We start from the raw sequence: 57671 nt of genomic DNA on the forward strand, positions 1-57671 counted from the left end.
CGGCTTCGCGCGTTTGACGCAGCATAAATTCACGCAGCGGCTGGGCACCTTTATCAATCGCGTCCGCCATGCTGATTTTGTCCTGGCTGAACGGCACATAGGCGTCGGAGTAAATCTTGTCGAAGGTCGGCGCCATGATAAAGAAGGTCAGAAACAGCGCAAGGCCGAGCAGCACCTGGTTTGGCGGCGCCGACGGCGTGCCGAGGGCGTTACGCAGCAAACCAAACACAATAATGATGCGCGTGAAGCTGGTCATCATCAGCAGCACCGCCGGAATAAAGGTCAGCGAGGTGATGAACACCAGCGTCTGTACCGGCAGCGACCAGCTCTGGCCACCGTTCGCCAGCGGCTGGCTGATTAAGCCTGGCAGCTGCGCATGGGCAACCGGTGCCAGCAACAGCAGCGGCAAGAGAGGAAGTAATCGACGCATCATTGTGGTTTTCCGGGACGTTTAACCAGGTTCTGGAACAGCTGACGAAAATCCTGTGGCGCAGCGCTGTGATTTGCCCGTTCTTCCGGCGGCAGCGGCGGTAACGAATGCAGATGGGTGATCTGCTGGGCGGTCACGCCCAACACCAGACGCGCATCGGCGGTATCAACAATCACCACACGCTCACGCTGACCAACCTGTACCGTCGCGCTGACTTTCAGCGCCTGGCCGGTCACCATTTTCGGTGCAAAGCCAAGGCGTTTTGCCAGCCAGCCGCAGCCGAGAATCAGCAGAACAATCACTGCCAGCACGCTGCTGACCTGGCCAATCACCGAACCGGTTGAGACCACCGGCTGGCTGGGTACCGGTTGTTCGGCTTGCGTGTGTTTTAACATGCTTAACGGCTCAGACGACGCATACGTTCAGACGGGGTAATGATGTCGGTGATGCGCACGCCATATTTGTCGTTCACCACCACCACTTCACCCTGCGCGATCAGATAACCGTTGATCAGAATATCCAGCGGTTCCCCGGCCAGCCCATCCAGCGCCACCACCGAACCCTGCGTCAAGCGCAGCAGCTCTTTAATGGTCATTTTGGTGCGACCCAGTTCCACGGTCAGTTTGACCGGGATATCCATGATCAGATCGATATCCTGCAGCGAGCCGCTGATGCCAGGATTTTCCAGCGACTTGAACACATTTTCAGTTGGATCTGGCGCGCTGGTGGTGGTTTGTTCGTTCATAGCTGCAGCCCACAGATCGTCCGCGGAGATGTCGTCGTCGGACGGTTTCTTGCTGTCACTCATCGGGCTGTTCCTCGTTCAGCGAATTCAAAATCGGGTTAATCAAATGTTCTACACGCAGCGCGTACTGGCCATTGATGGTGCCGTATTGGCTGGTCAGCACCGGCACGCTATCGACGTGAGCGATGATGCGGTCCGGCTTCTCAATGGGCAGGACGTCACCGGGTTTCAGCTGCAAAATACGTGACAGGCGCAGCGATGTTTCGGCGAAATGGGCAATCAGCTCCAGCTCCGAGTGCTGCACCTGTTTCACCAGATTGTCGCGCCAGTGATTATCTTCCCGGCGTGAGTTTTCCAGTGGGGGATTGACCAGCAGCTCGCGCAGCGGCTCAATCATCGAAAACGGAATACAGATATTGAATTCACCGACCAGGTTTCCAATCTCCACCTGGAACGGCGTGTTCACCACGATGTCATTCGGTGAAGTGGTGATGTTGGTGAACTTCACCTGCATCTCGGAACGCACATACTCTACTTCCAGCGGATAAATCGCTTTCCACGCATCGCTGTAGCCATCCAGCGCCAGCTTCAGCATGCGGCGAATCACGCGCTGTTCGGTATGGGTAAATTCACGTCCTTCAACTTTGGTCGGGAAACGACCGTCGCCGCCAAACAGGTTATCGACAGCAATAAAAACCAGGCTCGGTGAAAACACCACCAGCGCCGTGCCGCGCAGCGGCTTCAGGTGGATCAGGTTCAGGTTGGTTGGCACCGGCAGGTTGCGGGCGAACTCGTGGTACGGCTGAATCTTGATCGCACCCACACTAATATCGGGGCTACGGCGCAGCAGGTTAAACAGCGCCATACGGAAATGACGGGCAAAGCGCTCGTTGATGATCTCCAGCGCCTGCAGACGCTCACGGACTACGCGGCGCTGAGTATTGGGATCATAGGGACGGATGTCGCCATCGGTCCCTTTGGAACTGTTCTCTACTTCCGCACTGTCACTGTCGCCATTAAGCAGCGCGTCAATCTCAGCCTGGGAGAGAATGCTATCGCCCATTAAATCACCTCAAAATGAAGGCGGTAAACAGCACGTCATTGACAACCTGAGCCGGTTGACCTTTTACCAGCGGCGGCGCCAGCACCTGTTTGATCTGCTCAACCAGGGCCTGTTTGCCTTGCTCTGTGGCCAGTGCCGTCGCGCTTTGACGCGAAAGCAGTAACAGCAGACGGCTGCGCACTTCCGGCAGGTAATCGTTCAACCGACGACGGGTATCCTCATCGGGCAGACGCAGGGTGAACCCCACGTACAGCACACGGTCGGGATCGTTGTCAGGATTGACCAGGTTTACTGTAAACGTATCCATTGCAAAAAATACGGGAGCAGCCGGTGGCTCGACTTTCGCCGCGTCCGGTTGGCTGCCTTCGTGTTTATTCATCATTCGCCAGACTGCATAGCCTGCCACGCTGCAAGCGGCCAGCGTTACAATCAGTAACACCGGTAGTAGTAGTGAACGTTTGCGGCCTTTAGCTTTCGCGTTATCAGACATCTTGCAGTTACTTCCTGTGAATTATGGGCAAGCCTCTCGGCTTACCTGGACAGATTATCCCGCGTCTTAAGTCAAACAATGGGAAGAAAAGACGCGGGTTTTACGCTTACCTTCAGCGTTTAGCGGCTATCAGGCAAAGATATCGACAGCGCCGTTACCGGCCGCGCGCGCTTGAAGGGCTGCCGGGACGGCAATAGGCGTTATCTCGTTGTCACTGTCCTGGGAGAGGGTAAAGCTGCCGTGCTGTCCGTCACGACGTCCTTCCTGCTGGCCCTGATAACTCTGGCCCTGTGCGAAGGCGTCGCTGCTGACGTTACTCTGTCCCAGGTTTATTCCGCTCTCCGCCAATGCGCTACGCAGCTGAGGAAGAGCCGCTTCCAGCGCGGCCCTCACTTGGCTGTGGCTGGAAACCATATTTAACTGTGCCTGATCCTTATCAAGGGTCAGGCTGATCTGGATAGCGCCCAGATCCTGCGGATGTAGACGCAACTCGGCGTTCTGCTGCCCGTTGCGGCTAAACATCACAATCTGCTGACTCAGCGCCTGCTGCCACTCGCTGCTGCCGAGCTGCGCATTCAGCATGGGCGTCGACGGCGTGGTGCTGGTCGAAGCGGTGCTGCTTACCAACGAGCTGGTGGCGCTGAGCGGTGCGCTGGTGAATGGCGTCACCGGGTCATCACTGCTCTGCGCGGCGGCGCGCGCTTCCGGCTTACTCAGCGCATTCAGCACCTGCTTAAAACTCTCATCCAGCGTCAACCCGCTGCTGTTACTGGTGGTGGTGCTGACGCTGCTGCTCTGCGTGCTGCTGGCCGTTTGCGTTAAGAGCGTTACAGCATCGCTGGATTTCTTCTGTGCGCCATCCTGCTGCGCGTGTTCTTCTTTTACTGCACCGTCCAGGGAACCCCTTAACAGTGCGGTATTAAGCGAAGCGCGAGTGTCGGTTTTCCCTTCGCCTGCGTTGCTACTTACGCTGGTTGGGCTGGTGCGGTTCTCTACCGCCACCGGCAACATGGCGAATAACGCCTGCACATTCTGTAAGTCGCTGGCAGTTAACGAACTTGCCTCACTCTTGTCTTTATCATCGGCTGATTTCAGCGTGGCTTTAGTGTTTTCCGGCTGTAAAAGTGCGTTTAACGCATCGGGTTTCTCCAGCGCCTGTAATAACGCGCTTAGCGAAGCCTTACTGACGTCTTTTTCATCAACTTCTGCTGTCAGATCAGTCGATTGCGTGTTAACAGCTTGTTGCTTTACCAGCGTCAGCAAGCGGTTGCCGAGCTCAGTAATAAATCCCTGCGGCAGCGACTCCGCGCCCTGCAAAACATCTGATGAAACTGAAGTGTCAGCGTCTCCCAAAACCGAGGTTTGCGTAGCAACTGTTGGCAGCGTAATCATTCGCCTTTCCTCAATGCGGCCCGTTGGGCAAATTCATCCATCCGTTTCTGATCGAGACGGTTTTCTTGTCGTAATGCGTTTTCCTCAGCGCGCGTAATCAGCGTTTGATAAGCATTGAGCCGCTTATGCTTTTCACGCCAGTTGCTCAGCGCGCTGTCGAGGCGCTGATTCCACTGGGAAAGCTGTTGGCGATGCTGTTCGATGGCTTTTTCCAGCGTCTGAATAAACTGGTGATAATTGGTCCAGCGCGTGCTGGCGATGCCGCCGGACATATCCTGATTGAGCTTGTTGCGATACTCATCCTGATAATCCAGCAGCATGCTGAGTTGTTCGTCGGCCTGCTGCACACCCCGGCGCATATCGCCAAGGTGAATCACCGCACTCTCCAGTTCCTGCTCCGCCATATCGCGCAGCTTGTTGATCGCACTGGCCGTTTTCATCACTTAACCTCGTTTGGCGTTAACCGAACATCGCCTGCAGATGCAAACAGGCATCGTCATAGTCGCTGCGTTCGAAAATGCCCTGATGCAGGAAGGCTTCCATCTCGGGATAGAGCTTGATGGCGCGGTCCAGCATCGGATCGCTGCCTGCGGCATACGCACCCACACTCACCAGATCGCGGTTACGCTGGAAGCTGGAGAGCAACTGTTTGAACTGACGCACGCGCGCGTAGTGTGTCTCATCAATTAATGAGGTCATGGCGCGGCTGATTGACGCTTCGATATCAATCGCCGGATAGTGGCCGGCTTCCGCCAGACGGCGCGACAGCACGATGTGGCCGTCGAGAATGGCACGCGCCGAGTCGGCAATCGGGTCTTGCTGATCGTCGCCTTCGGTCAGCACGGTATAAAAGGCGGTGATTGAACCGCCGCCGTGCGTGCCGTTACCGGCGCGTTCCACCAGCGCCGGCAGTTTGGCGAACACCGAAGGCGGATAACCTTTGGTCGCCGGCGGCTCACCGATGGCCAGTGCGATTTCACGTTGCGCCATGGCGTAGCGGGTGAGGGAATCCATAATCAGCAGCACGTGCTGACCGCGATCGCGGAAATCTTCGGCGATACGCGTGGCGTAGGCGGCGCCCTGCATACGCAGCAGCGGCGAGACATCCGCCGGCGCGGCGATCACCACCGAACGCGCGCGGCCTTCGGCACCGAGAATGTTTTCAATGAACTCTTTAACTTCACGACCACGTTCGCCAATCAAACCCACCACGATCACGTCGGCTTTGGTGTAACGCGCCATCATGCCGAGCAGCACGCTTTTACCAACGCCGGAACCGGCGAACAGGCCCATACGTTGACCGCGACCCACGGTGAGCAGGGCGTTGATGGCGCGCACGCCGGTATCCAGCACATCTTCAATCGGCGTACGTTGCAGCGGGTTAAACGGTGCTGTGATCAGCGGGGCGCGATAGCCGGTTTCCGGCGCGGGCAAACCATCCAGCGGTTTGCCGCTGCCGTCCAGCACGCGACCCAGCAGTTCCGGGCCCAGCAGCATCTGTTTGCCGCTGTGCCCGCTGTCGCCACTGACGCGCGCATACACGCGTGCGCCTGGCAAAATGCCGTCCACTTCTTCCAGCGGCATCATCAACAGTTTCTGGCCGTTGAAGCCGACCACTTCACTTTCAACTTCAGTGATCTTGCTGCCATCGGTACGTTCAATAATGCAGGTGGCACCGAGCGGCAGTTGCAGGCCGGTAGCTTCCAGCACTAAGCCAGTGGCGCGCGTCAGGCGACCGTAGCGACGCACGGTTTGTACCTGCGAAATGCGTTCTTCGAAGGCGTCGAGCGCGCCGAGCCAGCGTGAAAGGCGTGAGGAGGTCATTACAGTGTCCCCGGAGCGGCCAGGCGGCACAGCTCCTGCCAGCGTGTTGCCACGCTCGCATCAAGGTCGCCATCTTCGGCGCTAAGCTTACAGCCGCCAGGATGCAGCGTGCTGTCGGCCAGTAAGCGCCAGCCGTGCAGATCGAGCGTGGGACCCAGCGTCTGCTCGATGCGCTGCAGATCGTCCGGATGGACGCGCAGCTGCGGTTTGCCGCTGAACATCGGTTCCTGCTGAATCAGCTGCTGGATTTGACGCAGCAGGGCGGTGCCGTCAACCTGCGTGGCCTGGCCAATCACCGTGCGCGCGGCTTCCAGCGCCAGCTGCATCAGACGTGAAGCGATTACGCTGTCGAGTGCTTCGAGCGTGTGATGGAACTCGGTCACCAGCTGCTGCATACGTGCCTGCAGCGGCGCTTGCTGCTGCTGCGCATCGGCTAAGCCTTGCTGGAAACCGGCGTCATAACCGTTCTGTTGCGCTTCGGCGAAACCTTTCTGATAGCCTTCGCTGTAGCCTTGCGTCTGCGCATCTTTGCGCATCTGCTGCTGCATGCGTTCCAGCTGTTGCTGCTGTTCCGCTTCGGCGCTCAGTTCGACATCGATCTCCGGCTCCTCTAACTGAGGTTCCGGTTCGGCACCGAACGGGCTGCCTAAATCATCAGGCTGCCAGCGCTGCCACGCGCGGGCGGAAAAGGCATCAGACATAGGTTTCCTCGCCACCACCAATCACCATCTCGCCGGATTCTGCTAGGCGGCGCACCACCAGAAGAATGGCCTTCTGCTCGTTCTCCACCGCCGACATACGTACCGGACCACGGTTGGCCAGATCGTCGCGCAGGATATCGGCCGCACGGGCGGACATGTTTTTGAGGAACTTCTCGCGCAGCGGCTGTTCGGCACCTTTCAGTGCCACCAGCAACTGTTCGGATTCCACTTCCTGCAACAGACGCTGGATGCTGCGGTCGTCCACTTCCACCAGGTTTTCGAACAGGAACATCTCGTCGATGATCTTCTGTGCCAGCTCGCCATCGAAGTCGCGTACGGCTTCGATAACCGCTTCTTCCTGCTGGGTTTTCATCAGGTTGATAATTTCTGCTGCGGTTCTCACGCCGCCCATCTTCGCGCGCTTGAGGTTGGTGCCGTCGAGCAGGCCATTCAGTACTTCGGTCAGTTCCGCCAGCGCCGCCGGCTGGACACCGCCGAAGGTGGCGATACGCAGCATCACATCGTGACGCAGACGCTCGTCGAACAGCGCCAGAATATCCGCCGCCTGGCCACGTTTGAGGTGGACAAGGATGGTGGCGATAATCTGCGGATGCTCGTCGCGAATAAGGTCGGCGGCCGCCTGTGGCTCCATGAAGTTGAGCGTTTCCATGCCGCTGGTGGTCTCGTTTTTCTCGAGAATATCTTCCAGCAGACTTGAAGCTCGCTCCTCGCCCAACGCTTTGATCAGCACCGAACGCAGATAATCGTTGGAGTTGAGGCTCAGCGCCGCAAACTGTTCGGCATCGGCTTCGAACTCGCGCAGCACTTCGGTCAGCTGTTTGTGTGAAACCTGGCGCATGTTGGCCATAGCACCACTCAGATGCTGAACCTCACGCTGGTTAAGGTGTTTGAACACCTCCGCCGCGCGCTCTTCGCCGATGGTCATCATCAGAATGGCGCTTTTTTCTGTACCGGTCAGACTCATAGTTCTTTACTCATCCATTCGCGGATAACCAGCGCGACGACGCGCGGATCGTTTTCAGACATGTCGCGGATACGCTGGCTCATCACCTCGGCGCTCATGCGGTTAGTAGATTTACGCTCCTGATCCAGCTCGTCTTTGCTGAGCTGAACGTTAAAGGCTTCTTCTTCTTCCATGGCCGCAGAGCGTGCCGCCAGCGCTTCAGCCGCTGCCTTCTCCTGCTCTTTCTTACGCACCAGCTGTGGACGTACCAGCTTGCGATAGAGGATGAAGCCAACCAACGCCACCAGCAGCCAGCGACCGGCAGTCATCAGCTGATCGAAGAACGATTGCTGCTGCCAGAATGGCAGGTCGCCACCGCTTGGCTCGGTCATGTTGAACTGAGAGTTCACCACGTTGACGCTGTCGCCACGGGTTTGTGAATAGCCCATCGCTTCACGGGTTAAATCTTCAATTTGCTTGATCTGCTGCTCGTTAAGCGCCACCGCTTTGCCTTTACCGGCGTCGCGGTAGTTCACCACCACGGCAACCGACAGGCGCTGCACATCGCCGACGTTCAGTTTGGTATGACGAATGGTGCGGTCCAGCTCGTAGTTCACCGTGTCGTTGCGCGTTGAGCTGCTCGGGCCAGTAGGTTGTGCGGTGCTGGTGGTGCTGCCGTTATTCTGCGCATTGGCGGTTTGCGCGTTGGCGTTTTGGCCGTTGGCATTATTGTTGTTATTCGTTGGCGGATTGGTCACCGGCGCGGTATTGGCTGGCGCAGGCTGATTCGACAATGCACCCGGCACGCCGCCTGGATACGGGCTGCCATTCTGTTCAGAGTTGCTGGTCTGGCGTGAACGCACGGCGGTATTGCTCGGATTGGCGTTCGGCTGATATTTCTCGTCGGTCTGCTCGCTGCGGTCGAAGTTGATCTGCGCCGTCACCTGCGCATGCACATTGCCCTGACCGACAATCGGATTCAGGATCGCTTCGATGCGCTGCTGGAAGCGCGCTTCTACTTCAGACGCATATTTCAGTTGCGCATCATTCAGGTCGCGACCTTCGCTATCGGAGCGGGTCAATAGACGACCGGCCTGATCGACAACGGTAACGTTGCCCGGCGGTAAACCGGCCACGCTGCTGGAAACCATATGCTGAATGGCCTGAATCTGGCCTTCATCTAATGCGCGGCCTGGCTGCAGGTTCAGCGTCACCGAGGCGGAAGGGGCTTTCTGCTCACGCACGAACAAGGTCGGTTTCGGCATTGCCAGATGCACGCGTACGCTCTTCACCGGACCGAGCGTTTCGATGGTGCGCGACAGTTCACCTTCCAGCGCACGCTGATAGTTGATCTGCTCGCTGAACTGGCTGATCCCGAACTTCTCTTTGTCCATCAGTTCGAAGCCGACGTTGCCGCCTTTCGGCAAGCCTTGTTGTGCCAGACGCAGACGCAGCTCATGCACTTTATCGGCGGGCACCATCAGTGCTCCACCGTTATCGGCGAACTGGTAAGGGATGTTCATTTGCGTCAGCTGCGTGACGATCGCGCCACCATCCTCATCGGAGAGGTTGTTATAAAGCACGCGATAGTCTGGCGCTTTTGCCCACAGCACCAACGCAAACACCACCGCGATAACCGCAGCAGCAGCAATAATTAAGGGAATACGCGGATTGGCGCGCAGGCGGGCGAGAAGGTCATTGAAGCCTTTCTTAGCTGTATCCTGTGTAGCGGCTGCACTCGCATTCATGACCGATTCCTGCCTGACATTATTGATCGGGTGTGGTGTTGTGGTGACAAAACGTACTCCCTGAAGACTTCTCCCCTAAAATCGGGAGAGGAGAAAAATTAAATTCCACTTAATGGCAGGCATTATTTGTTGAAAGCCGCGACATCGATGGGTGGATAAGCCGGGTTTTTTGCGGTCATTTAGCGCCTTTGTCCTATTGACAGTGTGTTAACTTTCTCATCGTGAAAATTTAATCACTTCTTTAATAGGGGTCAGGCAATGTCAATTCAGGCGATTGAGGGTGTGCTGCAGCAGCTGCAGATGACGTCTCTGCAGGCCAGCGGTAAGCAAGCGGAGTCCACTAATCAGGTCGATTTCAGTGCCACCATGAAAGCAGCACTCGACAAAATCAGCGAAACCCAGACAACGGCTCGCGCTCAGGCACAGGATTTCGAAATGGGTAAACCGGGCATCCAGTTAAATGATGTGATGGTCGATCTGCAAAAATCCTCTATTTCCATGCAGATGGGCGTGCAGGTGCGTAACAAACTGGTGTCGGCGTATACCGATATTATGAGCATGCAGGTTTAGTTTCTTTCGGGTATTTCTTTCGGGTATAGTCCAGCGCGGTAATGGTGTTATATCAGGCGGGAAGGTTGCTGCATCACAGTGAGTACACCGCCAAACGCGCTGCCTTATTTTGAGAAGAGGATTCTCACGTGAAGAAAACCCTGCTGTTTTTAATCGCTATTGTCCTGCTCACGGGATGTGACAAGGATGACGCGACTTACTACCCGCAAATGAAAAACTTTGCCTATCTGTATCAATTCGAAGCGCTGCCCGGCAAAGTCAAAACGACCCATCAAACGCTGTTTACCGCCGACGGCCAGCAGATCTTCGAAGTGAATGTCGATTTCGACCGCAACGGCTGTCCAACGCATGTTAAATCGGTGCGTAAAGACGGCGAAGTGATTGAAGTGACGCGCGACGGCAATGAATTAAAAGGCAGTGAAAACGGTCAGGACGTGGTGGTGACGCTGAATAAGAGCTGCACCATGGTGAAGAAAGTCACGCCGAGCATGACCGTGGATATTGCCTATAACAAACAGGGTTTGGTTGAGCAGATCTCATCGCCCGCCTCCGATGCAGCGTTTCACCTCGCCTATAACAGCGCCGGTGAAATGGCGGTCTTGAGTATTACCCAGGCCGGAACTGAAGTGTCGCGTGCTACCGCGGTGCGAGCAGAAGATAAGAAAAAGATCTCTGACGTGGTTACCACGGTGAAGCGTAATGACCAAATTAAAACCGTCAGCAATGTCTGCAAATATAAAAACGACATTCCCTATTATTGCGACATTATTACCGCTGACGCGGCAGGCAACGTGATTGATAAGCAGTATGGCAATATTGAGGTAACGTATTACTGATTGGTGGGGTCGCCATGCATGGCGACCAACACTATTTAATCTCAGGCCATGCAACAGCCGGGAATCCATTCAGCAGCGGATAAGCAAACAGGAAACCCTGGAACTGGCTAATGCCTGCGGCTTCCAGCCACATCCACTCTTCAGCTTGCTCGACACCTTCGGCAATCACCGCAATCTCCAGCGATGCGCAGCACTTAATGATGGCGTGCATGATCGCCTGCTTCGGTCCGCTTTTGTGCACATCGCGGATCAGCTCGCGATCGATTTTGATTTTGTCCGGCTGGAATTTTGATAACAGCGACAAGCCAGCAAAACCGGCACCAAAATCGTCCAGCGCGAGGCTGATACCTGCCGCTTTCAACTTTCTCACTTCGGCAGCAAACTCATCAGAGCGCGAAATGATCTCATTTTCGGTCACTTCGACGATCACCTGTTGCGGCACCAGCCCGCTGGCGTTGATCTCGGTAAGCAGGAATTCCACCGCGTTTGGCACCGTCACCAGTGACATCGGCAGCAGATTAATCGACAGACGATGCTCGCCAATCCCCAGTTTGCTCGCCACGCGAAAGGCCAGACGTTTCGATTTGATATCCGCGTGATAAATCGCTTCGCCGCCAAACGCGGAGAAATACTCATCGGGTGAGCCACCGTTTGGCGTGCGGATCAGCGCTTCAAACGAAGTGACGCGGCGCGCGAAGGGATCGATGATGGGTTGAAAAGCAAAGCGGCAATCCTGCAGGCTCTGATCGATACCCTCCAGATCGTTCTGCCATTCAATATCCGGAACAAATTCCCAGGTATTAGCTGGCGGGATCTCGAAGTAGTTCTCTTTGTCGCGCGCCACCACGAAGGTACGCAAAAACTGCAGCGCGCGATCTTTGTAGGTGAGCTGATAACGCGAGGTGCCTTTATCCAGCACTGCTTGCAGCACAGTGTCTTTGTCATGCTCGCGCAGATCGAACAGCTCCATGCCGACTTTGCCAAAACGGCGTTCAGGCGCGAAGTCGTGCATTAACTCCACCAGATTATGGTGGCGTGCGTCCTGACAAATACGCTTGTATATGCCCTGAACGGACTCGCGCGGTCCTTCCAGCAGCTGGAAGAAGTGCAGGCCGTCGAACAGCAGGATGCCAGTAACGTCGAAGTTTTTGTTTTTGCTATTGGCTTTAGCAACCATATCTTCGAGCGTTTTGATTGGCACGTGATCGTGCAGATGGCTGCGGTAAATAATTGTGGTGAGCATCGAGATTGTCCGGATAATTTATTATTTTGCAGCTAGATTAGCAGCCTTACCGCGGGGTCTGTCCATAGCTTCCCGCGATCAGGCTAAACTTTTTTTATTATAACAGCTTAAGCGAAGCGTCTAGCCGCTTCGGTAACGTCGCAACTCCATCAGCGTGCCGATAATTTCTAGCGCCGATTCCGCCGAATGCAGCTGCGGAAAATCATCATTCAACGCGCGCAATGTGAAGATCTGCTCATCCTGCTGTTGCGTTTGCAGGCGATAAATCCGCACTCGTGCCACGCCATCCATCAGCGCCAGCACCACATCGCCCGGCTGCGGCTGAACGTCAGGATCAAAGATCACTTTGTCACCGGGCCGGTAATCGGGCTGCATCGCCTGATCGTCTATCGTGACCGCCAGCGCGCCATCGCCCAACTGACTCTCGCTATAGAGAAAATGCGCAGCCTGCTGTTTGAGCAACAACCGTTCCTCGCTCAACCACGCTGACGCTTGCGCCAGGCTAATCAATGGCACCGCCGCAACCGGTGCGGCTTTGGCGTGGGTGGCAAACACTTCGCCATCCCCGTCGATAATCCATGCCGCGGTGCATTGCAGCCACTGCGCGAGCCGCAGCAAATTCTCGCCACGCGGTACGGTTTCCTCTTTTTCCCACTGCGATACAGCCACATGCGACACCCCAATGCTTTTGGCCAGCGCCTGCTGCGTCAATTGTAGTGCTTTACGTCGTGTCCGGATGCGCTCACCGGAAGATTCTTTTTTCATCATCTTGACATCTCCTGAAGGAACTACTTAAGTATACTTAAATTCATAAGTTAAAGTAAACTTAAATTCAGGCGTTGACCGCGAAGCTGGCAAGGGTGGTCAGCGTGCTTATGGGGCACATCCCTTGCCAGGGGTGAGAGGTGAAGCATGGAAAGTAGTTTAGTCACCAGCGTAGGTGCGTTGCTTCTCGGCGGCGGCGCAGCAGCTGTGTTCTGGAAACCGTTAATGGCGGGTATCGCCGCTATCGTCACCAGCAATCGTGCCGGTGGGGAGATCATCACCAGTTACAAAGAACAGGTGATGCTGCTCAAAGAGGGTCACGCCTTGATGCGCCAGGAAAACGATGAATTGCGCATCCGACATGACAAAAACCTGCGGCGTATCTCTTCGCTGGAAACCGATCTGCGGCTGATAAAAAACGCCCTGAGCATTTTGCTGGCCACCACGGAAGCCGAGCACAGCGAGAAGTTTCGCAGCCAGGTTAACCAACTGATTACCACTCTGGAGGAGAGTCGTGATGATGCAGATAAACAGTGAGTACGTAGTGAAAAACCATCGGCGCCAACTGTTCTTCGGCGGCTTTTTGCTGATGTTGTCGTTGATGTGCGTGGCGATGACGGTGCTATTCCTGTTCGTCAGTAACAGCGCCAATCAGCGTGTTGAAGAGATTCGACAGCAATATCGAACCATATCGGAACGACGTGAAGCACGTGTGGCGGAGCTTACCAGCCAGCTGGTGGCGCTGCAGAACAAGCTCGATGGCACCGTGAAGCACCCGGTCAGCAATCCGGCTGACAAAGGGAAACCGGCAGAAGGAGATAAGTCGCCACCTCAACCCAAGCGTTAAGGAGGGCATCATGCGAATTACCCCGTGGATTGCAGCCCGTCTTGCCCGACTGCGATCTTTATTCAGTAAGAAGGAGAGCATTATGAGCGATCAAACTGTCATCAATCCAACCAGCACCATCGCATCGTCACCAGCGGAAGATTTCGCCAACGAAGTCGCCACGCCCGTTGCTGCACCGGCGACCGCTGTAGCACCTGAAGCGACGCCTGCTGTAGTCGTAGAAGCAGCACCTGAAGTTGCGCCGGCATCGGCTACGGCACCCGAGGCGATAACCGCTGCACCCGCGCAGGTGGCGGCCACTGCCGCGCCTGAGGCGGCAACGCCTGCGCCTGCCGAGGTTGCGCCGCCCAACGAACCGGACATCGCTGCTCCCGCTGCAGCCGATGCGCCGTCAGCCGCCGCAACGGCGCAGAGCCACGACGGAACTCAGGCGTTCTCAGAAGGGGTGAAGGATTTCGTCAGAGCGTTTAGTTTTGTCGAGCAGGGCGTAATCAAACTGGGCGATGCCGCGAAGGATGAGCTGATTGATCTGGCGAGGAAGTATCTGTAATGCCTGACGACTCAGCATCGGGGACCGGGATGTCCCCTGTTTACAAACAGGTTTTAGTCACTTCCGATTATTCCTAAGGCAGCTTCGATATTTTGCACTACCTTTAATCATTCAAGCGTTATTTAAATCGTCTTAATAAGCGAAAAGGAAGATAGCATGAGTGATACAGAAACTGTAAAAACCAAAACTGAATACTTGCGTGATGTCACCTCCCAGCTTAAAGAGATGCGCCACTACGCGCAGACCAACACTGAGACGCTGTCTGCCCACTGGCTGGCGTTTGATGCGGGTGAGTACAAAGACACCGAATACGCGGGACGCTTCGACACCTTGCTGAACAAACAGGGTAAGCTGCTGGATGACATTGATGCGGCGATTCAGGATCTCGAAATCGCCATCAACCATGCTGAGCAGGAAAGCTAAGCGCCTAGCGTACTGGTGGCCTAATCGGCCACCAGCCACATTTCCGCCTCATCAAACATCTCTTCAACAATCCGCGCAACTGTTGCTTTATCGTTCTTACTCATATCAGTATCTATCGCGTTACGCTCCATCGGTTTGACGCGCACCTCAATATCGGGAAAGACGCGCTGTACACGCTTTTCCAACTCCTGCAAAATCATCTCGCGTGCACCCGGTAATCCGGCCACGTTACGCTTATCGTAAATCAACTCCACAAACATCAGGGTCGTTCCATTCATTGGATCGGGTGCGATATAGTACTGTAAATAAAAACAGGGGTAAATATGCGCCAACTGGTTATCGATATCTTATTGAAAATGGCAAAAATGGATGTGGAAGCAAAAGAGCTGGTGGCGCAGGTTGAGGCGCAGTCGTTATTGATTGCCGCGCTGCTGATTCAGGCGAAAGAGAATAACTCGTTGACTATTTCCGATACGGTGCAGGAGGCGATTGTTACCGCTTCGCGCGCATCGCAGGAATTTTTACAGTCCGATGTTGATCTGCTGCTGACCCACGTCAATCGTCTGCTGGCGGTGGCAAGTTATATCGAAGTAAAAGGGATCGAACGGGAAGGATAAGAAAAAATATTACCTCTGGAAGTGGAAATCCAGCAACACTTCCAGAGGCGGTGCAACAGCACCATTCGTTCAAGGACAATCTACGACTGACGTCGTGATGAGTAAGTTATACAAGTTTTCTCAACTTGTACAACTTTTTCCTGAACATTTTGTGTGGTTGGCGATGTATCTTTGATGCCGTTTCAGTACGTGGCCGATCACAACTCGTTTTTGATGCAGAACTCTTCCCACGTCATGCCTAAGGCTTCCGCGTGAGATTTCAGATACTTTTCAATGGCATCCGCGGCGACGGCTTTATCGGGCTCCGCCAGCTGAATGGAAAACAACATGCCATCCAGCTTCTTCTGACGCAAAAATGCGGCATAAATACGTTCTGCATGCCAGTCGCGTAACTGCGCTAATGACAGGTTCGCCAGGCGGGCATCGCTTTCGGTGAGTTCATCCAGTGCAGACTGGAAATCGGGGTGAGCGGCGAAAAACATCGTGCGCGCCTGAGCGTAATACTCTTCTGGGGTTTTCATTCGGTGTTCCTGCGTATCAACTTGCGCGCTAGTGTAACGCGCGCACGCTGCGTTGTCAGGATTCTGCTGCCGGATCGATATTCATGGCAACCAGGTGCGCATGAATGCGCACCCTACGAAACCACACTCGCCACCAATCCCGTAGGGTCGCCATTCATGGCGACCTGGCCGCACATTATTCGTAGAACATCAATGCAACTGCTGATAAATCCGCGTAACGTCATGCTGATTCTTCGCCAGCGTCTCATCCAGCGTAAGTTTACCGCTCAGCATATCCGCCAGATTCTGCCCGACGGCGTTACCCATCTGATCAAACCCGGGAATACTCACGTACTGCACGCCCTGATAAGGCACCGGATTGAGCGTCGGCTGCTCGACGGTGGCCGAATCAATCGCCGCACGCACCTGCGCGGCATACGGCGCCAGGCGCTGATAGCTCGCCTGCTGATACGTCGAATTGCGACTGCCCGGCGGCACCGCGCCCCAGCCGACGGTATCGGCCACTTGCTGGATATACTGTTTTGACGTCGCCCAGCTAATAAAGGCAATCGCCGCCTCGCGATTCGGCGTATTCGCCGGTACCGCCAGCGCCCACGACCACAACCAATTGGAGCCGTTACGCGTTATACCGCCCGGTGCAGGCGCAAAGGCCAGCTTATCGGCGACTAATGAGATCTGCGGATTCACCAGCAAACCGGCCGCCACCGTGCTGTCGATCCACATGGCGCATTTGCCTTGCGCTGTCAGGCGCAGAATCTGGCCGAAACTGTTTTTCACCGTATCCGGTGGTCCATCCTGCTTCACCACCTGCAGATAATCACCCAGCGCCTCGCGCCACTCCGGCGAGTTGAGCGTCGGCTGCCAGTTTTCATCGAACCACTGCGCGCCATAGGCATTCGCCATGGTGGTCATGAACGCTACGTTATCGCCCCAGCCAGGCTGGCCGCGCAGGCACAGACCATAAATGCCTTTCTGCGGGTCAGTCAGTTTGGCGGCGAAGTTTTTGATATCGGTCCAGTCGGGATTATCGGGCATGGTTAACCCTTTCTGCGCAAACAGATCTTTGCGGTAATAGGTCATGCTACTTTCGCCGTAGAACGGCAGGGCGTAGAGCGTCTGCTGAAACGACAGCGCTTTGCGCACTGGCGCGATGAGATCATCGCTGTCGTAATCGGCGGGCAGCTTATTGAGCGGTGCCAGCCAGCCTTTTTCACCCCACAGCGGCGCTTCATAGGTGCCAACGGTGATGACATCGAACTGCGCCTGGCCGCTGTTCATCGCCGACAGCACCGCCTGACGCAGCGCGCCATCGTCCATCACATGCCATTGCAGTTTGACGTCAGGATGCTCCTGTTCGTAGCGCGTGGCGAGCTGCTGCATGATGGTCATATCGCCGTTAGCGATGGTGGCGATATTCAGCGTGGTCGCCGCGTGGCTCAGTAGCGGCAACGCCGCCAATAGCGCGAGAAGTTTACGCATCATCTCGCTCCTTAGCGCTGCTGCAGGCGGAAGAAGGCCATCTTCTCCACCAGCAATCCGGCATGTTCGCTAACGGTCTGGCTGGCGGCGCTGGCTTCCTGCACCAGCGAGGCGTTCTGCTGCGTCGCGCCATCCATCTGAATCACTGCGGTGTTGACCTGCTCAATGCCGCTGGATTGCTGGCGGCTGGCCACGGCAATTTCACCGACAATATCCACCACGCGCGCCACGCCCTGATTGATGTCATTGAGCATTGCGCCGGAACGCTGCACCAGCGCACTGCCGGCTTCCACTTTACCCACGCTGGCATCGATTAACGCTTTGATCTCGTGGGCGGCCCCGGCGGACCGCTGCGCCAGCTGACGCACTTCGGACGCCACCACGGCAAAGCCGCGTCCCTGTTCGCCGGCGCGTGCTGCTTCAACCGCTGCGTTGAGCGCCAGCAGGTTAGTCTGGAAGGCGATCTCATCGATCACCCGGTTGATATCCGCGATGCGCTTACTGGAATATTCGATCTCCTCCATCGCGCTGACCGCATCGCGCAGCACGCTGCTGCCACGTTCGGCCTGATGACGCACGTCGGTGGCCAGTTCGTTGGCCTGTGCAGCGTTATCGGCATTATGTTTTACCGTGGCGGTCATTTGCTCCATGCTGGCGGCGGTTTGTTCCAGCGAGCTGGCCTGCGAATGGGTGCGTTCAGAGAGATCGTCATTGCCATCGGCCATCTGACGCGCCGCATCACTCAGCGCAGTGGCGCTTTCGCCCACGTCGCGCACGATCTCCGCCAGACGCACATCCATGCGCAGCAGCGACTGCATCAGTTCGCCCATCTCATCGCGTGAAACGCTGCCGATATCGTGGTTCAGTTCACCGGCTGCAATCGATTCGGCCAGCTCGCGCGCCTGAGCAATCGAGCGGTTGATCGAGCGGATCAGCAGCCAGCCGAACACCAGCGCCACGCTCAGCCCGACCAGCAATATGATAATCAGGCTGTTACGCGCCAGCTGGTAATCGCTGTTGCTCTGCTGATAGGTGAGTTCCGCATGCTGGCGCATTAACGCATCAAGCTGATCGATGTCCTGTTGCAGCAGCTGACTGCCGCTGCGCAGGCGGGTTTCAATCACCACCAGCGCGCCGGACGGGTTGCCGCCCTTAAGCAGTTCACCGGCATCTTTCAGCGCGGTTTGCCAGCCGTCGAGATGGGTGATGAATTGCTGGCTGAGGGGTTTGGTTTGCGCATCAAACGACAGCTGCTGCCAGGTTTGGCGGTCTTTGGCTATCTGCTCGCCGTACTGCGCGATGCGCGCCAGACGTTTCTCCACTTCGCTGCTGTCGGTCCAGTAGCGCAGGGCATCGAACAGGGTCGCGGATTGTTCCTGCACCATGCGATACAGGCGGGATGAATATTGCAGCGGTAACAGCTCATTCTGGTAGGCATTTTGCGCCCGTTGGTCGGCGGCGCGCAGGCCGATGATTCCCCAGATGGCGGCAACAATCAGTAAAATGCACAGCAGGCCAACAATCGATGTCAGACGCGCGCGAAGGGTCAATCGCATAACGGGATTCTCCGTAACGAAGGTGAGTGTGTAATCGGTCATTATTGTTTTTACAGGCACTTTTAACTCCAGAAGAGTTATCGGCGCAGAAGTGAGCAGCTTGAGGAAAATCATGCGGCGCGCAGTAGATACCTTGCGCAACCTGCGGGAAAAATTATAACGTAGCCGCCATTGATGCGAGTGTAGGGACCGAGAATGAAAAAGTGGATGATAGTGGCCGCGCTGGCGCTGAGTGGCTGTGCGCAGATCAGCAATTATGACCAGGCGGTGAAAACCCCGGCACCGCTGGAGCTGCAGGGCAACTGGCAAACCGTGGTGCCGCAAAGCAAGCTGATCAGCAAGCAAGCGATGGGCAGCCTGATTATTGGTGCCGAGGGCGACACGCTGGATTGCCGTCAGTGGCAGCGCGTGATTGCCAAACCGGGCAAATTAACGCGTCTGGGCGATGACTGGGTTAACGTGACGCGCCAGGTGCGCGTGATGCCGCTGGTGCTGGAGAACGGTGAGCTGCGTTACGATGGGTTGAGACTGCGTAAAGTGGATCGTCCAACCGTTGAGTGCCAGCAGGCGCTGGAAGAAGTGGCGAAACGTCCGAACGAGGCGGTGATTCAGGATATCGAGCCAGAGATTATGCGCCCGGTTTCTGTGTCGTCTGCATCCGCACAGTAATTCCCAGGTCGCCATAAATGGCGATCCTACATATTCTGCCCGTAGGGTCGCCATTTATGGCGACCTGGAAATCGAAAAAAAAACGGGTGAGAAGATATCTTCCCACCCGTTTTTCATTCAGTTCATCGCAACTAATTAACTCTGCGGCAAATACACACTACCTTGCTTGCCATACGCACTCATCACCGATTTCTGCATCGATGACTGGCCCACCAGCTGCGTCAATTCGTCCATGCGCAACTGCAGCAGACGTTTCACTTCGCTCTCATTATCGAGAATATGGCGTAACACCGGACGCAGCTGCTCTTGCAGCTGGCGCGACGGTGCGGCGGCTTCGGTTGTTTGCGCCAGTCTTTGCACCGCACTGACATAGTCCACTTCCTTGGTAATCAAATCATCCCATTCGCCGTCTGCTGCCAAACGCAGCATTCCGTGGCTGAGGTCGAGTAACTGTTGGTAAACGGTGACGAGTGACGGTGCAATATTCATTAAACGGCGTCCTGAAGGTGTTGAGGTTGTACGACTTCTTTCCAGGCATCAGCGATATTGCGCAGAAGACCTTCAACTTCTTCGAGGGCTTCGACATCATTACGCAGATTAGCCTGAACCAGACGGCGAACCATGTAGGAGTAGAGTCCTAACAGGTTATCGGTCAGGTCATCGCCTGATTGCTCATCGAGGCCCTGCTTGAGTCCGCCCTCGATGATGTTAATGGCCTTGGAAATCGAGTTACCTTTTCCCTGGATATTGTTGTCCTGCATAAACAGGCGGGCGCGGACCAGTGCGCTGATCGCACCGTCAAACAGCAAGGTAATCAATTGCTGTTGATTGGCGCTCATCACTGAGCTCTCCACCCCGATTTTTGCATAGGCTTGCGTGCCTGTAGCGCTGTACATGGTCACTCCTTACTATTTAGAACTGCTGCTCGAAGTCATGCTATCGAACTGCTGTGTCAGGTAATCGCTGGTGCTGTTCAGCGAGTTCATGGTGACGTCGAGTTGCGTGAACTGCGTCTTATAACGCGCAATCAGGGCGTTGATACGCGTGTTCATGTTGTTGTACTGCTCAGTCAGGTTATTCAGCGTCTTGCTGACGCCATCTTTCGCGGACTGAATGCTGCCGGTAGATGACAGCCAACTGGTCAGGTTAGTCGCCAGTTTGGTGGTGATACCGGTGGTTTTACCGTCACCCACAATCATCTCTTTCACGCCGGCAGGATCTTTGGTCAGCTCGGTTTTCAGCTTGTCGGAATCCAGCGACAGCTCACCGGTGGTCGGGTCGGTGGTGATACCGATTTGCGCCAGCGTTTTGTAGGTAGAAGAGCTGGCCGTGTTGGTCAGCAAACTTTTAATCTGGGTTTGAATGCCGCGCAGCGTGCTGTCGCCAACTAGCGCACCGTTGCTGGAATCTTGTGTATCTGAGCCAACATCCACAGCGGTGTATTTAGTCAGGCTGGTGAACTGATCCAGCAGATTGTTGTAGGCATCCACAAAGTTGGAAATTGCGGTGGAGGCTTTAGAGGTATCTTGCGTGATGGTCAACGTCTGATTTCCGCTGGTGACATCATTCAGATTCAGCGTAATCCCTTCCAGCGCATCGCTAATGGTGTTGGTGCTGCTGGTGATGGCGACGTTATTGACCGTTAACTCGGCATCTTGTGCGGCGACGCTGACATCCAGCGGATTATCGGCATCGGTTTTGGTTGAATCAAAGCCGACAATGCCTTGCAGCGTGTCGTCGCCAGTTACGGTAACGGAAGAAACCGCATTGGCCTCTCCGGTTTTCGACGCGGTTAGCGACAGACGATAAGCGCCATCACCGGTTTTGATAATACTGGCGCTGACACCGGCATTGGCACCGTTAATCGCATCACGCATGCCGGTTAATGAGGTTTGTGCACTGGTCAACGTAATGTCTTTGCTGGTGCCGTCGGCCAGTTTGATCGACAGCGTGCGGCTGGCATCCGAGCTACCCAGCGCGGTGGTGTTGCTGGTCTGCACGCCGGAAGTCAGCGTCTGTGCCTGTGCCAGCTGCGTCACGCTAATGCTGTATTTCCCGGCAATGGTGCTGCCAGATGTGGTGGCGCTGAATGCGGTGGTGCTGCTGGCTGCACTGGTGGCGGTGAACAAATCCGCGCTATTTAATGCCGTGTTGGCTGTCTGGAAGGTGGTTAACGCGCTAGACAAGGTGCCGTAGGCGCTCAGCTTCGCGGTGTACGCCGTCTGCTGATTAGAGATAGGCGTCAATGATGCTTTCTCTGCCGTACTCAAGTTATCCAGGATAGTGCTTAAATCGAGGCCTGAACCGATACCGAGGGTAGAAATTGTGGTCATGTTGTTTCCTTTCTATGTCGACACGGAGAATCAATACCGCGGGTTATCGGCTCTTTATGGGCAAAGTTTAGAATTATTTACCAGCAGGTAATAAAGCGAATAGCATATATAGAGAAGGGTATTTCGGGGGCTAGAAAAATGATCAAGTTAGTCTAAAGAACTCTTCGGGTAGGGCGATAAAGATAAGCGTGACAGGTTGAAGGGAAAAATTTTCACCTGGTCCTAAAAAAAATCTAAAGGTTGTTTAAGGGCAGACGATAACAACATTGACGGCGCTGAAGCCGGCGGGTTGAAGCCCACACCTTAACCGAAAGACTTGATTAACAGGAATAATTATCATGGCCCAAGTCATTAATACCAACAGCCTCTCGCTGATCACTCAGAACAACATCAACAAGAACCAGTCTGCTCTGTCTACTTCTATCGAGCGTCTGTCTTCTGGTCTTCGTATTAACAGCGCTAAAGATGACGCAGCGGGCCAGGCAATTGCTAACCGCTTCCAGTCTAACATCACCGGCCTGACTCAGGCTGCGCGTAACGCCAACGACGGTATCTCTGCTGCGCAGACTACTGAAGGCGCGCTGTCAGAAATCAACAACAACTTACAACGTGTTCGTGAACTGACCGTACAGTCTCAGAACGGCACCAACAGCCAGTCTGACCTGGACTCAATTCAGGACGAAATCAAATCACGTCTGGACGAAATTGACCGCGTATCAGGTCAGACTCAGTTCAACGGCGTGAACGTACTGTCTAAAGACGGCACCCTGAAAATTCAGGTTGGCGCGAACGATGGCCAGACCATCAACATTGACTTAAAGCAGATTGACTCTAAAACTCTGGGTCTGAACGGTTTCAACGTGAATGGTACCGGAACTATCGCTAACAAAGCAGCAACTATCAGCGATTTGGCTGCTACTGGTGCAGATGTATCAGACTCCAGTAAAATTACTGTAACAACTAAATTTGATGCACTTGATGCCAAAACTGCGTTCGGTAAGTTGAATGATGGTGACACCGTTTCAATTGGTGCTCAGAGCTATTCATATGATGCAACCAACAAAAACTTCACCACTAAAACTGTTGTTGCAACTGGTACAGACACTCAGAACCTGGGCGATTCTCTCAAAGCTGCAGCTGGTCAAACTCAGTCGGGCACATACACCTCTACCTCTGGAAAAGTAAACTTTGATGTAGATGCCAGTGGTAACATCACTATCGGTGGTCAAACTGCATATGTTGTTGGTGGCGCATTAACCACTAACAACCCAACTGGTACAGAGACCCAAGCTACAATGAAAGGTTTGTTCGGGGCTGCTGATACCAATAACAATGCTGGTACAGCCGTTGCTTCATCGGTTGATTTTGGCGGTAAAACTTACAACTTCGCAGGTGGTACCGGTACTGGCCCAACAGTAGGTGATGGCGTAACCTATAAAGACACAATTTCTTCAGATGCACTGTTAGCAAAAGTTAACGCAGATGCTACGGCTGATGACGTTAAGATTAACTTTAACAATGGTCCTTTGACTTTCACTGCTAGCTTTAAATCTGGTGTATCTGGAACAGGATCTTCAAATGCTGCATTTGTAGATAGCGACGGCGCACTGACGACTACAGCATCTTATGATACTAGCTATTCCGTCGATAAAGACACAGGATCTGTATCTGTTACCGGTGGTACCGGCACGGGTAAATATGCTGCAAACGTAGGCGCCCAAGCATATGTCAGCTCTACCGGTAAACTGACTACTGAAACCACCAGTGCTGGTACCGTGACTAAAGATCCACTGGCCGCTCTGGACTCAGCTATCAGCAGCATCGATAAGTTCCGTTCAAGCCTGGGTGCGATTCAGAACCGTCTGGATTCAGCGGTAACTAACCTGAACAACACCACCACTAACCTGTCTGAAGCACAGTCTCGTATTCAGGATGCTGACTACGCCACTGAAGTTTCAAACATGTCTAAAGCACAGATCATCCAGCAGGCGGGTAACTCAGTGTTGGCGAAAGCTAACCAGGTTCCACAGCAGGTTCTGTCTCTGCTGCAGGGCTAATCGCTCTAAGCTTCTTGCTTATCAAACCCCGCTTCGGCGGGGTTTTTTTATACCTGCATATTATGAATATGCAGGTAATTGCTCATAATTCGCTGGTAAATTGTAAGTGATACAAGTCGGTCACCATAAATGGCGACCCTACAAAACTGGGTAGGGGCGCCATTTATGGCGACCGATACGTCATTGCACAAACCCAAACCCGTCACCTCAACCCAATCCCCTTGAAGCTTCCCCCGCTTATCGCTAAGGTAAGCGCGTTTTTTCACCGCCAGGAAACCTCATGACCACCATTGCGCTGATCGACGACCATATGATCGTCCGTTCGGGTTTTGCCCAATTGTTGGGGCTGGAACCGGATTTCCAGGTTGTTGCCGAATGCGGTTCCGGGCGGGAAGCGCTCAACCAGTTGCCGGGGCGCGGCGTACAAGTGTGCATCTGCGATATCTCGATGCCGGATATTTCCGGGCTCGAGTTATTGAGCCAATTGCCGAAAGGCATGGCGACCATCATGCTGTCGGTGCACGACAGTCCGGCGCTGGTGGAGCAGGCGCTGAATGCGGGCGCGCGCGGATTTCTCTCCAAACGTTGCAGCCCCGATGAACTGATTGCTGCGGTGCATACCGTGGCTAAAGGCGGCTGCTATCTGACGCCCGATATCGCTCTAAAGCTCGCCTCCGGACGTCAGGATCCGCTCACCAAACGCGAACGCCAGGTGGCGGAAAAACTGGCGCAAGGTTTAGCGGTAAAAGAGATCGCTGCTGAACTGGGCCTGTCGCCGAAAACCGTTCACGTTCATCGCGCCAATTTGCTGGAAAAGCTCAACGTCAGTAACGACGTTGAACTGGCGCGCCGCATGTTTGATGGCTGGTAATGCAGCCACTCTTTTCGCGGCTGATTGCCGTCATCGCCAGTTTTTGTATCTTCTCTGCCGCGTGGTTTTGCCTGTGGAGCATCAGCCTGCATCTGGCGGATCGTCCTGAGCTGGCGGTGTTGCTGTTTCCCTTTGGCCTGCGCCTTGGCCTGATGTTGCAATGCCCGCGCGCCTACTGGCCGGTGCTGCTCGGTGCTGAGGGGGTGCTGCTTTATTGGCTGTCGCGCGAGGTGGCGCTGGCGCATCTGCCGCTGCTGATGCTGGGCAGCGTGCTGACGCTGCTGCCGGTGGCGCTGATCTCCCGTTATCGTCATCAACGCGACTGGCGCACCTTGCTGTGGCAGGGCGGTGCGATGGTGTGCGCGGCGCTGCTGCAGGCGTTGCCGTGGATCGCAGAACCCGCCGCACTGAATGCGGTGCTGCTCACGCTCACCGGCGCACTGACCGTGGCACCAACCTGTTTGGTGATCTGGCACTACCTCACCAGCACCCGCTGGCAGCCGCTTGGCCCTTCACTGGTCGGACAGCCGGTTAACTGGCGCGTGCGCCATCTGTTTGGTTATGTGCTGCTGTTTATGGTCAGCCTGTGGTTGCAGCTGGGTCTGCCTGCAGAGCTGTCGCGCTTCACACCGTTTTGTCTGGCGTTGCCGATTATTGCGCTGGCGTGGCATTACGGCTGGCAGGGCGCGCTGATCGCCACACTGATGAACGCCATCGCGCTGATCGCCAGCCAGACCTGGCACGATCACGCGGTCGATCTGCTGCTCTCCCTGCTGGCGCAAAGCCTGACCGGGCTGCTGCTCGGCGCGGGTATTCAGCGTTTACGCGAGCTTAATCAGTCGCTGCAAACCGAGTTGGTGCGCAATCGCCGTCTGACGGAGCGCCTGCTGGAGACCGAAGAGAGCGTCAGGCGCGAAGTGGCGCGCGAGCTGCACGATGATATCGGCCAGACCATCACCGCGATTCGCACCCAGGCCGGGATCATGCAGCGCATCAGCCCGGAAAGTGGCGTCAAGCAGAGCGGCATGTTGATAGAGCAGCTATCGCTGGGCATTTACGATTCGGTGCGCCGTTTGCTGGGGCGCTTGCGTCCGCGCCATTTGGACGATCTTTCGCTCGAGCAGGCAATCCGTTCGCTGATGCGGGAAATGGAGCTGGAAGGGCACGGCATCATCAGCCATCTCGACTGGCAGATTGATGAAGCGCGACTGAGTGAAGCGCAGCGCGTCACGCTGTTTCGCGTTTGTCAGGAAGGACTCAATAACGTGGTGAAACACGCCAGCGCCCGTGCGGTGACGCTGCAAGGCACATTGCAGGACGAGCGGTTGCAGCTGGTAATCGAAGACGACGGCTGCGGCTTACCGCTGAGTTCCCCGCAGCACGGTTTTGGCCTTGCCGGCATGCGCGAACGCGTGACGGCACTCGGCGGCTCGCTGGGGATCTCCTGTACCCACGGCACGCGCGTTAGCGTCACGTTACCGCTGCGCAAGGGATAAGCAATATGTTGTTTAGATTTCTCAAAGCACCGGCCAGCGCGCAGCCGATCAGCGATAAAGCAGCCATTGATGCGCGCTATCGTTACTGGCGGCGCCATATCATGACCACCATCTGGCTCGGCTATGCGCTGTTCTATTTCACCCGTAAAAGCTTCAACGCCGCGTCGCCGGAAATTCTGGCGGCGGGCGTGATGACGCGCATGGATATCGGCCTGCTGGCGACGCTGTTTTACATCACTTACGGCCTGTCGAAGTTTTTCTCTGGCATCGTCAGCGACCGCTCTAACGCGCGCTACTTCATGGGCATCGGGCTGATAGCGACAGGCGTGGTAAATATTCTGTTTGGCTTCTCCACGTCGCTGTGGGCTTTCGCCGTCTTGTGGGTGTTAAATGCCTTTTTCCAGGGATGGGGATCGCCGGTCTGTGCGCGTCTGCTAACCAGCTGGTTTTCTCGCACTGAACGCGGCGGCTGGTGGGCGCTGTGGAACACAGCACAAAACGTTGGCGGTGCGCTGATCCCGATGATCGTCGGGGCCGCCGCGCTGCACTATGGCTGGCGCGCCGGCATGATGATCGCGGGCGGACTGGCGATTGTCGCCGGTATTTTTCTCTGCTGGCGCCTGCGCGATCGCCCGCAAACCGTGGGTTTACCGCCGGTCGGTGACTGGCGCCACGATGCGCTGGAGATCGCCCAGCAGCAAGAGGGCGCAGGGCTAAGTCACAAACAGATCCTTGCCAAATATGTGCTGCTCAACCCTTACATCTGGCTGCTGTCGCTGTGTTACGTGCTGGTTTACGTGGTGCGTGCCGCGATTAACGACTGGGGCAATCTCTATATGTCCGAGACGCTGGGCGTGAATCTGGTGACGGCCAACTCGGCGGTGACCATGTTTGAACTCGGTGGCTTCGGTGGCGCGTTAGTGGCGGGATGGGGATCGGATAAATTGTTCAACGGCAATCGTGGCCCGATGAACCTGATCTTTGCCGCCGGCATTTTACTGTCAGTGGGATCGCTGTGGCTGATGCCGTTTGCCAGCTACGTGATGCAGGCTGCGTGTTTCTTTACCATCGGCTTTTTTGTCTTCGGCCCGCAGATGTTGATTGGCATGGCGGCGGCGGAGTGTTCGCATAAAGACGCGGCGGGCGCGGCGACCGGATTTGTTGGCCTGTTTGCCTATCTGGGCGCATCGCTCTCCGGCTGGCCGCTGGCGCGGGTGATCGATGTCTGGCACTGGAACGGTTTCTTTGCGGTCATCGCCTGCGCGGCGGGCATTTCGGCCTTGCTACTGTTGCCATTCCTGCATGCTCAAACGCCGCGCCAGCGCGAGGAAGTGTGATGCATCCCCGCTTTTTACCCTTACATCGACAAAACTAAGAAATTTTCCCGGTTGCGCCGGGCGGTTGTCTCAGGCCGAAACCGCTGCTGATTTTTACAATGCCTGCCATCACGCAGGTCATTAATCAGGAGCACTCCATGCTGGCTTTCTTAAATCAGGTGCGCAAGCCGACCCTGAATTTGTCGCTCGAAGAGCGGCGCAAGATGTGGTTCAAACCCTTTATGCAGTCCTATCTGGTGGTCTTTATCGGCTACCTGACCATGTATCTGATCCGCAAAAACTTCAACATTGCGCAGAACGACATGATCACCACCTACGGACTCAGCATGACGCAGCTGGGGATGATTGGGCTCGGCTTCTCCATCACCTACGGCGTCGGTAAAACGCTGGTCTCCTATTACGCCGATGGGAAAAATACCAAGCAGTTCCTGCCGTTTATGCTGATCCTCTCGGCCATCTGCATGCTGGGCTTCAGCGCCAGCATGGGCGCGGGCTCGGTGAGTTTGTTCCTGATGATCGCGTTTTATGCGCTGAGCGGCTTCTTCCAAAGTACCGGCGGCTCCTGTAGTTATTCCACCATCACCAAATGGACGCCGCGCCGGAAACGCGGCAGCTATCTGGGGATGTGGAATATTTCGCACAACCTGGGCGGCGCAGGTGCAGCGGGTGTGGCGCTGTTTGGTGCCAATTACCTGTTCGATGGGCACGTGGTCGGCATGTTTGTGTTCCCGTCACTGATCGCGCTGGTGGTCGGTTTTATCGGTCTGCGCTACGGTAGCGATTCACCCGAATCTTACGGTCTGGGTAAAGCCGAGGAACTGTTTGGCGAAGAGATCAGCGAAGAGGACAAAGAGACCGAAGATCAGGCGATGACCAAATGGCAGATCTTTGTCGAGTACGTGCTGAAAAACAAAGTGATTTGGCTGCTGTGCTTCGCCAACATCTTCCTGTACGTGGTGCGCATTGGTATCGATCAGTGGTCGACGGTCTATGCCTTCCAGGAATTAAAACTGTCGAAAGAGGTGGCGATTCAGGGCTTCACGCTGTTTGAAGTCGGTGCGTTAGTCGGCACGCTGCTGTGGGGCTGGTTGTCGGATCTGGCGAATGGTCGTCGTGCGCTGGTGGCATGCGTGGCGCTGGCGTTGATTATCGCCACGCTTGGTATCTATCAACATGCCAGCAATCAGTATGTTTATCTGGCGTCGCTGTTTGCTCTGGGCTTTCTGGTGTTTGGTCCGCAGCTGTTAATTGGCGTTGCCGCCGTCGGCTTTGTGCCGAAAAAAGCCATTGGCGCCGCCGATGGCATCAAAGGCACCTTTGCTTACCTGATTGGTGACAGCTTCGCCAAGTTAGGCTTGGGAATGATCGCCGATGGCACGCCCATCTTTGGCTTAACCGGTTGGGCCGGGACCTTTGCGGCGCTGGATGCCGCCGCGATCGGCTGTATCGCCTTAATGGCGATGGTGGCGGTGTTTGAAGAGCGTAAGATTCGCCGTGAAAAGCGTCTGCAACGGTTGAAAGCAGCATGATGTTTAGCCCCGGTTTTCACCGGGGCTTTTTCGGACGATAAATCCTGCTGACCTAAAACAAATTCATACGCAGGGGAATGGACGATTTTAGCTGCTGCACTACTTCCTCAGAAAAGTAACCACCTTGTTACAGTCCTCGCCCAGATTGCCGATAACTCCCCTCAGAATCATTCCAATTTTTGAACCACATTTTTCCGTTTCTGGGGTGTCTATGCGCTTCAATTATGACTTGTTACCGGGTGAGCTACTGACTTTCGAAGAGATTGCCCTGCGCTACACGCAGCAGCATCCCGACGAGAAAGAGCTTACCGCACGCGGGTTGCTGAGCCCGTCGACCAGCTTTCGCAATTTGGTGATCCGCGCGCTGTTCGCGCAGGAGGAGATCAATAGCCCGATCGAGGATCTGCTGTTTGTCTCGGACGACAACGAGCGCAAAAATTATCTGCGTCGCTTTGAGCACTACCTGAAAAACCAGCAGGCGTTTCTCTACTTCCGGCGCAACGACGAAGCGCGCAAAGAAGGGCGCTGGAAAGTGGTCGGCGAAACCCAGGTGTTTGCCATGCTCGATCCCAATTCGGCAGCGGCGCAGAATCTGCTCAACAGCCGGGGCTTTAAGCTGGTGCTGATGCGGCAGACCGAAGAGGATGAGTATTGGCAGCTGTTCGATGCGCAGGCGCATCCGTGCTTCCCGCTGTCGCGCAAAATCCAGTTTCTGGTGGTGTTGAGCACGCCGCAATACAAAGTGCCGAGCGGCGTGATGCCCGGCACCGAAGTTGGACGCCGCGTGAAAGCCAAAGTGCTGCAGCGCTCCAGCCAGGCGGAGTTTACCTCGGCGGTAAAAGCGCGCTACGGCGCCTGCATTATCACCGGCACGCAGCTGACCGAACGTCACAGCTGGCCGTGGGTCGAAGCCTGCTACATCGACACGCAAGAGAACGAAGAGGGCTTTCTGGCGGATAATAGCGCCGATAACGGCTTATTCCTGCGTAGCGACCTGCAGCGGTTGTTTATCAACAAAATGATAAGCATCAACGCGGAAACCGGTCAGGTGCTGTTTAATCCTGCGCTGGAAACTGAAGCGTTGATTACCCCTTTTTATCAGGCACTTGAGGGCAAAGTTTGCGCATTATGGGACGCGGTGCCGCCTGGCACGCGGGAAAGACTGCGTAATTTGCGCTAACGCCCGCGCGGATGGCGGTGCGATCCACCGCCATCCATAACAAATTTGAAATAACCTCGCTTTTGCCCGCCTATTCTGCCAATCAAAACCCCTACAGAATTGGATAATCATGCCGATAACTTTACTAACGCAGGGTAGTCAACGTGAACGATCTCTATACCGCCGATGGCGTGATGGATAAACATTCGCTCTGGCAGCGCTACGTTCCTCTGGTGCGGCACGAAGCGCTGCGCCTGCAGGTACGTTTGCCAGCCAGCGTTGAGCTTGACGATCTGCTGCAGGCCGGTGGCATTGGCTTATTAAATGCCGTGGAGCGCTACGATGCGCTACAGGGCACCGCCTTTACTACCTACGCCGTGCAGCGTATCCGGGGAGCAATGCTGGATGAGCTGCGCAGTCGCGACTGGGCACCACGCAGCGTACGCAGAAATGCGCGCGAAGTAGCAGGTGCCATGCATCAGGTAGAACAAGCGTTGGGGCGCTCGGCTACTGAACAGGAAGTGGCTGAGCGACTGAATGTTTCGCTGGAGGAGTATCGGCAGATTCTGCTCGATACCAACAACAGCCAACTCTTCTCCTACGACGAGTATCGGGAAGAACACGGCGACAGTGCGGAGCTGGTGACGGAGGGGCATGAGGAAGCCAACCCGCTTCATCAGTTGTTGGAAGGAAACCTACGTGACCGCGTGATTGAAGCGATTGAGGCCTTGCCTGAACGTGAAAAACTCGTGCTCACACTGTACTACCAGGAAGAACTGAACCTGAAGGAGATTGGCGCGGTGCTGGAAGTGGGGGAATCCCGCGTCAGTCAACTGCACAGTCAGGCGATCAAACGCCTGCGTGCCCGATTATCGGGGGCGCGCTAACAGACTCAGTTCCTGGCGATCGAAAAAAACAATAAAACCGGGGACTCAGCAATGGGAGCCAAAGTTAAAGCCAGACCGTTAAGTCGCTATCTTAAAGACTATAAGCACAGCCAAAGCAATTGTTCACACTGTGGCAAAGTTTTAGATCGTATGGCGTTAGTCTTTCGCGGCCAGATCATCAATAAAGAGGCCATCGCACGAATGGACCAAATGATTGACGATCAGGTGTGGATGAAACTCCAGCCAGAATTGACCGCCTTGTGTCGTTTCTGCAGCGATATATTTTGTAATACCCATCCGAATTACTTCGACATTATGGCGTTTAAGCAATACCTGTTTGAGCAGACCGAGATGAGCCACAGTACCATACGTGAGTATGTGGTACGTTTGCGTCGGCTTGATGACATGCTGAAGGCGAAAAATTTCCCGGCCGATCGTTTACGGGGCAATAGCTGGCATGAATGTCTGGAGAACGATCTGCCTGATGCGGGCAATAACAATTACCGCATCGCACTGCGTAAATATGACCAGTTTTTAGGCTGGCAGCAGGGCTGATGGTGATCCCACCCTTGTTGTTGTCGAGCATGACAGCAACAAGGGCAGCACGCGATGAATTCCGGGTGCGACTTTTCTCATCTTCTGCAACACTGTATGGATAACTGCACATTGCCCGAATGGAGGCTGCATTGTCCTTACATCTTCTGCACCAGTTCCCCCGTCTTGAATTACTCGGTGCACCTACGCCGCTTGAGCATTTGCCCCGGCTTTCTGACTATCTTGGTCGCGATATCTTTATTAAGCGCGATGACTTCACGCCGGTGGCCCTCGGCGGTAACAAACTGCGTAAACTCGAATTCCTGGCCGCTGATGCGCTGCGCGAAGGCGCGGATGTGCTGCTGACGGCGGGCGCCATTCAATCTAACCATGTGCGTCAAACCGCAGCGGTAGCGGCGAAGCTCGGCCTGAAGTGCGTGGCGCTGCTGGAAAACCCGATTGGCACCACGTCAGAAAACTACCTCAGCAACGGCAATCGCCTGATGCTTGATTTGATGGATGTGGAAATCGTCATGGTTGATGCGCTGCACAATCCCACTGAACAGCTGGCCGCTCAGGCCGAACACCTCGAAGCGCAGGGATTCCGCCCGTATATTGTGCCGGTCGGCGGTTCCAATGCGCTCGGTGCGCTCGGCTACGTTGAGTGCGCGCAGGAGATTGCGCATCAAAGCGAAGGCGTGGTGGATTTTGCCGCGGTGGTGGTCGCTTCCGGCAGCGCTGGCACGCATGCTGGCCTGGCGATTGGTCTGGAACAGCTGCTGCCCGAAACCGAGCTAGTTGGCGTTACCGTGTCGCGCAAAGTCGAGGCGCAGTTGCCGGTGGTGGAGCGCATTCGCAGCGCGCTGGCTGAGCAGTTGGAAGTGCAGGCCAAAGCGCCGATCGCCTTGTGGGATGATTACTTCGCGCCGCGTTACGGCGAGCCGAACGAAGAGGGCATGGCGGCGGTGAAGCTGCTGGCGCGGCTGGAAGGCATCATGCTCGATCCGGTGTATACCGGCAAAGCGATGGCGGGATTAATTGATGGCATTGCGCAAAATCGGTTCCGTCGTGAAGGTCCGCTGCTGTTCGTGCATACCGGTGGATCGCCGGCGTTATTTGCTTATCACCCTTCGGTCTGAGACAGAACGTAAAAACGGTTTATAATCCGGCGGTTATTCAGAAGAGGTCGCCATAAATGGCGACCCTACAAAGCACACAACAACACATCACAATAAATGGGGTAAACATGACTTTCTCTCCAATTCGTCGCCAAATGGTGATGGGCATGATGGCGGTCGCGCTGGTCGCGGGCGTTAACGTTAAATCCTTCGCCGCAGAAGATTTGCTGGCAAAAGTAAAGAGTAAAGGCGAGCTGCGCGTCGGTCTGGAAGGCACTTATCCGCCGTTCAGCTTCCAGGACGAAAAAGGCCAGCTGACCGGCTTCGAAGTGGAGTTCGCGCAGGCGCTGGCTCAACACCTTGGCGTGAAAGCCGATCTGCGTCCGACCAAATGGGACGGCATGCTGGCGTCGCTGGATTCCAAACGCATCGACGTAGTGATCAATCAGGTCACCATTTCCCCTGAGCGCAAGAAAAAGTATGACTTCTCTACGCCGTACACCATTTCTGGCGTGCAGGCGCTGACGCTGAAGAAAAACGCAGCGACCGTCACCAAGCCAGACGATCTGGCCGGCAAGAAAGTCGGCGTCGGTCTCGGCTCCAACTACGAGCAGTGGCTGAAGGATAACGTGCCGAAAGCCGATGTGCGTACCTATGATGATGACCCAACCAAGTATCAGGATCTGCGTTCAGGCCGTTTAGACGCCATTCTGGTTGACCGCCTGGCGGCGCTGGATCTGGTGAAGAAAACCGGCGACACCATGGCGGTAGCGGGCCCGGCCTTCTCCCGTCTGGAATCGGGCGTGGCGCTGCGTAAAGGCAACGACGATCTGCTGAAAGCCATCGACTCCGCCATTGCGGACATGCAGAAAGATGGCTCGCTGAGCAAACTGTCTGAAAAATGGTTCGGCGCGGACGTCACTAAATAATGCAGGAAAGCTTACAACTGGTGCTGGATTCAGCACCATTTTTACTGAAAGGCGCGCTGTTCACGCTGCAGTTGAGTATCGGCGGGATGTTCTTCGGCCTGATACTTGGCTTCGTGCTGGCGCTAATGCGCCTGTCGCACTTCTGGCCGATCAACTGGCTGGCGCGCATCTACGTGTCGATTTTCCGTGGCACGCCACTCATCGCCCAACTGTTTATGATCTATTACGGTCTGCCGCAGTTTGGTATCGAGCTGGATCCGATTCCGTCGGCGATGATTGGTCTGTCGCTGAACACCGCTGCTTACGCCTCTGAATCACTGCGTGGCGCGATTGCTTCGATTGAACGCGGGCAGTGGGAAGCCGCTGCCAGCATCGGTATGACGCCGTGGCAAACGCTGCGTCGCGTGATCCTGCCGCAGGCCGCGCGCACCGCGTTGCCGCCGCTGGGCAACAGCTTTATCAGCCTGGTGAAAGATACCTCGCTGGCCGCCACCATTCAGGTGCCGGAGCTGTTCCGTCAGGCGCAGCTGATCACCTCACGGACGCTGGAAGTGTTCACCATGTATCTGGCGGCCTCGCTGATTTACTGGGTGATGGCGACCGTGCTGTCGGCGTTGCAAAATCGCCTTGAAGCGCATGTGAATCGACAGGATCGGGAGGGTAAATGAGTGCAATTGAAGTCCGTCAGCTGGTGAAGCAGTTTCACGGCCAGACGGTGCTGCACGGCATCGATCTCGACGTGGCACCAGGCGAAGTGGTGGCCATTATCGGGCCAAGCGGCTCCGGTAAAACCACGCTGCTGCGCAGTATCAATCTGCTGGAAGTGCCGGAAAGCGGACGTATCAAAGTTGGCGATATTGCCATTGATGCGGCGCTCGGCCTCAACAAGCAGAAGCAGCTGGTGCGCCAGTTGCGTCAGCAGGTTGGCTTTGTGTTCCAAAACTTCAATCTGTTCCCGCACCGCTCGGTGCTGGAGAACATCATTGAAGGGCCGGTGATCGTCAAGGGCGAGCCGAAGGCGGAAGCCATCGCGCGTGCGCGCAGTTTGCTGGAGAAAGTGGGATTGCACGGCAAGGAAGAGAGTTTTCCACGTCGTCTCTCCGGCGGACAGCAGCAGCGTGTGGCGATTGCTCGCGCGCTGGCGATGCGTCCGGAAGTGATTCTGTTTGATGAGCCGACCTCGGCGCTTGATCCTGAGCTGGTGGGCGAGGTGCTCAACACTATTCGCGCGCTGGCGCAGGAGAAACGCACCATGGTGATCGTCACCCACGAGATGAGCTTTGCGCGCGACGTCGCGGATCGCGCCATCTTTATGGATCAGGGACGCATCGTGGAGCAGGGCGCGGCAAAAGAGCTGTTCAGTAATCCGCAGCAGGCACGTACCCGGCAATTTCTTGACAAGTTTCTTAACCAATAATCTCAAGCGTCGCCTGATAACGGCGACGCTTTTCTTATATGTTCTGGTCTCTCCTCCCTCAGTATTTTCCTAAAGTTATATCACCATGATATCGTAACGTGCTGAATATTAATGCTAAATCATTCTTAAAATCCTACAGACAATAGGGCGATTTCTTATTAGGAAAGTCCCGATTGAGACATCTTTGTAAATATAAATAATTCTTTACAAATTCATGGCGCAATTAGGACATAGCAATGACAACTGCCAGGAAAGAGGTCCTCTGGATCAACACGCTCAAAGGGGGCTGCATTTTGATGGTGGTGTTGCATCACTCCATCATCACCACGTTCGCGCCTTCGCTGCATCATCTCACCGCTGGGCTGCTGCCGGCGCACTGGTGGGTGGCGTTTAACACCTATCTGTCGCCGCTGCGCATGCCGGCTTTCTTCTTTGTCTCCGGTTTGCTGGCCGCCAGCTCAATCACCAAAAAAACCTGGAAAGAGGTGTTCACCAAGAAGTTCAGCAACATCGTCTATCTCTACCTGCTGTGGGGCGTCATTCAGTGGCTGAGCATTCATTACATCTCTACGCATCTCGGGGAACGGCTCTCCAGCACCAAAAACGCAGCCTATGCCGACACGCCGTTTGAGTTCATTAAGCTGCTGATGACCTCTATGACCAGCCTGTGGTATCTCTACGCGCTGGCAGGATTCTTCCTGTTCACCAAGCTGTTCCACAAACAGAAGATGGCCTTAATGGCGCTGGCGATTGTTGCTACGTACGCGGCTCAGTTCAGCCTTATTCCCGGCTGGGGACCCGCCAGCGTGGCGCAAAACTATCTCTATTTCCTGCTCGGCGTATTCTTCAGCCAGGCGTTGATTGAGTTGAGCGAATTGAAGCGCCAGCACTGGTTGATGCTGGGCGGCATTGCGCTGATTGGCATGCTGCATCATGTTGGCGGCATCTATAAAAATCCGTTCTACAGCTTGCTGACCATCGTGTTTGGCATTGTGCTGTGCCGCTTGCTCAATGAACGTTTCAATATGGCGTGGCTTAACTGGATTGGCCGTAACACGCTGCAAATCTACGTGCTGCACCGCATCTTTATTGAGCTGCTGGGGCTGAGTGCGATTGTGCTGGCGGTGCATTATGGCTGGTTTGACAATACCGTCTTTAGCTGGGCATGGGCGCTGCTGATGCCGATTACCGGCGTTGCATTGTGTACCAGTATTTCGCTGCTGCTGTGGACGCTGCTTAACCGTGGTCCGGGCCGCATGCTGTTTCTCTATCCGCGCCTGCTGCGCAAACCTGCGCTCGAAAGCAAAAGCGCACCGCTGCAATAACTTTGTTGATCACGCGCCGCACATTCCGTAGCGGCGCAATTCATTGCGCGATAAATCGCGCCGCTACGGAATGTGCGGTAATAAATCGCTTAGCACAACGCTAATATCGCTGCTTATCCATTTGCCACATTAAATAAATCCACATTTAGAATTTGAATTTAATCTGGCATAAGAAAGGGTGGATTGTTCTTAATTTCCCTGCGCGACAACGATCACACTTATTTTACTTAATCCTCTTTTAGTGACTCAAATTAAGACAAATTTCCTTAGCCTGCTCAGGGTTCTATTTTTGTCTGGATCTGTAAAGTATTGTTATATCAGGACCACAAAAAAACATTTAGGACTTTCGCTACATCATGCCCGCCCCGCCTGTTGAATAATCGTTTAATAATCATAAATGCTACAACGCTTATTTCCTCATCCTTCTTCTTTAAGACCTACACAGCAACAGCAGCGGGAGTCATCATATGAATAACGCCAGGAAAGAAGATATCGCATGGATAAATACCCTCAAGGGAGCCTGCATATTACTGGTGGTGTTGTATCACACCGTATTACCTGGATTCGAAGGCACGGTGAAATTATTGACGGCTGGTTGGATCCCGGCAGAAATATGGGTGCAGTTTAATACCGTATTATCGCCGCTGCGTATGCCGGCGTTTTTCTTTGTTTCGGGCTTATTAGCCACTAACGGTATTTTAAATCGGCCGTGGAAACAGGTGTTTACCAGTCGCATCACCAACCTGTTTTATCTCTATATTTTGTGGGGCTTTATTCAGTGGTGGTCGATTGTTGGCATCTCCACCGAGATCACCGGGCAGCGTATTTCACAGAACCTCAACGCGGCGTATGCCGGATCGCTGCTGGAGTTCTTAAAGCTGACATTCCTTGCCATGAGCACCTCGTGGTATCTCTACGGTTTAGCGCTCTATTTTCTGTGCGCCAAGATCTTTAAACAGCAGAAAGTGGCGTTGCTGGTGGTGGCGATTGCGCTCAACTATCTGGCGGTGGAGAAGATCATTCCGTACTGGGGACCACAAAGCGTGGCGCAGTATTTCCTGTTCTTCCTGCTGGGGGCGTTCTGGAGCCCGATGATGCTGCGTCTCAGTGAATGGCGTCGCGACAACATTGTGCCTTGGGCGATATTGGCGGCGATCTCGGGCCTGCATATCATCTTTGGTCTGGATAAGAGCTTGTTCCTGTGCATCCTAGCGGTGCTGGGCAGCGTGGCGGCGTGTCGCTGGCTGAACGCGCGTTTCAAGATGAGTTACTTGAATTGGGTTGGGCGCAACACGCTGCAAATTTACGTTATTCACCGCATCTTCATTGAGTTCTTCGGTATGTCGGCGATTCTGTTTGCTCAGCGTCATCATCTGTTTGAGCAAGCGTGGTTTTCCATTCTCTGGGCCTGCTTCTATCCGCTGGCGATTGTGGGCATTTGTTCGCTGTGTTCGGTGGCGGTGTGGCAGGTTACCAATCGCGGATTGGGTCAGTCGTTGTTTGTGTTTCCAACGTTGATCGGGTTGAAGCGGGGTAAGTCTGCGGCGTGAAAAAAAGGTCGCCATTAATGGCGACCCTACGTTGTTACTGTTAACCGATGGTCATCAAACTCGCGTTACCGCCCGCAGCGGCGGTATTGACGCTGAGTGAACGCTCAATGAGCAAACGCTCCAGCAGCAGATTGGTTTCGCCGCGGGCGAAGCCCTGCACCGAGACAATCGCTCCATCGCGTGCCGCGACCTGCTCACACAGGCTGCGCAGCTGATCGGCATCACCGTGATAAATCACCGCATCAAACTCCGCCGCCAGCGCATCCTTCACCAGCTTGACGTGCGCTTGCACTGCAGCAGGCAAAGACGTACGCAGCGCACGATGCAGCTCATCATCCTGCCAGATGGCCTGACTGCCGACGCTGGTCACCGCCGCCAGTTGCGTCAGCGCGTCTTCCGCGTTATCGGCGATGCACAGCACATGTTCGCGCGGCAGCAGGGTGAAGGTATTGCGCTCGCCGGTTGGGCCCGGCAGCAGACGCACCGTACCGGCCTGCGCCAGCTCGTCGTAACGCTGACACAGCGCCAGCAGCTCAGGCTTATCCTGCGCCCACTGCTGCAATGCCTGATGCGCACGCATCAGCTCGGCACGCACCGTGCTGTCAACCGGGCGCTCGGCATCCTGACGATCAAAGGTGATACGCAGCGCGCCATCTGGACGGTTGGCCAGCAGGCGATAGAGATAGAGCGGACCGCCGGCTTTTGGACCGGTGCCCGACAAGCCTTCGCCGCCGAACGGCTGCACGCCGACGACCGCACCCACCATATTGCGGTTTACATACAGGTTGCCGACTTTAGCGCTCGCCGTAACCTGCGCGATGGTTTCATCGATGCGCGTATGCACGCCGAGCGTCAGGCCGTAACCCGACGCGTTAATCTGCTCAACCAGCTGCGGCAAGTTATTGCGCGAGAAACGCACCACGTGCAGCACCGGTCCAAACACCTCTTTATCCAGATCGCTCACCTGATCGAGTTCGATCAGCGTCGGCTTGATAAAGGTGCCGCTGTTCCACTCTTTGCTGTCCTGCGGATTCTCCTGCGCCGCCTGATAGACGGTGAAGCCCTTGTTGCGCAGCGCCTGAATGTGACGTTCGATGTTGGCTTTCGCTTCGGCATCGATCACAGGACCAATGTCGGTCGAGAGACGTTCCGGGTTGCCCATGCGGCACTCGGCCATTGCACCACGCAGCATTTTCAGCGTGTGATCGGCCACATCGTCCTGCACGCACAGCAGACGCAGCGCCGAGCAGCGTTGACCGGCACTATCAAAGGCCGAAGCCACGATATCCACCACCACCTGTTCGGTCAGCGCTGAGGAATCCACGATCATCGCGTTCATGCCGCCGGTTTCGGCAATCAGCGGCGTCGGACGACCCTGAGGATCGAGACGACCAGCCAGATTACGCTGCAGCAATGTCGCCACCGCGGTTGAACCGGTGAACATCACGCCGCGTACGCGCTCGTCGCCGGTCAGTTGCGCACCCACGGTTTCGCCCTGGCCCGGCAGCAGTTGCAGCACGCCAGCCGGTACGCCGGCATCCAGCAGGATGTGCACCGCCTGCGCGGCAATCAGCGGCGTTTGCTCCGCCGGTTTGGCCAGCACGCTGTTACCCGCCGCCAGCGCTGCGGCAACTTGTCCGGTAAAGATCGCCAGCGGGAAGTTCCACGGGCTAATGCACACCACCGGACCAAGCGGACGATGGGTTTCGTTATCGAAATCGTCGCGCACCATGCCAGCGTAGTAGTAGAGGAAATCAACCGCTTCACGCACTTCGGCGATGGCGTTGTTGTAGGTTTTACCGGCTTCACGCACCAGCAGGCCAATCAGCTGCTGCATCTGGCCTTCCATTGCTTCGGCGGCACGCTCCAGAATCGCGGCACGCTCTTGCGGTGGCGTCGCGAACCAGATTGGACCGGCATTGACTGCCGCATCCAATGCAGCCGAGACTTCGGCTTCGGTAGCTTCACGCACGCTGCCCACCACATCTGCTGGTGCAGAAGGGTTAAGCACCGGGCGGCTGACGCCTTCGCCCAATTCACCTTCTACCAGCGGTTGGGCGATCCACGGCTGGCTGGCGCTGTTGAGCAGGGCACTGGAGAGCGACGCCAGACGATGTTCGTTGGCCATATCCAGACCGGCAGAGTTAGCGCGCTTGGCGCCATACAGATCGCGCGGCAGCGGGATTTTAGGATGCGGTAAACCAATCGCGCCTTCCGCGACGCCCATTTTCTCCACGGCGGCCACCGGATCGGCGACCAGCTCATCCAGCGGCAAGGTGTTATCAGCGATGCGGTTAACGAAGGAGGTATTGGCACCGTTCTCCAGCAGACGACGCACCAGATACGCCAGCAGCGTTTCGTGGGTACCGACCGGCGCATAAATACGACACGGTCGGTTCAGTTTGCCATCGGCCACTTTACCGACAACCTGTTCATACAGCGGTTCACCCATGCCGTGCAGGCACTGAAATTCGTATTGGCCTGGATAATAGTTATTGCCCGCCAGCTGGTAGATCGCCGCCAGCGTGTGCGCGTTGTGGGTAGCAAACTGCGGATAGATCAGGTTCGGCACCGCCAGCAGTTTGCGCGCGCAGGCCAGATAAGAGATGTCGGTGTACACCTTGCGGGTATAGACCGGATAGCCTTCCAGACCTTCAATCTGCGCGCGTTTGATTTCGCTGTCCCAATACGCGCCTTTCACCAGGCGGATCATCAAGCGACGACGGCTGCGCTGCGCCAAATCAATCAGCGAATCAATCACAAACGGACAGCGCTTCTGATACGCCTGAATCACAAAGCCAATGCCGTTCCAGCCTTCCAGCTCAGGTTCAAAACAGAGTTTTTCCAGCAGATCAAGTGACAGCTCAAGGCGATCGGCTTCTTCCGCATCGATGTTGATACCGATGTCATACGAGCGCGCCAGCAGCGTCAGGGATTTGAGGATCGGATAGAGTTCGTCCATCACGCGCTCATACTGCGCACGGCTGTAGCGCGGATGCAGCGCCGAAAGCTTGATCGAGATGCCCGGACCTTCATAAATACCGCGCCCGTTCGACGCCTTGCCGATGGCGTGAATCGCCTGCTGATAAGAAACCAAATAGGCTTTGGCATCGCTGGCGGTCAGCGCCGCTTCGCCCAGCATGTCGTATGAGTAACGGAACCCTTTCTCTTCCAGTTTGCGCGCATTGGCCAGCGCTTCGGCGATGGTTTCACCCGTAACAAACTGCTCGCCCATCAGGCGCATCGCCATGTCCACGCCTTTACGGATCAGCGGTTCGCCGCTTTTACCGATGATGCGATTGAGCGAGCGCGACAGATTAGCCTCGTTATGGGTAGAGACCAGACGGCCGGTAAACAGCAAGCCCCAGGTGGCGGCGTTAACAAACATCGACGGGCTGCGGCCAAGATGCGATTGCCAGTTGCCATTGCTGATTTTGTCGCGGATTAACGCATCACGCGTCGGCTTATCCGGAATACGCAGCAGCGCTTCCGCCAGACACATCAGCGCCACGCCTTCCTGCGAGGAGAGCGAGAACTCTTGCAGCAAGCTTTGCACCATGCCGGCGCGGCCGGTTGCACCTTTCTGGTGCCGCAACTTATCGGCAAGGCTGTAAGCCAGCTGATGGGTTTTCTCGGCCAGCGGGGCAGGGAGACGCGCTTGTTCCAGCAGCATTGGCACCGCATCCGTTTCCGGACGACGCCATGCAGCGGTGATCGCTGAGCGGCTGACTGACTGCGGTAAAATATGTTCGGCGAAGTCGAGGAAAGGCTGCAGCGCCTCGTCGGGCACGCTTTCATCACCGGCGGCATCAATCAGCAACTGCGGGATTTCAGGCACGGATTCACCGGCTTCCAGCTGCTCCAGATAATTAAAAATGGCCTGCTTGATCAGCCAGTGTGATGTGCGGTCAAGCTTCTGGGCCGCCAGTTTAATGCGATCGCGGGTGGCTTCATCCAGCTTCACCCCCATGGTAGTCGTTCCCATGATGTCCTCGTCCTCGAAAAGTAGTGATTCAACGCTTGCGTGGCAGCAATATCACCTATGTTGCAACTTTGTGCAACCAGGTTAAATGTGACCTCGGTTGCACGCTTTGAACCGCCTAAAGTGTTAAATCGATAAATGCGGCATGAAAATTGCTGCAAGAAACTCGCCAATGTTGCAACCGCCAGCAACAAGACGGTTCCTTAACCCGATGAGGTGCAACTCAAACTGTGAGCAGGCGCAACCTGCGGGCATTAAAAAAGCGAAGGAAGGTGAAACCGGTGTAACAGCTGTGTTAAATGCATTGTGCGCGCCGACCCTTTGCGGCAGGATACCGCGCCTTAAGAGAAATCGCTTTCTCTGGATGCGGTGGAACCAGGCTGCTGTCCCGTTCCGACAGCGCTGATCAAAAAGATTTCTCTTGATGGATCGAATAATAAGTGGAGAGACTCATGAGTGTAAGTACACCGATGTTGGTGACCTTTGTAGTGTATATCCTTGGGATGGTGCTGATAGGTTTCATCGCCTGGCGATCAACCAAAAGCTTCGACGACTATATTCTCGGCGGGCGCAGTTTAGGGAGCGTCGTGACCGCGCTCTCTGCGGGCGCTTCCGATATGAGCGGCTGGTTATTGATGGGCCTGCCGGGCGCCATTTTCCTGTCCGGGATCTCCGAAAGTTGGATCGCCATCGGCCTGATCATCGGTGCCTGGCTGAACTGGCGCATTGTGGCGGGCCGTCTGCGTGTGCAGACCGAGCATCACGATAATGCGTTAACCCTGCCAGATTTCTTCTCCAGCCGTTTCGAAGATAACAGCAAACTGCTGCGCGTTATCTCGGCGGTGGTGATTCTGATCTTCTTCACTATCTATTGTGCGTCTGGCGTGGTTGCCGGTGCGCGTCTGTTTGAAAGTACCTTTGGTATGGATTACCAGACCGCGCTGTGGGCAGGTGCCGCTGCCACCATTCTCTACACGCTGGTGGGCGGTTTCCTCGCGGTGAGCTGGACCGATACCGTACAGGCCAGCCTGATGATTTTTGCGCTAATTCTGACGCCAATTATCGTGATTGTCGCCGTCGGCGGCCTGGATGATTCACTGGCGGTGATCAGGGCGAAGAGCCTCGAAAACCTCGATATGCTGAAAGGGCTGAACTTTGTCGCGGTGATTTCGCTGCTCGGTTGGGGACTTGGCTACTTTGGGCAGCCGCATATTCTGGCGCGCTTTATGGCGGCCGATTCGCATCACACCATCCGCAGCGCGCGTCGTATCGGTATGATCTGGATGATCCTGTGCCTCGGTGGCGCGGTGGCGGTGGGCTTCTTTGGTATCGCCTACTTCGAGAACCATCCCGATCAGGCGGCGGGCGTAAGCCAGAACGGCGAGCGTATCTTTATCGAACTGGCGCGTATTCTGTTCAACCCGTGGATTGCCGGTATCTTGCTCTCGGCGATTCTGGCGGCGGTGATGTCGACCTTAAGCTGCCAGCTGCTGGTATGCTCCAGCGCCTTAACTGAGGATCTCTATAAAGGCTTCCTGCGTAAAAACGCCAGCCAGAAAGAGCTGGTGTGGGTAGGGCGCTTGATGGTGCTGCTGATTGCCTTGATTGCTATCGCGTTGGCTGCCAACCCGGAAAACCGCGTGTTAGGTCTGGTGAGCTATGCGTGGGCTGGCTTCGGTGCCGCCTTTGGTCCGGTGGTGCTGTTCGGCGTGTGCTGGAAACGCATGACGCGCAACGGCGCGTTGGCCGGTATGGTGATTGGCGCGCTAACCGTACTGCTGTGGAAAGATTATGGCTACGCCGAGCTGTATGAAATCATCCCAGGCTTCGCGTTCGCCAGTATCGCGATTGTGGTATTTAGCTTGCTGGGTCGCGGCCCATCAGAAGCGGCGCAGCAGCGCTTTGCTGCCGCCGAAGCCCAATACCACAGCAAGTAACCTCTATCGCCATTGATGGCGACGTGTTTGATGAACCCCCGGGTGCGCAGGAGTGCGCACTCTCTAAAACCCGCTCCCCAATCCGCAAAAACAAAATTAATTTCCTGCAGTGACTTGTATTTCTCTCTTTAGTAATGATAATCACTATCGTTCGCACTTTACGTTTTTTTACCTAAGGTTTACCCTTCTTAAAATTCAAGAGGTTGGTGATGTTCGTTCCCTTTCTCATCATGCTGCGCGAAGGTCTGGAAGCAGCGCTCATCGTCAGCCTGATTGCTAGCTATCTCAAACGCACCCAGCGCACTCAATGGTTTCCCGCCATGTGGGCCGGCGTATTTATCGCTGCCGCGCTCTGTCTGGCCTTAGGCATCTTTATCAATGAAACCACCGGCGAGTTCCCGCAGAAACAGCAGGAACTGTTCGAAGGCATTGTCGCGGTGATTGCCGTGGTGATCCTGACGTCGATGGTGTTCTGGATGCGCAAAGTCTCGCGGGATATCAAAGCCACGCTGGAAAAATCGGTTGATCAGGCGTTGCAGAAGCAGGGCAGCAGCGGCTTCCCGCTGGTGCTGATGGTGTTTCTGGCGGTAGCGCGTGAAGGACTGGAATCGGTGTTCTTCCTGCTGGCCGCCTTCACTCAGGATGTAGGATATGCGCCGCCGCTCGGCGCGGTGCTGGGCCTCGCAACTGCCGTGGCGCTGGGCTTTTTGCTCTATTACGGCGGCATTCGCCTGAATCTGGCGCACTTTTTCCGCTGGACCAGTTTGTTCATTCTGTTTGTCGCGGCTGGACTCTCCGCCGGTGCCATTCGCGCCTTCCATGAAGCCGGATTGTGGAATCACTTCCAGGATGTGGCGTTTGATATGAGCAACACGCTCTCAACGCACTCGGTGTTCGGTACGCTTTTGGAAGGGATTTTGGGTTATCAGGAAACGCCAAGTGTCAGCGAAGTGGCGGTGTGGCTTGCCTATATCATCCCGGCGCTGCTGCTGTTTTTCTTACCGGCCCGGCCTTCAGTCAACGCAGCACGTACCACACGCTGAAATTTAATCAGGCGCGATTGCGCGCCTGTTCTTCCATGTAACAGGGATATCACTATGACGATTCGCTTCCGCCGCAAGGCGCTGTTGGTTGCTATGCTGGCGTTTTCCGGTGCGGCTACTGCTGCCGTCCCGCAAGTCACGGTCACCGTGACGGACAAACAATGTGAGCCGATGTCGCTCAACGTGCAGGCCGGTAAAACCCAGTTCATCATCAAAAACAACAGCCAGAAAGCGCTGGAGTGGGAGATTCTGAAAGGGGTGATGGTGGTGGAAGAGCGTGAAAACATCGCGCCTGGCTTCAGCCAGAAACTCACCGCCAATCTGGAGGCGGGCGAATATGACATGACCTGCGGCCTGCTCAGCAACCCGAAAGGCAAGCTGGTGGTGAGCGGCGATGCGAAGAAACCGGCAAACGGTAAACCGGATGTGCTGGAGCTGGTTGGCCCGATCGCCGACTACAAAGTTTACGTGATGAATGAAGTGAAAGAGCTGGTAGCGGGCACCAAAGCGTTTACCGATGCGGTGAAAGCCGGCGACCTCGAGAAAGCCAAAGCGCTGTTTGCACCCACGCGCGTGCATTACGAGCGCATTGAACCTATTGCTGAGTTGTTCTCCGATCTGGATGGCAGCATTGATGCGCGTGAAGATGACTTCGAGAAGAAAAACGAAGATCCGAAATTCACCGGTTTCCACCGTTTGGAAAAAATCCTGTTCGCCGATAACACCACCAAAGGTGCCGAAGAGTTCGCCAGCAAGCTAAATCAGGATGTGCTCGATCTGCAAACCCGCATCAGCGAACTGGCGTTCCCACCGGCGAAGGTGGTTGGCGGCGCAGCCGGTCTGATTGAAGAAGTGGCCTCCAGCAAGATCTCTGGTGAAGAGGATCGTTACAGCCGTACCGATCTCTCCGACTTCCAGGCAAACATCGATGGCGCGCAGAAAATCGTTGATCTGCTGCGTCCGCTGCTGCAGAAAAACAACCCGCAGCTGCTGGCGAAAGTGGATGCTAACTTCAGGAAAGTCGACGGCATTCTCAGCAAATATCGCACCAAAGATGGCTTTGAATCGTACGAAAAACTGACTACCGCTGACCGTAACGCGCTGAAAGGCCCGATTACCACACTGGCGGAAGATCTCTCACTGCTGCGTGGAACCTTGGGTCTCAACTAATCATGAGTGATAAAAATGACGCGGCGCAGCCGTCGCGTCGTCGATTATTGCAGGGATTAGGCATGTTGGGTGGCGCAGCCGCCCTCGGCGGCGGTTGTCCGTTCCATACCGCAGCCGCCGATAGCTTCTCTCCCGGCACGGTTGCACCCAACTCGCGCCAGCAGGCGCAACCTTTTTACGGCGCCCATCAGGCCGGTATCGTCACGCCGCAGCAGGCATCCATGATGCTGGTGGCGTTTGATGTGCTGGCGATCGACAAAGCCGAGCTTGAACGTCTGTTCCGCTTGCTAACCGATCGCTTCGCTTTTCTCACGCAAGGTGGACCGGCGCCGGCGGTCACCAATCCGCAGCTGCCGCCGATGGATTCGGGAATTCTCGGTGCCGATATCGCGCCCGACAATCTCACCATGACGTTATCGGTCGGCACCTCGCTGTTTGATGAGCGCTTCGGCTTAAGCAAACACAAGCCTGCACAGCTGCAAACCATGACGCGTTTTCCCAACGATTCGCTGGATGCGGAACAGTGCCATGGCGACCTGCTGCTCCAGATTTGCGCCAACACCCAGGATACGGTGATTCACGCGCTGCGCGACATCATTAAACGCACACCCGATCTGCTGGCGGTGCGCTGGCGTCGCGACGGTTTTATTGCCGACCACGCGGCGCGCAGCAACGGCAAAGAAACGCCGATCAACCTGCTGGGCTTCAAAGATGGTACCGCCAATCCCGATACGCATAATCCGGCATTGATGGATCAACTCTTGTGGGTCACACACGAACAGCAGGAACCGGCGTGGACGCACGGAGGCAGTTATCAGGCGGTGCGAATCATCCGTTTTCACGTAGAAATGTGGGACCGCACGCCGCTCGGCGAGCAGCAAACCATCTTCGGTCGTGAGAAGTTATCCGGCGCGCCGCTCGGTATGAAAAACGAGCATGACGTACCGGATTACAATAAAGATCCCGATGGCGATTTTATCGCGCTGGATGCGCATATTCGTCTCGCCAATCCACGCACGCCGGAAACCGACAGCAGCTTGATGCTGCGGCGCGGTTACAGCTATTCCAGCGGTATTACCGGCTCGGGTCAGCTGGATATGGGTTTATTGTTTGTTTGCTACCAGCATGATTTAACCAAGGGATTTATTACCGTGCAGCAGCGTCTCAATGGCGAAGCGCTGGAAGAATATATTCGCCCGATTGGCGGCGGATACTTTTTCGCGTTGCCGGGCGTGGCGGATAAAAACCATTATCTTGGGCAATCGTTATTGCAGGCCTGATTAATAAATGTGCAGCGCCTGCGGTGGTTACCGCTTCGCAGGCGCATTTGTTAAGTATTCCTTAAACTTTCCGCTGGAAGTAACCGCTTCCGAATGTTCTTAAAAAGTTCTGTTACCCGTTAATAAATCATCTATTTGATAAATATGACAAATTTAATTTAAGGTAAAAGACCTTAGGCTTCGCTTATCTTTTTTTCTTTACCGGTACGTAAAAATAATGTTGCAAACCACCGCAAATATGATGCACTTTATTCATAAGCGTTGTCAGTTGTGTGGCTAAGCCACTGGAGTTCGCGCATGATTCGTCTCTCTTTGGGACAGTTAAATAGTTTCACCACACGCAGTTCACTGCGGGGGATTTCTTCCCTCCAACGTAACCTCGCTACTTTTCAAACATCGTTCTTGTTCAATCTCATTTTCTTTACCGGTGCGCGCCTGCGTCTCGGCGCTGATGCACACCATTCTCACTGGCTCGACACGGCTTACAAGGAAGCCAACTAAACCTCTAAAGCGTTCAAGTCATCGCCGCGGGTGATCCGCCGCGATAAATGAAACCAACTGTAAGGTGCCACTATGGGAAGACAGAAAGCAGTGATCAAAGCACGTCGTGAAGCAAGACGCGTTATTCGTAGCGACTCTCGCAGTCACCGTCAGCGTGAAGAAGAATCGGTCACTTCGCTGGTGCAAATGGGTGGGTTGGATTCGATTGGTATGGCGCGTGATGCACGTGACCGCGGGCCGATTGAAGCCAGAAATGAAGCTCAGGCACACTATCTCCATGCCATAGAAACGAAACAGCTTATTTTCGCCACCGGTGAAGCCGGCTGCGGAAAAACCTGGATTAGCGCAGCCAAAGCGGCTGAGGCCCTGATCAATAAGGATATCGAAAGGATTATCGTGACGCGCCCGGTTCTGCAGGCGGATGAAGATCTCGGTTTCCTCCCCGGAGACATTTCCGAGAAATTCGCGCCTTATTTCCGACCGGTATATGACGTTCTGGTTAAACGTCTCGGCGCTTCCTTTATGCAATACTGCCTGCGGCCTGAAATCGCCAAGGTAGAGATCGCGCCCTTCGCCTACATGCGTGGACGTACCTTTGAAAATGCGGTGGTGATCCTTGATGAGGCACAAAACGTTACCGCCGCACAGATGAAGATGTTCCTGACTCGCCTGGGTGAAAACGTGACGGTTATCGTCAACGGCGATATCACCCAGTGCGACCTGCCGTCCCATGCCAAGTCTGGCCTTGCCGATGCGTTAGCGCGTTTCGAAGAGGATGAGATGATCGGCGTGGTGCGTTTCGGCAAAGAGGATTGCGTCCGTTCAGCGCTGTGCCAACGCACGCTGCACGCTTACAGTTAACCGTTTGATTGAGAATGTAGCTTAAGCAAAACCCGGCGTGAGCCGGGTTTTTTTATGGTTTACGCCCTCGGCCTGACACCATCCCATCCGGTAACAATTAGCGCCATTGTATTATTGATACCTGTAAAAGTATTTTTGGTGATAAATGGCACTCCCGGTCAAAAATAATTTTAAGAACAATCCTAGTCACTTTATCAGGGTTCATCAGGGGCTTAACTCAAATCATAAGAAATTTCCTATATAAATCAGACCGCAAAGATCATCTCGCTTTATTGCCTTCCTAAAATTCCAGCTATATATTCGCGCGGTAACACACAGGGAAAGTGTGCCTACGCGTGCTTTCCGCGCCATTTTTACAAGGAGTAAACATGAGCAACTCTTACCAGAACGAGATCCCTAAAGCCCGTATCAACCTCAAGCTAGACCTGCACACCGGTGGAGCGGCGAAGAAAACCGAGCTCCCTCTCAAGCTGCTGGTGACCGGCGATTTCAGTAACGGCGCGGAAGACCGCCCGCTGTCTGAACGCGAAAAAATCAACGTCAACAAAAACAACTTCAACAGCGTGCTGGCCGATATCGCGCCAGCGGTGTCATTTGCCGTGCCGAACACCCTGGCCGGTGACGGCAGCGAAGAGAATGTTCAGCTTAACTTCCGCGACATGAAGGACTTCGAGCCGGAGCAGGTTGCCCGCCAAATCCCTCAGCTGCGCGCCATGCTGGCTATGCGCAACCTGCTGCGCGACCTTAAATCCAACCTGCTGGATAACGTCACTTTCCGCAAAGAGCTGGAAGCCATCCTGAAAGACCCGGCACTCAGCGACGAACTGCGCAGCGAGCTGTCTGCGTTAGCCACCGATCAAGCCTGATCATCCCCGTCACGGACTATAGAGAGAGAATGCTGATGTCAGTTCAGAATGAAACCCATGCCAATGGCGCAACCACCGTACTGGATCGCCCGGCTGCGGGCGGCGTCTACGCGTCGCTGTTTGAAAAAATCAACCTCAACCCGGTGTCAGAGCTGAGTGATCTCAACGTCTGGCAGGATAATCAGGCGATGTCTGATGCCACCGCCGACGAGCGCGTCACCGCTGCGATGCAGGTGTTCCTGACGCGTCTGAAAATCAGTGGTGCGAAAGTAGAGAAGCTGGATAAAAACCTGCTGGATCACCATATCGCCGAGCTGGACCGTCAGATCAGCCGCCAGCTCGATGCGGTGATGCACCACGACGAATTCCAGAAAGTGGAGTCGGCGTGGCGCGGCCTGAAGTCGCTGGTGGATAAAACTGACTTCCGCCAGAACGTGAAAATTGAAGTGCTCGACGTATCGAAAGACGATCTGCGTCAGGATTTCGAAGATGCGCCGGAAATCATCCAGAGCGGCCTCTATCTGCAAACCTACGTCGCCGAATACGACACGCCGGGCGGCGAGCCGATTGGCGCGGTGATTTCTGCCTATGAGTTTGATGCCTCGGCGCAGGATGTGGCGCTGCTACGCAACCTGTCGAAAGTCGCAGCGTCAGCACACATGCCGTTTATCGGTTCGGTCGGCCCGCAGTTTTTCCTCAAAGAGTCGATGGAAGAAGTGGCGGCGATCAAAGACATCGGCAACTACTTTGACCGCGCTGAGTACATCAAGTGGAAGTCATTCCGCGACACCGATGACTCACGCTACATCGGCCTGACCATGCCGCGCGTACTCGGTCGTCTGCCGTACGGCCCGGACACCGTGCCGGTGCGCAGCTTCAACTACATCGAAGAAGTGAAAGGTCCGGATCACGACAAATACCTGTGGACCAATGCCTCGTTCGCCTTCGCCGCCAACATGGTGCAGAGCTTTATAAGCAACGGCTGGTGTGTGCAAATTCGCGGCCCGCAGGCCGGTGGTGCGGTGCAGGATCTGCCGATCCATCTGTACGATTTGGGCACCGGCAACCAGGTGAAAATCCCGTCTGAAGTGATGATCCCGGAAACCCGCGAGTTCGAGTTCGCCAACCTCGGCTTCATCCCGCTTTCTTACTACAAAAACCGCGACTACGCCTGCTTCTTCTCGGCCAACTCAACGCAGAAACCGGCGCTGTATGACACCGCTGATGCGACGGCTAACAGCCGTATCAACGCACGTCTGCCGTACATCTTCCTGCTGTCACGCATCGCGCACTACCTGAAGCTGATTCAGCGCGAAAACATCGGCACCACCAAAGATCGCCGCTTGCTGGAGCTAGAACTCAACACCTGGGTGCGCACGCTGGTGACCGAGATGACCGATCCGGGCGACGAGCTGCAATCCTCGCACCCGCTGCGCGATGCGAAAGTGCTGGTGGAAGATATCGAAGACAACCCGGGCTTCTTCCGCGTCAAGCTGTTCGCCATCCCGCACTTCCAGGTGGAAGGTATGGACGTGAACCTGTCGCTGGTCAGCCAGATGCCGAAGGCCAAGGCTTAAGGCGCAGGAGGCGCGATGAAAATCTACCGACCGTTATGGGAAGACGGGGCGTTTCTGACGCCGCAGCAGTTTCAGCAGCAGTCGTTGTGGGACGCGCACGTTGCTGACACTGTGGCGCGCATGGGGCTGGCGCATCCGTGGGGCGTTGTACACGCGGAGTTTGACGACGGCGCGCTGGCGCTGTCTCGTCTTAACGCCACCCGTCTGACGGTGCGTTTTCCCGACGGGACGCTGATGGACACCGCGCTTTCCGACAACCTGCCGCCGGCCTGCGACCTCTCTGTTGCTGCCGGTCAGGAACAGGTTGAAGTGGTGTTGGCTTTGCCGTTGCTGAGCGCCAATGGCGGTAATCTCGACGACGGCAGCGACAGTGAGCGTCCGCGCCGCTGGGTGGCCGGTCGGGAAGAGGTGCAGGAGCTGGCGGGGCAGGAGCGTACTGGCATTGCCGTGCAGCGTTTTGCCCTGCGTCTGCGTCTCGCTAATCAGGAAAACGGCGCGTATCTCACCTGTCCGGTGGCACGTCTGGTGCGTAATGCGCAGGGGCAGTGGACGCGCGACGCGTCATTCATTCCGCCGATGCTGTCGCTGTCAGCCAGTCCGGCGGTGCTGACTGCACTGGGTGACTTGCTGCATCGTCTGAGTGCGCGCCGTCAGCGTTTGATGGCATTACGCCGTGAAAGCAACGAACGCATGGCCGATTTTGCCGTCGCCGACGTCTCGCTGTTCTGGCTGCTCAACGCGCTGAACAGCGCCGAGCCGGTGTTGCTGGAGTTGTTCCAGTCGCCAACCCGCCATCCTGAACTGCTGTACCGCGAGCTGGCACGTCTGGCTGGCGGTCTGTTGACCTTCTCACTCGAACACGATGCCGGAGATATTCCGGCCTATCGCCACGACGCGCCGGAGCAGGTGTTCCCGCCGCTGTTTGCGCTGCTGGATTCACTGCTGGAAGCCAGCCTGCCGTCACGCGTGGTTGCCATCGACCTCAGTCGTGAAGGCGTGCTGTGGAAGGGCCGATTCCACGACGCGCGGCTGCGCGAAGGGGCAGACTTCTATCTGTCGGTGCGCTCCTCGCTGCCGAATCACGAGCTGCAGAGCCGCTTCCCGCTGCTGTGTAAGGCAGGCAGCCACGACGACGTGTCGGAGGTGATCAACATCGCGCTTAGTGGCATGACCATCCGCCCGCTGCCGCACGTGCCTGCCGCCATCCCGCTGCGCCTGGAGAACCAGTATTTCGCGCTCGACCTGTCAACGGGGGCTGCGCGCGCGATGCTCGACTCCGGCGGCTGCACCTTCTACACCCCGGAATCACTGGGCGAACTGAAACTTGAACTCTATGCGGTACTGCGCTCATGAACAGCAATAATGCGCTGATCGAACGCCTTTTCTTCGCTGGCTGGCTGATGGTCAGCCAGCTACGCTGCGGTCAGCAGATTGACAACGGCGATGCGCTCTACCGCCGCGCTACCGACTGGGTAAACGACGCCCGGCAGGCGCTGACGGAGGCGGGTTTTAGCGAAGCCAATCGCGACCACATGCTTTACGCCTTTTGCGTGCTGCTGGACGAAGCGGTACTGAACCGTGGCCAGCAGGACGACGGCTGGCTGCGCTGGAGCCGAGACCCGCTGCAGGTGCGTTTCTTTAACTCGCTTAACGGCGGCGAAGCACTGTGGGAGCGCATTCGCGAACTGCTGCGCGAACCCGCAGCGGACGAGACCGTGCTGACCTGCCTGTACCGCACGCTGCAACTGGGTTTTGTTGGCCATTACCGCGCGCCGGATGACGAGCGTCGCGAGGACGTAGTGCGCGAGCTGGCGACGCGCGTGCCACCGTTTGCCCTTGCGCAGGATGCGCCGCTGGTGGTGCGTCCGGCGGGCATGCGTACAGGACGCCGTTTTTACTGGATGAGCTGGGTGGCCGCCGCCGTGCTGCTTGGCGGCCTGTGGTTCGTCCTCGACGGCTGGCTGGCGCAGATGGTGTCCGGCATATCGGGGATGGGCAAGTGAGACGCGGCATCGGTAATCATGCGCTGATCGTGCTGGCCCTGGTGCTTACATTGTGGCTGATCCTCGGCTTCTGGCCGCTGTCTGGTATCACGGCAGCAGCACTGTGCCTGCTGGCGCTGCTGGTCGCCGGGCTGATGCTGTGGCGGCAGTCACGCCAGCGTGATGTGAAAATCGATGTGGCCGATGATCGTCTGCCGCCTGAAGATTTTCGCGGCGCGGTAGTGCTGGTGTGTGGCGACAGTGCATCGCTGTTCTCCGGCAATCAGCCGCGTGAAACTGCGCAGGGCTGGTATCTGCCGGTTGATGCGCCAGAGCAACTCGCTGCGATGGTTGACTACATCACCACTCAGCGTCCGGCACTGCTGCCACAGGTCTCGCTGCTGCTTGCAGTGGTGCCGGAGCAGCGCACGTCTGCTGAAGACTTCACCTCCCAATTTCACGGCTGGCAGCGTGCGCTGCTGCAGTGCCGCCGCGTGCTGAAGTGCGCACCACCGCTGTGGACTGCATGCTGGGTATCACATCCGAACCACGAAGCAGAATGGTTCAGCATCACGCCGGGCCTGGGTGAGCTGCAGGCGTGTACCGCAGGTAATGACACGATGCCACTGCCTGAATGGTTCCGGGAGCAGCCGTCGCGCCTGATGCAAATGCAGTGGCTGGACAGCCTGCTGATGTGGCAGAAAAAGCACATCACGCCACTGACGCAGATGAAGCCATGCCGCGCCGGGATTTGCCTGACGCCGGTAACGGCGCTGGCGGACAACCTGTGGGCGCAGCATCTTACTGGGCTGACCACGCTGCCTTATGCACCCGTAGGCACCGATGTCGCGCTGCCATTGCCGGATGCGCTGCTGGCTGGCTTGCCGCGCAGGCAGGGCATCAGCCGACGCCTGAGGCTGGCGCGCGCGGCGGGCATGATTGTGGCGGTGTTTCTGGCGCTGGCGCTGCTGGCGTCGTTCCTCAACAACCAGCGGCTGATCCGCATTATTGGTGACCATCTGACGCTGTGGGCACACCTGTCTGGTGAACCGGCAGAGCCGAAGGTTAACGCGCGCGCGCAGTTAATCGCCGATCGCACACTGCTTGATGGCTGGCAGCGCGGCGGTGAACCGCTTCGCCTCGGCCTCGGACTGTATCAGGGCATGCGCCTGTTCGCGCCGGTCGACGCCGCAATCAACAGCTGGGCGCCTCCTCCGCCACCGCCGCCGGTTATCCAGCAGATTGTTGAAGGGCCGAAGACCGTGCGCCTCGACAGCCTGTCGCTGTTCGACTCCGGTAAATCCGAGCTGAAAACTGGCTCAACCAAAGTGCTGGTCAACGCGCTGGTCGGCATCAAGGCGAAGCCGGGCTGGCTGATTGTGGTGGCGGGCTACACCGACGATACCGGCAATCCGGCGCTGAACCAGCGCCTGTCGCTGAAGCGCGCCGAATCCGTGCGCGACTGGATGCGCGACACCGGCGACGTTGACGAAAGCTGCTTCGCGGTGCAGGGCTTCGGTCAGAGTCGCCCGATTGAAAGCAACGACACGCCGGAAGGCCGCGCGGTCAACCGGCGGGTAGAAATCAGTCTGGTGCCGCAGGCCGACGCCTGCCAGGCAGCGGACGCAATCCCTCCGTCATCACAGGATGGTGACGGCAATCATGAAGAAAAGGAGTAACAACATGGCAATTCCGGTTTATCTGTGGCTGAAGGACGACGGCGGTGCGGACATCAAGGGCTCGGTGGACGTGCAGGACCGTGAAGGCAGCATCGAAGTGGTGGCACAGCAACACAACCTGTACATCCCGACCGACAACAACACCGGCAAGCTGACCGGCACGCGCATTCATACGCCGTTCCTCTTCACCAAGGAAATCGACTCGTCCAGCCCGTACCTCTACAAAGCGGTTACCACCGGCCAGACGCTGAAGTCTGCCGAGTTCAAATGGTACCGCATCAGCGACGCCGGCCAGGAAGTGGAGTACTTCAACACCAAGCTGGAAAACGTGAAGGTGGTGAAGGTCAACCCGGTGATGCACGACGTTAAGGACCCGTCGAAAGAGAAGCACAACCATCTGGAGCAGATTGAGCTGCGCTACGAAAAAATCACCTGGACCTATAAAGACGGCAACATCATTCATTCCGATTCCTGGAACGAACGCGCCACCGCCTGATTACGCGTCATATTTCGCGCCGCAGGTGCGTTGGCTGCGCTCGCGCACCCCGGTCACTTACTTATGTAAGCTCCCGGAGCTGCACTCGCTTGCCGCCTTCCTGCGACACGAACTATTTAGCGTAATCCCTCCGCCGGGCGGAGATTTTTACACCCGGCGGATCGTGGGGTCGCCATTTATGGCGACCTTAAACCGCACCACGCCAGATGCCTGGTGATTCCATCCCCAACGGGTGAAATCACAAGTCATTTCCACCTCAGACCTGCTGACCTTATGCGCTTCGGTACATGGCGACGGGCGGTAGCGTGCCCCCAATCAGGAGAATTTTGCTATGGACAGCCAGTCAGCCGCTTTACTGCGTCGCCTCAACCCGTTCTGCGCACAGGCGCTGGAAGCCGCCGCGTCGCTGTGCCAGACTCGCGCCCACGCTGAAATCCAGCCGGAGCACTGGCTGCTCAAGCTGCTGGAGCAGGGCGAGGGCGACATCACCGTCATCGCGCGCCGCTACGAGTGGGATATGGACGCCATCTGGCAGGATTTGCTGGCGTTTCTCGACCGCCAGCCGCGCGCGGTGCGAGGACGTCCGCAGCTTTCCTCTTCATTAGAAGCGCTGTTAAAACAGGCGTGGCTGATGGCGTCAGCATCTGATAACAACCCGCAAATCCGCAGTATTCACCTGCTGATGGCACTGTCTGAGCAGCCGTCGCTGGTACGCTGCGAAGGTCTGTGGCCGTTGCTGAGCCTGCGCATGAGCCAGCTTGAGCGCCTGCAGCCGATGCTGGAAGCACAGTCCGACGAGCGTGCGGAAGCGGAACAGCCGGAGATGCCGGTCAGCACTATCGAGCAATCTCCCGCAGGCGAAGCCAAAACCCCCTCCACCGAAGCGCTTGCCCGCTTCACCCGCGACGTCACCGCTGACGCGCGTAGTGGCAAAATTGACCCGGTATTTGGCCGCGATAACGAAATCCGCCAGATGGTGGATATCCTGTCGCGCCGCCGCAAGAACAACCCGATTCTGGTAGGCGAGCCGGGCGTGGGCAAAACCGCGCTGGTTGAAGGGCTGGCGCTGCGCATTGCCGAAGGCAACGTGCCGGACAGCCTGAAGCCGGTGAGCGTGCATACGCTGGACCTCGGCATGCTGCAGGCGGGGGCGGGCGTGAAGGGTGAATTCGAGCAGCGCCTGAAGAACATCATCACCGAGGTGCAGGCCGCGCCGAATCCGGTGCTGCTGTTTATCGACGAGGCGCACACCATTATCGGCGCGGGCAACGCAGCGGGCGGCGCGGACGCGGCGAACCTGCTGAAACCGGCACTGGCGCGCGGCGAACTGCGCACCATCGCGGCCACCACGTGGAGCGAGTACAAGCAGTATTTTGAGAAGGACGCCGCGCTGGAGCGCCGCTTCCAGATGGTGAAGGTGGACGAGCCGGACGACGACACCGCGTGCCTGATGCTGCGCGGACTCAAGTCGCGCTACGCCGACCATCACGGCGTACACATCACGGACGCGGCGGTGCGCGCCGCCGTCACGCTGTCGCGCCGCTACCTTACAGGCCGCCAGCTGCCTGACAAGGCGGTTGACCTGCTCGACACCGCCGCCGCGCGCGTGCGTATGAGCCAGGATACGGTACCGGAAGCCATCACTCGCCTGCGTGCGAAGCTCGATGCGCTGAACATTGAGCAGCGCGCCATCCTCGACGACGAAGCGCTCGGCGGCGCGGTCTCGCAGGAACGCCTGACTGAAATTGCCACGCAGATTGCATCCACCGATGAAGAGCTTGAGGCGCTGGAGCAGCGCTACGCTGGCGTGCAGGAACGCATGCAGCAGTTGCTCGAAGGACGCAAAGACGCCAGTCAGAAACACAACATCGCGCAGCTCCAGAGCGAACTCGACGCATTACAACCCGGAGAGCCGCTACTGACCGCCGACGTTGACGCGCGCATCGTGGCGGGCGTGATTGCCGACTGGACCGGCGTGCCGCTGTCGTCGCTGATGAAGGACGAGCAGGCTGAACTGCTGGCGCTGGAAACCCAGCTCGCCACCCGCGTGGTCGGGCAGGACGCGGCGCTCAGCGCCATCGCGCAGCGCCTGCGCGCCTCGAAAACCGGACTCACTTCAGAAAACGGGCCGCAGGGCGTGTTCCTGCTGGTTGGCACTAGCGGCACCGGCAAAACCGAAACCGCGCTGGCGCTGGCCGACTTGCTGTACGGCGGCGAGAAATCGTTAATCACTATCAACCTCAGCGAATATCAGGAAGCACACACCGTTTCCCAGCTCAAAGGCTCGCCGCCGGGTTACGTCGGCTACGGCCAGGGCGGCAT

General features: G+C 56.2%; 56 protein-coding genes (2 of these 56 only partly in view). 35 read left to right on the forward strand and 21 right to left on the reverse strand.

Annotation, left to right across the window (positions count from 1 at the left end; genetic code table 11):
• The 11 genes from fliP to fliF all read right to left on the reverse strand — a co-directional run.
• Positions 1–430, reverse strand: partial view of a flagellar type III secretion system pore protein FliP gene (fliP, locus tag K5Y30_RS00280; protein ID WP_097097688.1) — the 5' portion only. It extends 302 nt beyond the left edge of the window; only the first 430 of its 732 coding nucleotides appear in the window; the start codon lies at positions 428–430; its stop codon lies off the left edge, out of view.
• The gene (fliO, locus tag K5Y30_RS00285; RefSeq protein ID WP_222210243.1) at positions 430–825 is read right to left on the reverse strand and encodes a flagellar biosynthetic protein FliO; all 396 of its coding nucleotides are present in this window, start codon (positions 823–825) and stop codon (positions 430–432) included. The genes fliP and fliO overlap by 1 nt, the downstream gene beginning before the upstream one ends.
• 2 nt (positions 826–827) lie before the next feature.
• Complete coding sequence (gene fliN, locus K5Y30_RS00290) at positions 828–1238, reverse strand: flagellar motor switch protein FliN (RefSeq protein ID WP_008105402.1); 411 nt, start codon at positions 1236–1238, stop codon at positions 828–830.
• On the reverse strand, positions 1231–2238 hold the full coding sequence (gene fliM / locus K5Y30_RS00295; RefSeq protein WP_064739115.1) for a flagellar motor switch protein FliM: 1008 nt from the start codon (positions 2236–2238) through the stop codon (positions 1231–1233). The genes fliN and fliM overlap by 8 nt, the downstream gene beginning before the upstream one ends.
• A gap of 4 nt (positions 2239–2242) precedes the next feature.
• Complete coding sequence (gene fliL / locus K5Y30_RS00300) at positions 2243–2728, reverse strand: flagellar basal body-associated protein FliL (protein WP_101763951.1); 486 nt, start codon at positions 2726–2728, stop codon at positions 2243–2245.
• Positions 2729–2857: 129 nt separating this feature from the next.
• Positions 2858–4120 carry a flagellar hook-length control protein FliK gene (locus K5Y30_RS00305; RefSeq protein WP_222210244.1) on the reverse strand — a complete coding sequence of 421 codons (1263 nt, stop codon included), beginning with the start codon at positions 4118–4120 and terminating at the stop codon, positions 2858–2860.
• Complete coding sequence (gene fliJ, locus K5Y30_RS00310) at positions 4117–4560, reverse strand: flagellar export protein FliJ (protein ID WP_064739112.1); 444 nt, start codon at positions 4558–4560, stop codon at positions 4117–4119. The genes K5Y30_RS00305 and fliJ overlap by 4 nt, the downstream gene beginning before the upstream one ends.
• A gap of 19 nt (positions 4561–4579) precedes the next feature.
• Positions 4580–5944: a flagellar protein export ATPase FliI gene (fliI, locus tag K5Y30_RS00315; RefSeq protein WP_008105395.1), complete on the reverse strand. Its 1365-nt coding sequence runs from the start codon at positions 5942–5944 to the stop codon at positions 4580–4582.
• Positions 5944–6645, reverse strand: coding sequence for a flagellar assembly protein FliH (fliH, locus tag K5Y30_RS00320; RefSeq protein ID WP_137386041.1), 702 nt, complete (start codon positions 6643–6645; stop codon positions 5944–5946). The genes fliI and fliH overlap by 1 nt, the downstream gene beginning before the upstream one ends.
• Positions 6638–7630: a flagellar motor switch protein FliG gene (gene fliG / locus K5Y30_RS00325; RefSeq protein ID WP_101763955.1), complete on the reverse strand. Its 993-nt coding sequence runs from the start codon at positions 7628–7630 to the stop codon at positions 6638–6640. The genes fliH and fliG overlap by 8 nt, the downstream gene beginning before the upstream one ends.
• On the reverse strand, positions 7627–9357 hold the full coding sequence (fliF, locus tag K5Y30_RS00330; protein WP_222210245.1) for a flagellar basal-body MS-ring/collar protein FliF: 1731 nt from the start codon (positions 9355–9357) through the stop codon (positions 7627–7629). The genes fliG and fliF overlap by 4 nt, the downstream gene beginning before the upstream one ends.
• Positions 9358–9615: 258 nt before the next feature.
• On the opposite strand from fliF, the gene fliE reads away from it, so the two are divergent.
• Positions 9616–9927: a flagellar hook-basal body complex protein FliE gene (fliE, locus tag K5Y30_RS00335; protein ID WP_008105389.1), complete on the forward strand. Its 312-nt coding sequence runs from the start codon at positions 9616–9618 to the stop codon at positions 9925–9927.
• A 128-nt stretch (positions 9928–10055) separates the two neighbouring features.
• A complete protein-coding gene (locus K5Y30_RS00340; RefSeq protein ID WP_222210246.1) occupies positions 10056–10763 on the forward strand; it encodes a YnfC family lipoprotein in 708 nt (235 codons plus the stop codon).
• A 31-nt stretch (positions 10764–10794) separates the two neighbouring features.
• On the opposite strand, the gene K5Y30_RS00345 is transcribed toward K5Y30_RS00340, so the two are convergent.
• Both K5Y30_RS00345 and K5Y30_RS00350 read right to left on the reverse strand, forming a co-directional pair.
• A complete protein-coding gene (locus tag K5Y30_RS00345) occupies positions 10795–12006 on the reverse strand; it encodes a diguanylate phosphodiesterase (protein WP_192411597.1) in 1212 nt (403 codons plus the stop codon).
• 120 nt (positions 12007–12126) lie between these two features.
• On the reverse strand, positions 12127–12774 hold the full coding sequence (locus K5Y30_RS00350) for a S24 family peptidase (protein WP_222210247.1): 648 nt from the start codon (positions 12772–12774) through the stop codon (positions 12127–12129).
• Positions 12775–12918: 144 nt separating this feature from the next.
• On the opposite strand from K5Y30_RS00350, the gene K5Y30_RS00355 reads away from it, so the two are divergent.
• The 4 genes from K5Y30_RS00355 to K5Y30_RS00370 all read left to right on the forward strand — a co-directional run bounded on the left by K5Y30_RS00355 (position 12919) and on the right by K5Y30_RS00370 (position 14591).
• Positions 12919–13308 (forward strand): hypothetical protein, encoded by a 390-nt coding sequence (locus K5Y30_RS00355; RefSeq protein ID WP_110866415.1) that lies wholly within the window; start codon positions 12919–12921, stop codon positions 13306–13308.
• Positions 13289–13618, forward strand: a complete 330-nt coding sequence (locus tag K5Y30_RS00360; protein ID WP_192233531.1) for a hypothetical protein — start codon at positions 13289–13291, stop codon at positions 13616–13618. Before K5Y30_RS00355 ends, K5Y30_RS00360 begins: the two co-directional genes overlap by 20 nt.
• 82 nt (positions 13619–13700) lie before the next feature.
• Positions 13701–14168, forward strand: a complete 468-nt coding sequence (locus K5Y30_RS00365; RefSeq protein ID WP_222182765.1) for a hypothetical protein — start codon at positions 13701–13703, stop codon at positions 14166–14168.
• A gap of 156 nt (positions 14169–14324) precedes the next feature.
• Positions 14325–14591, forward strand: coding sequence for a hypothetical protein (locus K5Y30_RS00370; protein ID WP_110866413.1), 267 nt, complete (start codon positions 14325–14327; stop codon positions 14589–14591).
• Positions 14592–14611: 20 nt separating this feature from the next.
• Here the strand turns inward: K5Y30_RS00370 and K5Y30_RS00375 are convergent, their stop codons facing one another.
• The gene (locus K5Y30_RS00375) at positions 14612–14851 is read right to left on the reverse strand and encodes a DinI-like family protein (RefSeq protein ID WP_101764035.1); all 240 of its coding nucleotides are present in this window, start codon (positions 14849–14851) and stop codon (positions 14612–14614) included.
• A 63-nt stretch (positions 14852–14914) separates the two neighbouring features.
• Between K5Y30_RS00375 and iraP the strand changes: the two genes are divergently transcribed.
• Positions 14915–15208 (forward strand): anti-adapter protein IraP, encoded by a 294-nt coding sequence (iraP, locus tag K5Y30_RS00380; RefSeq protein ID WP_061717593.1) that lies wholly within the window; start codon positions 14915–14917, stop codon positions 15206–15208.
• A gap of 197 nt (positions 15209–15405) precedes the next feature.
• Here the strand turns inward: iraP and K5Y30_RS00385 are convergent, their stop codons facing one another.
• The 3 genes from K5Y30_RS00385 to K5Y30_RS00395 all read right to left on the reverse strand — a co-directional run bounded on the left by K5Y30_RS00385 (position 15406) and on the right by K5Y30_RS00395 (position 18764).
• Positions 15406–15729 (reverse strand): DUF6388 family protein, encoded by a 324-nt coding sequence (locus K5Y30_RS00385; RefSeq protein ID WP_222210248.1) that lies wholly within the window; start codon positions 15727–15729, stop codon positions 15406–15408.
• A 189-nt stretch (positions 15730–15918) separates the two neighbouring features.
• Entirely contained in the window at positions 15919–17211 is a 1293-nt protein-coding gene (locus K5Y30_RS00390) for a sugar ABC transporter substrate-binding protein (RefSeq protein WP_255606546.1), read from the reverse strand.
• Positions 17212–17219: 8 nt separating this feature from the next.
• The gene (locus tag K5Y30_RS00395; RefSeq protein WP_222210249.1) at positions 17220–18764 is read right to left on the reverse strand and encodes a methyl-accepting chemotaxis protein; all 1545 of its coding nucleotides are present in this window, start codon (positions 18762–18764) and stop codon (positions 17220–17222) included.
• A 195-nt stretch (positions 18765–18959) separates the two neighbouring features.
• On the opposite strand from K5Y30_RS00395, the gene yedD reads away from it, so the two are divergent.
• Positions 18960–19433: a lipoprotein YedD gene (gene yedD / locus K5Y30_RS00400; RefSeq protein WP_222210250.1), complete on the forward strand. Its 474-nt coding sequence runs from the start codon at positions 18960–18962 to the stop codon at positions 19431–19433.
• A 135-nt stretch (positions 19434–19568) separates the two neighbouring features.
• Here the strand turns inward: yedD and fliT are convergent, their stop codons facing one another.
• Genes fliT through fliD form a run of 3 tightly spaced genes read right to left on the reverse strand, consistent with a single transcriptional unit; the run spans position 19569 to position 21766 of the window.
• Complete coding sequence (fliT, locus tag K5Y30_RS00405) at positions 19569–19922, reverse strand: flagella biosynthesis regulatory protein FliT (RefSeq protein WP_222210251.1); 354 nt, start codon at positions 19920–19922, stop codon at positions 19569–19571.
• Positions 19922–20329: a flagellar export chaperone FliS gene (gene fliS, locus K5Y30_RS00410; protein WP_008105355.1), complete on the reverse strand. Its 408-nt coding sequence runs from the start codon at positions 20327–20329 to the stop codon at positions 19922–19924. Before fliS ends, fliT begins: the two co-directional genes overlap by 1 nt.
• Positions 20330–20341: 12 nt before the next feature.
• A complete protein-coding gene (gene fliD, locus K5Y30_RS00415) occupies positions 20342–21766 on the reverse strand; it encodes a flagellar filament capping protein FliD (RefSeq protein ID WP_222210252.1) in 1425 nt (474 codons plus the stop codon).
• A gap of 338 nt (positions 21767–22104) precedes the next feature.
• Between fliD and K5Y30_RS00420 the strand changes: the two genes are divergently transcribed.
• From K5Y30_RS00420 to K5Y30_RS00485, 14 genes are all read left to right on the forward strand, one after another.
• Positions 22105–23823, forward strand: a complete 1719-nt coding sequence (locus K5Y30_RS00420) for a FliC/FljB family flagellin (protein WP_222210253.1) — start codon at positions 22105–22107, stop codon at positions 23821–23823.
• Positions 23824–24103: 280 nt separating this feature from the next.
• Positions 24104–24694, forward strand: coding sequence for a transcriptional regulator UhpA (gene uhpA, locus K5Y30_RS00425; protein ID WP_061718464.1), 591 nt, complete (start codon positions 24104–24106; stop codon positions 24692–24694).
• On the forward strand, positions 24694–26190 hold the full coding sequence (uhpB, locus tag K5Y30_RS00430; protein WP_222210254.1) for a signal transduction histidine-protein kinase/phosphatase UhpB: 1497 nt from the start codon (positions 24694–24696) through the stop codon (positions 26188–26190). The genes uhpA and uhpB overlap by 1 nt, the downstream gene beginning before the upstream one ends.
• Positions 26191–26198: 8 nt before the next feature.
• The gene (locus tag K5Y30_RS00435; protein ID WP_222210882.1) at positions 26199–27527 is read left to right on the forward strand and encodes an MFS transporter; all 1329 of its coding nucleotides are present in this window, start codon (positions 26199–26201) and stop codon (positions 27525–27527) included.
• Between the two features lie 137 nt (positions 27528–27664).
• Positions 27665–29056 carry a hexose-6-phosphate:phosphate antiporter gene (uhpT, locus tag K5Y30_RS00440; protein WP_110866402.1) on the forward strand — a complete coding sequence of 464 codons (1392 nt, stop codon included), beginning with the start codon at positions 27665–27667 and terminating at the stop codon, positions 29054–29056.
• A 211-nt stretch (positions 29057–29267) separates the two neighbouring features.
• Positions 29268–30236 (forward strand): HNH endonuclease signature motif containing protein, encoded by a 969-nt coding sequence (locus K5Y30_RS00445; protein WP_101764045.1) that lies wholly within the window; start codon positions 29268–29270, stop codon positions 30234–30236.
• A 143-nt stretch (positions 30237–30379) separates the two neighbouring features.
• The gene (locus K5Y30_RS00450) at positions 30380–31102 is read left to right on the forward strand and encodes an RNA polymerase sigma factor FliA (protein ID WP_007891379.1); all 723 of its coding nucleotides are present in this window, start codon (positions 30380–30382) and stop codon (positions 31100–31102) included.
• Positions 31103–31153: 51 nt separating this feature from the next.
• Positions 31154–31657 (forward strand): flagella biosynthesis regulatory protein FliZ, encoded by a 504-nt coding sequence (gene fliZ, locus K5Y30_RS00455; protein WP_007891377.1) that lies wholly within the window; start codon positions 31154–31156, stop codon positions 31655–31657.
• A 119-nt stretch (positions 31658–31776) separates the two neighbouring features.
• Positions 31777–32775, forward strand: a complete 999-nt coding sequence (locus tag K5Y30_RS00460) for a D-cysteine desulfhydrase (RefSeq protein WP_370634166.1) — start codon at positions 31777–31779, stop codon at positions 32773–32775.
• Positions 32776–32882: 107 nt separating this feature from the next.
• Entirely contained in the window at positions 32883–33683 is an 801-nt protein-coding gene (gene tcyJ / locus K5Y30_RS00465; protein ID WP_101764047.1) for a cystine ABC transporter substrate-binding protein, read from the forward strand.
• Entirely contained in the window at positions 33683–34351 is a 669-nt protein-coding gene (tcyL, locus tag K5Y30_RS00470; RefSeq protein ID WP_008105335.1) for a cystine ABC transporter permease, read from the forward strand. Before tcyJ ends, tcyL begins: the two co-directional genes overlap by 1 nt.
• The gene (gene tcyN / locus K5Y30_RS00475; RefSeq protein WP_008105333.1) at positions 34348–35100 is read left to right on the forward strand and encodes an L-cystine ABC transporter ATP-binding protein TcyN; all 753 of its coding nucleotides are present in this window, start codon (positions 34348–34350) and stop codon (positions 35098–35100) included. Before tcyL ends, tcyN begins: the two co-directional genes overlap by 4 nt.
• A gap of 236 nt (positions 35101–35336) precedes the next feature.
• A complete protein-coding gene (locus K5Y30_RS00480; RefSeq protein ID WP_222210256.1) occupies positions 35337–36425 on the forward strand; it encodes an acyltransferase family protein in 1089 nt (362 codons plus the stop codon).
• A gap of 467 nt (positions 36426–36892) precedes the next feature.
• Positions 36893–37975, forward strand: a complete 1083-nt coding sequence (locus K5Y30_RS00485) for an acyltransferase family protein (RefSeq protein ID WP_222210257.1) — start codon at positions 36893–36895, stop codon at positions 37973–37975.
• Positions 37976–38015: 40 nt separating this feature from the next.
• Here the strand turns inward: K5Y30_RS00485 and putA are convergent, their stop codons facing one another.
• Positions 38016–41960, reverse strand: coding sequence for a trifunctional transcriptional regulator/proline dehydrogenase/L-glutamate gamma-semialdehyde dehydrogenase (gene putA, locus K5Y30_RS00490; protein ID WP_222182747.1), 3945 nt, complete (start codon positions 41958–41960; stop codon positions 38016–38018).
• Between the two features lie 449 nt (positions 41961–42409).
• On the opposite strand from putA, the gene putP reads away from it, so the two are divergent.
• The 13 genes from putP to tssH form a co-directional block, all read left to right on the forward strand.
• Complete coding sequence (putP, locus tag K5Y30_RS00495) at positions 42410–43894, forward strand: sodium/proline symporter PutP (protein ID WP_192411612.1); 1485 nt, start codon at positions 42410–42412, stop codon at positions 43892–43894.
• Positions 43895–44103: 209 nt separating this feature from the next.
• Positions 44104–44937, forward strand: coding sequence for an iron uptake transporter permease EfeU (gene efeU, locus K5Y30_RS00500; RefSeq protein ID WP_222210258.1), 834 nt, complete (start codon positions 44104–44106; stop codon positions 44935–44937).
• A gap of 54 nt (positions 44938–44991) precedes the next feature.
• Positions 44992–46107: an iron uptake system protein EfeO gene (gene efeO, locus K5Y30_RS00505; RefSeq protein ID WP_222210259.1), complete on the forward strand. Its 1116-nt coding sequence runs from the start codon at positions 44992–44994 to the stop codon at positions 46105–46107.
• Between the two features lie 2 nt (positions 46108–46109).
• On the forward strand, positions 46110–47387 hold the full coding sequence (efeB, locus tag K5Y30_RS00510; protein ID WP_222210260.1) for an iron uptake transporter deferrochelatase/peroxidase subunit: 1278 nt from the start codon (positions 46110–46112) through the stop codon (positions 47385–47387).
• A 297-nt stretch (positions 47388–47684) separates the two neighbouring features.
• Entirely contained in the window at positions 47685–47888 is a 204-nt protein-coding gene (locus K5Y30_RS00515) for a hypothetical protein (protein WP_222210261.1), read from the forward strand.
• A 72-nt stretch (positions 47889–47960) separates the two neighbouring features.
• Positions 47961–48749: a phosphate starvation-inducible protein PhoH gene (gene phoH, locus K5Y30_RS00520; protein WP_008105319.1), complete on the forward strand. Its 789-nt coding sequence runs from the start codon at positions 47961–47963 to the stop codon at positions 48747–48749.
• Between the two features lie 368 nt (positions 48750–49117).
• A complete protein-coding gene (tssB, locus tag K5Y30_RS00525) occupies positions 49118–49615 on the forward strand; it encodes a type VI secretion system contractile sheath small subunit (protein ID WP_101764057.1) in 498 nt (165 codons plus the stop codon).
• Between the two features lie 29 nt (positions 49616–49644).
• Entirely contained in the window at positions 49645–51192 is a 1548-nt protein-coding gene (gene tssC / locus K5Y30_RS00530) for a type VI secretion system contractile sheath large subunit (RefSeq protein WP_154157405.1), read from the forward strand.
• Between the two features lie 15 nt (positions 51193–51207).
• Positions 51208–52545, forward strand: coding sequence for a type VI secretion system baseplate subunit TssK (gene tssK / locus K5Y30_RS00535; protein ID WP_222210262.1), 1338 nt, complete (start codon positions 51208–51210; stop codon positions 52543–52545).
• Positions 52542–53195, forward strand: coding sequence for a type VI secretion system protein TssL, short form (tssL, locus tag K5Y30_RS00540; protein WP_222210263.1), 654 nt, complete (start codon positions 52542–52544; stop codon positions 53193–53195). Before tssK ends, tssL begins: the two co-directional genes overlap by 4 nt.
• A gap of 134 nt (positions 53196–53329) precedes the next feature.
• A complete protein-coding gene (locus K5Y30_RS00545; RefSeq protein WP_370634183.1) occupies positions 53330–54853 on the forward strand; it encodes an OmpA family protein in 1524 nt (507 codons plus the stop codon).
• Between the two features lie 4 nt (positions 54854–54857).
• Positions 54858–55349, forward strand: a complete 492-nt coding sequence (hcp, locus tag K5Y30_RS00550) for a type VI secretion system effector Hcp (RefSeq protein WP_064741351.1) — start codon at positions 54858–54860, stop codon at positions 55347–55349.
• 331 nt (positions 55350–55680) lie between these two features.
• Positions 55681–57671 carry the 5' portion of a type VI secretion system ATPase TssH gene (tssH, locus tag K5Y30_RS00555; protein ID WP_222182733.1) on the forward strand. It continues 610 nt past the right edge of the window, so only the first 1991 of its 2601 coding nucleotides appear in the window; it begins with the start codon at positions 55681–55683; its stop codon lies off the right edge, out of view.

Source organism: Pantoea sp. DY-5, assembly GCF_019795955.1.
Lineage (GTDB): Bacteria > Pseudomonadota > Gammaproteobacteria > Enterobacterales > Enterobacteriaceae > Pantoea > Pantoea leporis.

Coding starts and splice junctions, on each gene's coding strand:
- fliO (WP_222210243.1), bottom strand. CDS start 825: ATGTTAAAACACACGCAAGCCGAACAACCGGTACCCAGCCAGCCGGTG.
- fliN (WP_008105402.1), bottom strand. CDS start 1,238: ATGAGTGACAGCAAGAAACCGTCCGACGACGACATCTCCGCGGACGAT.
- fliM (WP_064739115.1), bottom strand. CDS start 2,238: ATGGGCGATAGCATTCTCTCCCAGGCTGAGATTGACGCGCTGCTTAAT.
- fliL (WP_101763951.1), bottom strand. CDS start 2,728: ATGTCTGATAACGCGAAAGCTAAAGGCCGCAAACGTTCACTACTACTA.
- K5Y30_RS00305 (WP_222210244.1), bottom strand. CDS start 4,120: ATGATTACGCTGCCAACAGTTGCTACGCAAACCTCGGTTTTGGGAGAC.
- fliJ (WP_064739112.1), bottom strand. CDS start 4,560: ATGAAAACGGCCAGTGCGATCAACAAGCTGCGCGATATGGCGGAGCAG.
- fliI (WP_008105395.1), bottom strand. CDS start 5,944: ATGACCTCCTCACGCCTTTCACGCTGGCTCGGCGCGCTCGACGCCTTC.
- fliH (WP_137386041.1), bottom strand. CDS start 6,645: ATGTCTGATGCCTTTTCCGCCCGCGCGTGGCAGCGCTGGCAGCCTGAT.
- fliG (WP_101763955.1), bottom strand. CDS start 7,630: ATGAGTCTGACCGGTACAGAAAAAAGCGCCATTCTGATGATGACCATC.
- fliF (WP_222210245.1), bottom strand. CDS start 9,357: ATGAATGCGAGTGCAGCCGCTACACAGGATACAGCTAAGAAAGGCTTC.
- fliE (WP_008105389.1), top strand. CDS start 9,616: ATGTCAATTCAGGCGATTGAGGGTGTGCTGCAGCAGCTGCAGATGACG.
- K5Y30_RS00345 (WP_192411597.1), bottom strand. CDS start 12,006: ATGCTCACCACAATTATTTACCGCAGCCATCTGCACGATCACGTGCCA.
- K5Y30_RS00350 (WP_222210247.1), bottom strand. CDS start 12,774: ATGATGAAAAAAGAATCTTCCGGTGAGCGCATCCGGACACGACGTAAA.
- K5Y30_RS00355 (WP_110866415.1), top strand. CDS start 12,919: ATGGAAAGTAGTTTAGTCACCAGCGTAGGTGCGTTGCTTCTCGGCGGC.
- K5Y30_RS00360 (WP_192233531.1), top strand. CDS start 13,289: ATGATGCAGATAAACAGTGAGTACGTAGTGAAAAACCATCGGCGCCAA.
- K5Y30_RS00365 (WP_222182765.1), top strand. CDS start 13,701: ATGAGCGATCAAACTGTCATCAATCCAACCAGCACCATCGCATCGTCA.
- K5Y30_RS00370 (WP_110866413.1), top strand. CDS start 14,325: ATGAGTGATACAGAAACTGTAAAAACCAAAACTGAATACTTGCGTGAT.
- K5Y30_RS00375 (WP_101764035.1), bottom strand. CDS start 14,851: ATGTTTGTGGAGTTGATTTACGATAAGCGTAACGTGGCCGGATTACCG.
- iraP (WP_061717593.1), top strand. CDS start 14,915: ATGCGCCAACTGGTTATCGATATCTTATTGAAAATGGCAAAAATGGAT.
- K5Y30_RS00385 (WP_222210248.1), bottom strand. CDS start 15,729: ATGAAAACCCCAGAAGAGTATTACGCTCAGGCGCGCACGATGTTTTTC.
- K5Y30_RS00390 (WP_255606546.1), bottom strand. CDS start 17,211: ATGATGCGTAAACTTCTCGCGCTATTGGCGGCGTTGCCGCTACTGAGC.
- K5Y30_RS00395 (WP_222210249.1), bottom strand. CDS start 18,764: ATGCGATTGACCCTTCGCGCGCGTCTGACATCGATTGTTGGCCTGCTG.
- yedD (WP_222210250.1), top strand. CDS start 18,960: ATGAAAAAGTGGATGATAGTGGCCGCGCTGGCGCTGAGTGGCTGTGCG.
- fliT (WP_222210251.1), bottom strand. CDS start 19,922: ATGAATATTGCACCGTCACTCGTCACCGTTTACCAACAGTTACTCGAC.
- fliS (WP_008105355.1), bottom strand. CDS start 20,329: ATGTACAGCGCTACAGGCACGCAAGCCTATGCAAAAATCGGGGTGGAG.
- fliD (WP_222210252.1), bottom strand. CDS start 21,766: ATGACCACAATTTCTACCCTCGGTATCGGTTCAGGCCTCGATTTAAGC.
- K5Y30_RS00420 (WP_222210253.1), top strand. CDS start 22,105: ATGGCCCAAGTCATTAATACCAACAGCCTCTCGCTGATCACTCAGAAC.
- uhpA (WP_061718464.1), top strand. CDS start 24,104: ATGACCACCATTGCGCTGATCGACGACCATATGATCGTCCGTTCGGGT.
- uhpB (WP_222210254.1), top strand. CDS start 24,694: ATGCAGCCACTCTTTTCGCGGCTGATTGCCGTCATCGCCAGTTTTTGT.
- uhpT (WP_110866402.1), top strand. CDS start 27,665: ATGCTGGCTTTCTTAAATCAGGTGCGCAAGCCGACCCTGAATTTGTCG.
- K5Y30_RS00445 (WP_101764045.1), top strand. CDS start 29,268: ATGCGCTTCAATTATGACTTGTTACCGGGTGAGCTACTGACTTTCGAA.
- fliZ (WP_007891377.1), top strand. CDS start 31,154: ATGGGAGCCAAAGTTAAAGCCAGACCGTTAAGTCGCTATCTTAAAGAC.
- K5Y30_RS00460 (WP_370634166.1), top strand. CDS start 31,777: ATGGAGGCTGCATTGTCCTTACATCTTCTGCACCAGTTCCCCCGTCTT.
- tcyJ (WP_101764047.1), top strand. CDS start 32,883: ATGACTTTCTCTCCAATTCGTCGCCAAATGGTGATGGGCATGATGGCG.
- tcyL (WP_008105335.1), top strand. CDS start 33,683: ATGCAGGAAAGCTTACAACTGGTGCTGGATTCAGCACCATTTTTACTG.
- tcyN (WP_008105333.1), top strand. CDS start 34,348: ATGAGTGCAATTGAAGTCCGTCAGCTGGTGAAGCAGTTTCACGGCCAG.
- K5Y30_RS00480 (WP_222210256.1), top strand. CDS start 35,337: ATGACAACTGCCAGGAAAGAGGTCCTCTGGATCAACACGCTCAAAGGG.
- K5Y30_RS00485 (WP_222210257.1), top strand. CDS start 36,893: ATGAATAACGCCAGGAAAGAAGATATCGCATGGATAAATACCCTCAAG.
- putA (WP_222182747.1), bottom strand. CDS start 41,960: ATGGGAACGACTACCATGGGGGTGAAGCTGGATGAAGCCACCCGCGAT.
- putP (WP_192411612.1), top strand. CDS start 42,410: ATGAGTGTAAGTACACCGATGTTGGTGACCTTTGTAGTGTATATCCTT.
- efeU (WP_222210258.1), top strand. CDS start 44,104: ATGTTCGTTCCCTTTCTCATCATGCTGCGCGAAGGTCTGGAAGCAGCG.
- efeO (WP_222210259.1), top strand. CDS start 44,992: ATGACGATTCGCTTCCGCCGCAAGGCGCTGTTGGTTGCTATGCTGGCG.
- efeB (WP_222210260.1), top strand. CDS start 46,110: ATGAGTGATAAAAATGACGCGGCGCAGCCGTCGCGTCGTCGATTATTG.
- K5Y30_RS00515 (WP_222210261.1), top strand. CDS start 47,685: ATGATTCGTCTCTCTTTGGGACAGTTAAATAGTTTCACCACACGCAGT.
- phoH (WP_008105319.1), top strand. CDS start 47,961: ATGGGAAGACAGAAAGCAGTGATCAAAGCACGTCGTGAAGCAAGACGC.
- tssB (WP_101764057.1), top strand. CDS start 49,118: ATGAGCAACTCTTACCAGAACGAGATCCCTAAAGCCCGTATCAACCTC.
- tssC (WP_154157405.1), top strand. CDS start 49,645: ATGCTGATGTCAGTTCAGAATGAAACCCATGCCAATGGCGCAACCACC.
- tssK (WP_222210262.1), top strand. CDS start 51,208: ATGAAAATCTACCGACCGTTATGGGAAGACGGGGCGTTTCTGACGCCG.
- tssL (WP_222210263.1), top strand. CDS start 52,542: ATGAACAGCAATAATGCGCTGATCGAACGCCTTTTCTTCGCTGGCTGG.
- K5Y30_RS00545 (WP_370634183.1), top strand. CDS start 53,330: ATGCTGTGGCGGCAGTCACGCCAGCGTGATGTGAAAATCGATGTGGCC.
- hcp (WP_064741351.1), top strand. CDS start 54,858: ATGGCAATTCCGGTTTATCTGTGGCTGAAGGACGACGGCGGTGCGGAC.